Raw genomic sequence first — 57,671 nt, forward strand, 5'->3', positions numbered from 1 at the left:
TGTGCAGGCTAGGTTTTTCGTTGCTGTTTTTCGAATATGAATTAGAAGTTTCTGTTTTGTCGAATGATTGGTGAGCGCTACGCACCGGCTTGCGGCTATCGCCACGTCGGCAATATCTCGAAGCACTCTCAGGCATGCCGGCGGGATTTCACGCGGATAGAGTGCAATCCATTGCCCATTCGCTTGTGTCTGGAGAACCTCATGAATACGCGTGGTCTGCTCGATCAACTGCTCAAGTCCGGTCAGGAACTGCTGCAGAACAAGCCCGGCGCTGGTGCTGGCAGTGCCGGCCAGCTCGGTAACCTGCTCGGCAGTGTCGGTGGCGGCGCTTTGGGCGCGGGTGCCATCGGCCTGCTGCTGGGCAGCAAGAAGGCGCGCAAGCTGGGTGGCAAGGCGCTGACCTATGGCGGCCTGGCGGCGCTCGGGGTGGTCGCCTACAAGGCCTATAGCAACTGGCAGCAACAACAGGCCGGGGCTACGCAGACCGAACCGCAGACGGTGGATCGCCTGCCGCCGCCGCAGGTCGAGCTGCACAGTCACGCGATTCTCCGGGCCCTGGTGGCGGCGGCCAAGGCTGACGGCCATATCGATGCGCGAGAGCGCCAGCTGATCGACGGCGAAGTGCTCAAGCTCACCGATGACCGCGAACTGCAGGGCTGGCTGGATCGCGAGCTGCACAAGCCGTTGGACCCGGCGGAAGTGGCGCGTGCGGCGCAAACCCCGGAAATGGCCGCGGAAATGTACCTGGCCAGCCTGCTGATGGTGGACGAGGAACACTTCATGGAACGCGCCTATCTGGAGGAGTTGGCGCGCCAACTGAAGTTGGCGCCCGGCCTCAAGGCCGAACTGGAAAGCCAGGCCCGGCAGGCGCTGCAATAGCGCTTTGTAGCCCGCGTGCCGGCGATCACTGCCGGACCGTAGGTTGGCTTGAGCGCAGCGATACCCAACGAACAGGCGCCGATGGGAGTCGCGTAGCTCAACCCATCCTACCGATGCGCTCCGGATCGCCCGCCCGCCGCCGGCCCGACCGTCCGGCAGCGGCCATGGCGAATTGCCTTCGCCGGACTATCGTTTCTAGCCTAGCCCGGCGCATCGACGGGAGGGAGGCGAGATGAATACCAGCGATTTGCTCGAACAATTACTGAGCTCCGGGCTCGCTGCGCAGGGCGGCGGCGCGGCATCCCGCTCCGGTGGTGCGCAAGGGGGGCTGGGCGACCTACTGGGTGGTGGGCTCGGTGACCTTTTGGGTGGTGGTGGCGCTATTAGTGGCGCCAGCGCTGGCGGCGGCCTGGGCGGGCTCGGTGGCCTGGGTGGCCTCGGCGGCTTGCTCGGCGGGCTGCTCGGCGGTGGTGCGTCGCAGGCTGGCCAGTCCCGCGGCGGTGGCTTGGGCGGTGGTATGGGGGCTGGCGGCCTTGCCACGCTCGGCATGCTCGCCTTCCAGGCCTTCAGTGCCTGGCAACAGAGCCAGGCAACCGCCGCCGCGCAGCAGCCGCAAACGGTCAATACGTTATCCGGCGCCGCCGCCGAGGAGCACAGCCACGCCATCCTGCGGGCGCTGATCGCCGCCTCCAAGGCCGACGGGCGCATCGACGAGCAGGAGAAAAAGCTGATTTACGCGGAAATCGCCAAGCTTACGGCGGACCCTGAGTTGCAGAGTTGGCTGGATCAGGAGGTCAGTCATCCGCTCGATGCGGCGGAAGTCGCGCAGGCGGCGCAGACCCCGGAAATGGCTGCGGAGATGTACCTGGCCAGCGTGCTGCTGATCGGCAGCCAGCAGGGCGGCGAGCGCGACTACCTGGATGAGTTGGCCGCCCAACTGCGACTCGATCCGGGGCTGCAGGCCGAGTTGGAAGCCCAGGTGCGCGGCTAAGCCATGGCTCTCCGTTCGGCACTGACCCCGCTCGCGGCGCTGCTGCTGGCCGGCTGGCCGCTCGCGGCGCCGGCGGCGCAGGAGGGCGAGCTCTACGCCTCCAGCCGCAGCTTGCTGCTGGAGGACAGCCGCTTCGTCCGCGAGGCGGCGCTGGACCGGTTGCAGCAGATTCGCTTCGCCTTCCGCGAGCCGCAGGCCGAGCCCGGTCAGCAGCCGGTCTGGGCGCGGGCCTATGGCAACTGGGGCTCGGTGGATGCCGACGGTGCTGCGGCCCGGGTCGAGCGCGACAGCGGCGGCCTGTTCCTCGGCTTCGACCGCAAGCTCGACGACCGCTGGGTCGCCGGCGCGTTGGCCGGCTACTCGCAGCTCGATGCGCACCTCGACGGCCGCGCCGCCGCTGCCGACATCGACAGCTATCACCTGGCCGCCTATGCCGCCGCGCGCATCTACAACCAACTCGGCTTCAAGCTCGGCGCCGCCTACAGTCAGCACCAGCTCGACAGCAGTCGTCAGGGCCTGCACGGCGAGGGCGATGGTCACAGCCTGCAGGCGTTCGGCGAGGCCGGCTACGCCATGGATTTCCAGACCTTCACCATCGAGGCCTTCACCAGCCTGGCCTACGTGACGCAGCGCAGCGATGGGCTGACGGAGAAGGGCGGCGCCGGCGCGTTGCGGGTCAGCAGCGGCAGCGAACATGCCAGCCTCGCCACCTTCGGCTGGCGTGCCGCCACCAGCTTCACCCTCAATGGTGGGCAGCGGCTGGTCACGCGCGGCAGCCTCGGCTGGCGGCATGCCTTCGGCTCGACCGAGGTGAGCAGCGATGCGGTGGCGCTGGCCGATGGTGCTGCGATCCGCAGCGCCGGCGTGCCGCTCAGCGAAGACAGCCTGCGCCTCGACCTCGGCCTCGACTACGAGCTGTTGCCGGAGGTCTATGTCGGCCTGCTGTATGCCGGCAACTACGCCGATGCCGCGCGCGACAATGCCGTGAGCACCCGCCTGAGCCTGAAGTTCTAGTGCCCGCTTGTGGTGCTTTCGTAGGACGGGTTGAGGCGCGTAGCGACGATACCCATCGAGTCGATGCCGATGGGTATCGCTTCGCTCAACCCATCCGACGTGGATAAGGTGCGGGCATCCGCAACCGCCGGGCGGCGGGCTGCCAGGGGCTGGCAACTGCGGTATACTCGCCGGCTTTTCACGAAGTTCCGCCTGCGAGTGCTGCCTGCCATGGAAATTAACCCGATCCTTAACAGCATCAAGGACCTGTCCGAACGCACCCAGACTATTCGGGGGTATCTTTGACTACGATCAAAAGCATGATCGTCTGGTCGAAGTAAACCGCGAACTCGAAGACCCGAACGTCTGGAACAACCCCGAATACGCCCAGAACCTGGGCCGCGAACGCGCCCTGCTGGCGCAGATCGTCGAAACCCTCGACGACCTCCAAGGCGGCCTGGCCGACTCCCGCGACCTGCTCGACATGGCCGTAGAGGAAAACGACGAAGGCGCGGTGAATGACGTCGCCAACGAAGTCGAACGCCTGCGCGAGATCCTCGAGAGGCTGGAGTTCCGCCGCATGTTCAGCGGCGAGATGGACCCGAACAACGCCTACCTTGACATCCAGGCCGGCTCCGGCGGCACCGAGGCGCAGGACTGGGCCAACATGCTGCTGCGCATGTACCTGCGCTGGGCCGACAAGCGCGGTTTCGACGCCACCATCATGGAGCTGTCCGCCGGCGAAGTCGCCGGGATCAAGGGCGCCACCGTGCACATCAAGGGCGAATACGCCTTCGGTTGGCTGCGTACCGAGATCGGCGTGCACCGCCTGGTGCGCAAGAGCCCGTTCGACTCCGGCAACCGTCGCCACACCTCGTTCACCGCGGTGTTCGCCTCGCCGGAAATCGACGACAACATCGAGATCGAGATCAATCCGGCCGACCTGCGCATCGACACCTACCGCTCCTCCGGGGCCGGTGGTCAGCACGTCAACACCACCGACTCGGCGGTGCGGATCACCCACCTGCCGACCAATACCGTGGTCAGCTGCCAGAACGAACGTTCCCAGCACGCCAACAAGGACACCGCCATGAAGATGCTGCGGGCCAAGTTGTACGAGCAGGAAATGATGAAACGCAACGCCGCCTCGCAGGCGCTGGAGGACTCCAAGTCGGATATCGGCTGGGGCCATCAGATCCGTTCCTATGTGCTCGACCAGTCGCGGATCAAGGATCTGCGCACCGGCATCGAGAACAGTAACTGCGACGCGGTGCTGGACGGCGATCTGGATGAATTTATCGAGGCCAGCCTGAAGCAGGGGCTGTGAACAAAACGCAATGTAGGTTGGGCCGAGCTGCGCGAGGCCCAACGAGCGGCGCTGCATTTGCGTAGGAGGCCGGCCCCGGGCCGGATGTTGGGCATCGCTGCGCTCAGCACCAACCTACGGTTACAGGAACAGACGAAAGACCATGAGCGACCAACAACTCGACCAGCACGAACTGCAACAGGAAGAAAACAAGCTGATTGCCCAGCGCAAGGAAAAGCTTGCCGCCGTCCGTGAGCAGGGCAACGCCTTCCCCAACGACTTCCGCCGCGACAGCTACTGCGCGGACCTGCAGAAGCAGTACGTCGACAAGAGCAAGGAAGAGCTGGAAGCCGCCGCCATTCCGGTCAAGGTCGCCGGGCGCATCGTGCTCAACCGTGGCGCCTTCATGGTCATCCAGGACATGAGCGGACGCATCCAGGTCTATGTCAACCGCAAGACCCTGTCCGAGGAAACCCTGGAAGCGGTGAAGACCTGGGACCTGGGCGACATCATCGCCGCCGAAGGCACCCTGGCGCGCTCCGGCAAGGGCGACCTGTACGTGGAAATGACCAGCGTGCGGCTGCTGACCAAGTCCCTGCGCCCGCTGCCGGACAAGCACCACGGCCTGACCGACACCGAGCAGCGCTACCGTCAGCGCTACGTCGACCTGATCGTCAACGAAGACGTGCGTCAGACCTTCCGCGTGCGTTCGCAGGTGATCGGCCACATCCGCAAGTTCCTGGCCGACCGCGACTTCCTCGAAGTGGAAACGCCGATGCTGCAGACCATTCCCGGCGGCGCCGCGGCCAAGCCGTTCGAGACCCACCACAATGCGCTGGACATGGCCATGTTCCTGCGCATCGCCCCGGAGCTGTACCTCAAGCGCCTGGTGGTCGGTGGCTTCGAGCGGGTGTTCGAGATCAACCGCAACTTCCGTAACGAAGGCGTGTCGACCCGGCACAACCCCGAGTTCACCATGCTCGAGTTCTACCAGGCCTATGCCGACTACGAAGACAACATGGACCTGACCGAGGAACTGTTCCGCGAACTGGCCCAGTTGGTGCTCGGCAGCACCGACGTGCCTTACGGCGACAAGGTGTTCCACTTCGGTGAGCCGTTCGAGCGCCTGTCGGTGTTCGACTCGATCCTCAAGTTCAACCCGGAAATCACTGCCGCTGACCTGCAGGACATCGGCACGGCCCGCGCCCTGGCGAAGAAGGCCGGCGCCGCCGTCAAGGGCTTCGAGGGTCTGGGCAAGCTGCAAACCATGATTTTCGAGGAACTGGTCGAGCACAAGCTGGAGCAGCCGACCTTCATCACCAAGTACCCGTTCGAAGTGTCGCCGCTGGCGCGCCGCAACGACGAAGATCCGAGCGTCACCGATCGCTTCGAGCTGTTTATCGGGGGGCGGGAAATTGCCAACGCCTACTCCGAGCTGAATGACGCCGAAGATCAGGCCGAGCGCTTCATGGCCCAGGTGGCCGACAAGGATGCCGGTGACGACGAGGCCATGCACTACGACGCCGACTTCGTCCGCGCCCTCGAATACGGCATGCCGCCGACCGCGGGCGAGGGCATCGGCATCGACCGTCTGGTGATGTTGCTCACCAATTCGCCGTCGATCCGCGACGTCATCCTGTTCCCGCACATGCGCCCGCAGGCCTGATGCGGTGAACCACAACAATAGAGCCGCCTACGGGCGGCTTTATTGTTGGCGCCTGTTGCAGAGTCCCTGCGTGTTCATGCTGCGTAGCAAACGCGGCCGATTGCTTCTGTTCGTGTAAGCTCCAAGAATATTCTTCAGGTTTCCGCGTAGCCGAGGTAGAAAACCATCGTGACCCGCAGCCCCGTCCAAGACAGCGCCGCCACCGTGGCCAGCGCCGTAGCTGAAAGTGTCCAGTACCAGGGCCGCAAGGCCAGTCGGCAGGGCAGCGAACAGCGCCGTCAGGCGATTCTCGACGCCGCCATGCGCATCATCGTGCGCGAGGGTGTGCGGGCCGTGCGCCACCGTGCCGTGGCCGCCGAGGCCGAAGTGCCGCTGTCGGCCACCACCTACTACTTCAAAGACATCAACGACCTGATCACCGATACCTTCGCCCAGTTCGTCGAGCGCAGCGCCGAGGCGATGGCGGCGTTCTGGGACCGCACCGAGGGCCTGCTGCTGGCGAAGGTCGGCCGGCTCAATGGCAGCGTCGAGTCGCGCTATCAGTTGGCCGATGAGATTGCCGGGCTGGCGGTGGAGTACGTGCGCCAGCAACTGCTGACCCGCCGCGATCATCTGCTGGCCGAGTGTGCGTTCCAGCAGGAAGCCTTGCTCAATCCGCGCCTGCATGAGCTGGTGCGCTCGCACCGGCAAATCCTTGTGCAGGGTGTGACCCACTTCTTCCAGGTCCTCGGCTCCAAGCAGCCGGAGCAGGACGCCAAGGTGTTGACGGGCATCATTGAGCGGATGGAGTATCAGGGCCTGCTCGACGGGGCGGATCAGCTGGACAACGAGGACATGCTGGCCATCCTCAAGCGCTATATGTACCTGGTGCTCGGCCTCTGAGGCCTCTGACGAACCCCGCGGCTGCGGGGTTTTGTCATATTGACGGAGTAAGCTGCGCCGCTTTGCCGAGTCGGCGCGGATGAGGAGAGTGGCTTTGCTAGGGTTAGAAAAACAGGTGCGGCAGCCCTGGATGAGCGCTTCGCCGCACGCACCGCAGTTGGCTCACGTCCGCACAAGGAGCGCGAAATGAAAGCCTGGCGTATGGTGCTCGCCTTGTCCTTCTTGCTGTTGAATGGCTGTCTGGTCACCTTCAAGGATCCCATTCCGGCCAACGAGGCCGCTCCCATGCCGTTGCTGGGCGAATGGACGCGCAAGAACGAGTGGGGCGAACAGCAGTACCTGGAAGTCAGCCGCGCCGGCTCCAACCTGTACAAGGCGGTCACCTACGAGAACAGCCCGGACGATAGCGAAAGCCTGAAGGAGTTCGGCTTCACCGTGTCCCACCATGGCAGCCGCTGGTATCTGTCGGCCGGTATGCCGAAGAGCCTGGGCGCCAATTTCGCCATCGCCGGCTTCGAACTGACCAAGGACAACGAGCTGGTGGTCTATAACCTCGATGTCGACCGCATCCGCCAGGAGTTGGACGCCGGTCGGCTGGACGGCAAGATCTTCGAAACCCCCGACGGTGATGGCGCCTTGATCAGCAGTCCGCTGAACAAGGTGTTTGCCTATCTCGACGACCAGGCCAATTCCGACGTGTTCATCGAAGTGGCGCGTTTCCAGCGCAGCGGCCAGTGAGCCCGGCAACCCGCGAGTGACAGAACGATGAACGACCATATGGTGCTCGACGAATACCAGCTGACCATCCGCACCCTGTCCGATCGCCTGGTCGAGGCGCAGACGCCGATCCGCGTGCTGGATGCGGTGAAGTGGGACGACAACATCCGCCAGGACTTCCTCAAGCACAAAGGCAAGGAGCCGCCGGCGGTCGATCGCGCCTATTACGAAAGCCGGCCACTGGCCTTCGACCCCGGCGCGAAGAAGCTCGAATTCCAGAACATCGAGCGCGACATCACCCGTCAGCTCGGCCAGTTCAGCCCGGTCGGGCAGATCATGCGGCGCATGTGCCGGGAATACCGGATGGTCATCCGCATGCTCGAGGCGCGCGGCACTCCGGACTTCGGCCTGATTTCCCAGGAGCTCTACGGCGCGGCTTCCGACGCCTTCCATGCCGGCGACCCGACGCTCGCCGACCTCGGCCTGATGTTCTCCGAGTACCTGAACAACATCGCCGATCGCGGCGACCTCGAAGACGAACCCAAGACTCTTAGCGCCAACACGGCGGTGGAGATGCTGCAGAGCCGGTTGAGCACGGTGTTCGGCGACGACACCATCCGCGTGTTCGAGTCCGACGGCATCCTCGCCGATGCCGCCGCCGGCGCCGACTACATCAAGGTGCGCAGCGACGCCCTGTTCAACGAGCGCGACGTGCGTGCCCTGGAAGTGCATGAAGGCCTGGTGCATGTCGGCACCACTCTCAACGGCCTCAGCCAGCCGATCTGCACCTTCCTGGCCAAGGGTCCGCCATCCTCGACCGTGACCCAGGAAGGCCTGGCGATCCTCATGGAGGTGATCGCCTTCACCTCCTACCCGACCCGGCTGCGCAAGCTGACCAACCGTATCCGCGCCATCCACATGGCCGAGGACGGCGCCGATTTCCTCCAGGTGTTCGAGTTCTACCGCGAGCAGGGCTTCGCTCGCGAGGAAAGCTACGGTCACGCCAGTCGGGTGTTCCGCGGTTCCACCCCGGACGGCCTGCCGTTCACCAAGGACCTGTCCTATCTCAAGGGCTTCATCCTGATCTACAACTACATCCAGCTGGCGGTGCGGCAGGGCAAGCTGGAGCAGATTCCGCTGCTGTTCTGCGGCAAGACCACCCTGGAAGACATGCGCACCCTGCGCCAGCTGGTCGACGAAGGCCTGGTGACGCCGCCCAAGTACCTGCCGCCGCAGTTCCGCGACCTGAATGCCTTGTCGGCCTGGATGTGCTTCTCCAACTTCCTCAATCACCTGAGCCTGGAGCGGGTCGAGGCCGACTACGCCAATATTCTGTGAGGCGTGAGGTCCGTAGGATGGGTTGAGCGCAGCGATACCCATCTTTCGTCGCCGGAACCACCGCTTGTTGGGTATCGCTGCGCTCAACGCCAACCTACCAAGGCGTAGCCGGATGAAATTCGGGAAAACGGTGACAGGGGAGAGCTCGCTATATGTCCATGCCAGCGTTGCGCGCCGCGATTCTGCTACTGGTTACCCTGCTGCAGGGCTGCAGCGAGCTGTTGTTCTACCCGCAGGCGGGCCTGCCATTCACCCCTGAGCGCGTCAAGCTGGCGTATGAGGATGTCAGCCTGCGGACGGCCGATGGCACTCGGCTGCATGCCTGGTGGCTGCCGGCCAAGGCCGGAGTGGCGGTGAAGGGCACGGTGCTGCACCTGCATGGCAACGGCGGCAACCTTGCCAGCCACTTGGGCGGCAGCTGGTGGTTGCCGGCGCAGGGCTATCAGGTGCTGCTGCTCGATTATCGCGGCTATGGCCTGTCGGCCGGCCAGCCCAGCCTGCCCGCGGTGTACCAGGACATCGACGCCGCCTTCACCTGGCTGCAACAGGCTCCGGCGGTGCAGGGCAAGCCGCTGATCGTGCTGGGCCAGAGCCTGGGCGGGGCGCTGGCGCTGCATTACCTGGCCGAGCATCCGCAGCAGTACCACCGGCTCAAGGCCCTGGTGCTCGATGGCGTGCCGGCCAGCTACCGCGAGGTCGCCCGCTACACCCTCGCCAATGCCTGGCCGACCTGGCCGCTGCAGGTGCCGCTGAGCTGGCTGGTGCCGGATGGCGACAGCGCCATCCAGGCCATGCCGAAGCTCCAGGGCGTGCCGTTGCTGATCTACCACAGCATCGACGATCCGGTGGTGCCTCTTTCCAACGGCGTGCGCTTGTATCAAGCTGCGCGCCCGCCGAGGGTGTTCCAGCAGACCCGCGGCGGCCATGTGCAGACCTTCGCCGAGCCCGCCTGGCGTCAGCTGATGCTGCGCTTTATCGACGATCCGCAAGCTTTCAGCGGCCTGCGGCGGCTGATCGAAGCCCCGAACACCCCGAATCAAGAGAGTCCGCAATGAGTGAAGAACGCAACGCCATCCCCCTGATTCTTACCGGCCTCGGCAGCGTCCTCGGGACTATCGCCGTCCTCTGGTATTACGGCTACCTGCATTTCGCCAAGCCCGAGGATGCGTTGCTGCTGGCCGACTTCACCATGCTCAAGAGCGTGCCCGGCGAACAGATGAAATTGTCGCTGGAGCCGGCCAAGCAGGTGGCGCACTGCATCGACGGCGTGGTGGTGCTGTTCGATACCGAACAGAAGGGGCTGACCGGGGTGCTGGTGGACAACCGCAAGCACGCCGTGCGCTGTGCCGGCCAGGAAACGCCGCAACAGATCAAGTGACGCCCTGGCTCGCTGCCGCCCGGCTCGATGGCCTGGTGGCAGGGCAGGGGCGCGTCCGCATCAGTGCTTGGCGCGGTCGTGCTGGGCGCTCAGTTCATGCAGGTATTTACGCGACAGGGCAAGAAAGCGTGGCGTCGGGCCGATGTCCTCGTAGAGCGGGTCGCCTTCTTCGTCGGTGGCTACTATTTGGCTGCCCTTGACGTACGGCAGGCTGGCTTCCAGCTCTTCCAGGGCGGAGCTGATCAGTTCGCTTAGCAGTTCTTCGGTATTGCGCTTCGGGTACATCTCGGTGAGGGCGGCCAGGCGGGCGGCGGTTTCGAGATCGAGATGGATCTGATAGCTCTTGTGGGTCAGGCGTCCTTTGGCGTTTTGTTCCCAATGGCGAACGAGTTCGCGGATTTTCATATACACCTCTTCCTGTGCTCACGGGTGGCGAGCGGCTGTTGAGCTTGTCGGCAAGTCCTTGTGGGGCTCGCTTTTATCAGCCTAGCCCGCTCCAGAGCGGCGAGCGGCCATTCGTCGCGCACTTGTAAGAAGTTGGCGCGCTGGCCACTCTTGAAGGAGGGAGCCCTGGTGGGCCCGCAACTTAGACGGCAGGGGAGAGAAGAGTCATGGCGGAAATCGACGCGCGCCTGCGCGAGGATGTGCACCTGCTCGGCGAGTTGCTCGGCGACACCCTTCGCGCGCAACACGGGGCCGACTTTTTCGACAAGATCGAACTCATCCGCAAGGGCGCGAAAGCCGCGCGCCAGGGCTCTGCGGCCGGCGCCGAGCAGCTCAGCAGCACCCTCGACAGCCTCGCCGAGGACGAGTTGCTGCCGGTGGCGCGGGCTTTCAACCAGTTCCTCAACCTGGCCAATATCGCCGAGCAGTACCATCGCGTGCGTCGCCTCGACCCGGAAGAGGCGGAGCCTTTCGAGGCGCGGGTCTTGCCCGAGCTGCTGAACCGCTTGCTGGCCGCCGGCCAGGCCGGCGAGGCCTTGGCCCGCCAGTTGGGGCGGGTGGAGATCGAACTGGTGCTGACCGCCCATCCGACCGAGGTGGCGCGTCGTACCCTGATCCAGAAATACGACGCCATTGCCGCGCAACTGGCGGCGCAGGACCACGGCGACCTGTCCGCTCGCGAGCATGAACAGGTGCGCCAGCGTCTGCAGCGGTTGATCGCCGAAGCCTGGCACACCGAGGAAATCCGCCGCAGCCGGCCGACCCCGGTGGACGAGGCGAAATGGGGTTTCGCGGTGATCGAGCATTCGTTGTGGCAGGCGGTGCCGAGCTTCCTGCGTGGTGTCGATGCCGCCCTGCAGGCGGCCACCGGTCTACGCCTGCCGCTGCAGGCGGCGCCGGTGCGCTTCGCCTCGTGGATGGGCGGCGACCGCGACGGCAACCCCAATGTCACCGCCCAGGTGACCCGCGAAGTCCTGCTGCTGGCGCGCTGGATGGCCGCCGACCTGTACCTGCGCGATGTCGATCAGCTGGCCGCCGAGTTGTCCATGCAGCAGGCCAGCGACGAGCTGCGGCTGCTGGTCGGCGTGCATCCCGAACCTTATCGCACCCTGCTCAAGCAGCTGCGCGAACGCCTGCGCGCCACCCGCGCCTGGGCCGAGGCGGCACTGGCTAGCGACGTGCCGGCCGGCCCCGAGGTGCTGCACGACAATCGCGAGCTGCTGGAGCCGTTGGAGCTCTGCTTTCACTCGTTGCACCACTGCGGCATGGGCTTGATCGCCGATGGCGCCTTGCTCGACTGCCTGCGCCGGGCGGCCACCTTCGGCCTGTTCCTCGTACGTCTGGACATCCGCCAGGACGCCGGCCGGCATGTCGCCGCGCTGGACGAAATCACCGATTACCTGGGCCTCGGCCATTACGCCGAATGGGACGAAGACACCCGCATCGCCTTCCTCCTGCGCGAACTGGACAACCGCCGGCCACTGTTGCCGGCGCATCACCAGCCCGCCGCGGACACCGCCGAAGTGCTCGCCACCTGCCGCGTGGTGGCGGCGGCACCGGCGGCCGCGCTGGGCTCCTACGTCATCTCCATGGCCGGTGCGCCTTCGGATGTGCTGGCGGTGCAGCTATTGCTCAAGGAGGCCGGGCTGCAGCGGCCGATGCGTGTGGTGCCGTTGTTCGAGACCCTCGACGACCTCGACAACGCCGGCCCGGTGATCGACCGTCTGCTCGGCCTGCCGGGCTATCGCGCCCGGCTGCACGGGCCGCAGGAAGTGATGATCGGCTATTCCGACTCGGCCAAGGATGCCGGCACCACGGCTTCGGCCTGGGCCCAGTACCGGGCGCAGGAGGCCTTGGTGGACATCTGCCAACAGCATCAGGTCGAGCTGCTGCTGTTCCACGGCCGTGGCGGCACCGTCGGCCGCGGCGGCGGCCCGGCGCATGCGGCGATCCTCTCGCAGCCGCCGGGCTCGGTGGCCGGGCGTTTCCGCACCACCGAGCAGGGCGAGATGATCCGCTTCAAGTTCGGCTTGCCGGACATCGCCGTGCACAACCTCAACCTCTACCTGGCCGCCGTGCTGGAGGCCACCCTGCAGCCGCCGCCGATGCCGCAGCCGGCCTGGCGCCAGTTGATGGATCGCCTGGCCGCCGACGGCCTCGCCGCCTACCGCGCGGTGGTGCGCGAGCATCCGCAGTTCGTCGCCTACTTCCGCCAGGCTACTCCGGAGCAGGAGCTCGGCCGTTTGCCGCTCGGCAGTCGCCCGGCCAAGCGCCGCGAGGGCGGGGTGGAAAGCCTGCGGGCGATCCCGTGGATCTTCGCCTGGACTCAGACGCGCCTGATGCTGCCGGCCTGGCTGGGCTGGGAAGCCGCCCTCGGCAATGCCCTGCAGCGTGGCGAGCAGGCGCTGCTGGAAAGCATGCGCGACGACTGGCCGTTCTTCCGCACGCGCATCGACATGCTCGAGATGGTCCTGGCCAAGGCCGACGCGGAAATCGCCCGGCTGTACGACCGGCGCCTGGTCAGTGCCGAGCTGCAACCGTTGGGTGCGCATTTGCGCGACCTATTGTCGCAGGCTATTGCCGCCGTACTGGGTTTGACCCGACAGTCGCAGCTCTTGGCACACAGTGTCGAGACCCTGGAGTCGATCAGTGTGCGCAACACCTATCTGGACCCGCTGCACCTGTTGCAGGCCGAGCTTCTGGCCCGTTCCCGACTGCCCGCGAGGCAGGCCAGCGGCCCCCTGGAACAGGCCCTGCTGGTGAGCGTGGCGGGCATTGCCGCGGGCTTGCGCAACACGGGTTAGCGGCGCTTGACCACCTACTTTAGGTGACTTGTGCGCTATAGGGGCGCTGTGTATCTTGGTCAGCCTTTTGGCCGCCCAGCGCAGCCGGAACCTATTCAGAGATGAGCCCCACGAGCACATCCAACGAACAAATAATTAATCTTGAGGAGCACATCCATGCGCGTGATTCTGCTGGGGGCGCCCGGTGCCGGCAAAGGTACTCAGGCTGGTTTCATCACCAAGAAATTCGGCATTCCGCAAATCTCCACCGGCGACATGCTGCGCGCCGCGGTCAAGGCCGGCACCGAGCTTGGCCTGAAAGCCAAAAGCGTGATGGAAAGCGGCGGCCTGGTTTCCGATGACCTGATCATCAATCTGGTCAAAGAGCGCATCGCCCAGGCCGACTGTGCCAACGGCTTCCTGTTCGACGGTTTCCCGCGCACCATCCCGCAAGCCGAAGCGCTGAAGGAAGCCGGCGTGAGCATCGATCACGTGGTCGAAATCGCCGTGGATGACGAGGAAATCGTCAGCCGCATCGCCGGTCGTCGCGTGCACCCGGCTTCCGGTCGCGTCTACCACACCGAACACAATCCACCAAAAGTCGCCGGCAAGGACGACGAAAGCGGTGACGACCTGATCCAGCGCGACGACGACAAGGAAGAGACCGTGCGTCACCGCCTGTCGGTCTACCACGCGCAGACCAAGCCGCTGGTCGACTTCTACCAGCAACTCGCCGCAGCCGAAGGCACGCCGAAGTACAGCGCCATCGCCGGTGTCGGTTCGGTGGAAGAAATTACCGCCAAGGTGTTGGCCGCGCTCAGCTGAGTCCGCGCCTGAGAACCTGCCCACGATCTGCTGCGCGTCGGCCATACGGCGTTAAAAATGGCCTCGGGATGCTCATTTACACTTCGTAAACTGCGCTCCCTCGGCCATTTCCGCCTTGTCTGGCTCTAGCTCGCGGGATCGTGAACAGGTTCTGCACCTGTCCAACGGCCCGCTTGCGGGCCGTTGGCGTTTATAATGCCCGCCCGTTTTCGCCCCTGGATCGCCCGATGACCACTCTGCTGGCCCTGGATACCGCCACCGAAGCCTGTTCCGTTGCTCTGCTGCACGACGGCAAGGTGCTCAGCCACTACGAGGTGATCCCGCGCCTGCATGCCCAGCGCTTGCTGCCGATGATCAAGGAGCTGCTGGCGCAGGCGGGCATCGGCTTGTCGGCGCTGGACGCCATCGCCTTCGGTCGCGGCCCCGGGGCCTTCACCGGGGTGCGCATCGCCATCGGCGTGGTCCAGGGCCTGGCCTTCGCCCTCGACCGTCCGGTGCTGCCGGTCTCCAATCTCGCCGTGCTGGCCCAGCGCGCGCTGCGCGAGCACGGCGCGCAGCAGGTGGCGGCGGCCATCGATGCGCGCATGGATGAGGTGTACTGGGGCTGTTACCGCGCCGAGCAGGGCGAGATGCGCCTGGCCGGGTCGGAAGCGGTGCTGGCGCCGGAGCAGGTGAGTCTGCCGCGCGATGCCTCGGGTGATTGGTTTGGCGCCGGCACCGGCTGGGGCACCTTCGCCGCCCGTTTGGCCGTACCGGTCAGCGCCCAGGATGGCACGATGCTGCCGCATGCCGAGGATCTGCTGCGCCTGGCCACTTTCGCCTGGGCGCGCGGCGAGGCGTTGCCGGCCGATCAGGCGCAGCCGATTTACCTGCGTGACAAGGTGGCGACGCCCAAGGCCGGCTGAGCGCCTATCCTGACTTAGTGCGATTGCTAAGCATCGCAGCGGCCGCTAAATTGCCGGGTGTTAGTGCTGATCAGGCTGCCGGGCAGCCCAACAGGTTTGCGAATGCGCATCGACGGCTTCTCTTCTTCCTACTCGCTGGATCGCAGCCCCCGCTCGGGGGCGGTGACGCCTGCGCGTGAGGTTCAGCGGGAAGTGGCGGAGCGGCGTGAGCAGCCGGCGCCGAGCTCGGGCAGCCAGAGCTTCGAGCCCATCGCCCAGGCCCGTCGGGCTGGAAATCCCAGCCACAACAGCCTGCCGGTCCCGGCGCCGGCCGTCAGCTATCAGCGTCCGCTGAGCAACCACGCCGCCCAGGCTTTGGCCAGTTACGGCAGCACCGCCAGCTACACCAGCGATGTCGACGCCCTGGAAGTGCTCGGCCTCGATCTCTACGCCTGATTCCCCCCCCGTGTTGCCCTATTACCTCGGCTGCCCATCGTGGCACGAGCCGGCCTGGCGCGGGCTGGTCTATCCGCCTGATGCGCGCCCGGCCGACAGCCTCGAGCACTACGCGCGCAGGTTCAACGCGGTGGAGGGCAATACCACCTTCTATGCCCGTCCGACGCCGGCCACCGTAACGCGCTGGGCGCAGCTGATGCCGGCCGGTTTCCGCTTCTGCGCCAAGCTGCCGCGTGATATCAGCCATGGCGGCGATCTGCGCGCGCAAGGGCAGGCCACTCAAGCTTTCCTCGACCTGCTGGCGCCACTGGGCCCGCGGGTGACGCCGCTGTGGCTGCAGTTGCCGGCCGCCTTCGGCCCGCAACGGCTCGGCGAGCTGGCAGCCTGGCTGGATGAGTTCCAGCAGCGCAGCATCGCCGTGGAGCTGCGTCATCCGGCCTTCTTCGCTCGGGGCGACGAGGAGCGGGCGCTCAACCGCCTGCTGCATGAGCGCGGTGTCGAGCGCATCTGTCTCGACTCGCGTGCGCTGTTCAGCTGCCGGTCGGACGATCCGGCGGTGCTGCACGCGCAGGCGAAGAAGCCGCGCCTGCCGGTGCGCCCGGCGGCCTTCAGCCGCAGCCCGCAGCTGCGCTTTATCGGCGGCCCGGATCTGCGTACCAACCTGCGCTTTCTGCAGCCCTGGCTGGACAAGGTCGCGGCCTGGATCGAGCAGGGGCTGACGCCTTACGTCTTTCTGCACACCCCGGACAACCAGCTGGCGGCGGCCCAGGCCCTGCGCTTCCATGAACTGCTGCGCGAGCGTCTGCCGGGGCTGGCGGAATTGCCAATGCCGGACAGTGCGAGCGCGCAGCTCGGTCTGCTCTGACGCGGCCAGTGGATTAGGGTCTGTTGACGTTTCGTCACGAACCGCGTTGCTGCGGAAAATTGCGCCAGGCTAGGCGTGGGACGCAGGGAATGGCGTTCCCTTGCCAAGTCCCGCAACGACGCATGGCGCAATTTTCCGCGCAACCCGAAGGGACAGGCCTTTTTTGTCGCGGTGCGTCGTTGCTCGTCGTTCATTTGGAATGCCAAACTTCTCTCCTCGCGCCTAGCCCCGCGACAAAACAGGCTCAGTCGCGGCCGTGACGAAACGTCAACAGACCCTAAGGTGTCAGGGGTCGATCAAACGGAGCAGACCCATGAGTTCGCAGACGATTCGCGCCGAAGCCTTCAAGGCGCTGCACCAGCGGGATGGCGCCTTCGTCATCCCCAATCCCTGGGATGCCGGCTCGGCGAAAATGCTCGCCAGCCTCGGTTTCGAGGCCTTGGCCACCACCAGTGCCGGACTGGCCTTCTCGCTCGGGCGGGCGGATGGCGAGGGCGCCATCTCCTGTGCGGAAATCCTGGAAAACGCGCGCAGCATAGTCGTGGCGACGCCCTTGCCGGTGGCGGCGGACCTGGAAAATGGCTTTGCCGATGAGCCGCCAGGCTGTGCCGAGACCATACTGCGTGCGGCCGCCGTCGGCCTGGTCGGCGGCTCGATCGAGGATGCCAGTGGGCGTGCGGAGCAGCCGATCTACCCGTTCGAGCTGGCCGTCGAGCGGGTCAAGGCGGCCGCGCAGGCGGCTCGCAGCCTGCCGTTCCCGTTCATGCTGACGGCGCGGGCGGAGAACTTCCTGCATGGCCGCGCCGATCTGGCGGACACCCTGCGCCGCCTCGAAGCCTATGCCGAGGCCGGCGCCGACGTGCTCTATGCGCCCGGCCTGCGCAGCCGCGAAGAGATAGCCGCGGTGGTCCGTGCGGTGGCGCCCAGGCCGGTCAACGTGGTGATGGGCTTGTCCGGCGTCAGCCTGTCGGTGGCCGAGCTGGCCGATCTCGGGGTCAAGCGGGTGAGCGTCGGTTCGGCGCTGGCGCGGGCGGCCTATGGGGCGTTCTTCCGCGCCGCGCAGGAGATCGGCGGGCCGGGCACCTTCGGCTTTGCCGAACAGGCGCTGCCCTTTGCCACGCTCAATGGGCTTTTCAAGTCCTAAGATCCTGTCTCGGATCTGCTGCGCGTCGGCCAAACGGCGTTAAAACGGCTTCGGAAAGCCGCTGGCGGCTGACGCGCTTTAGCGCGGCCCCGAAGGGCGAGCGAAGCGAGTCATGCTCATTTACAACGCGTAAACCCCGCCTCCTCGGCTGTTTTGACTCGCTGCGCTCGCCCTGCGGGCCAGCCTGCGGCTGTTACTCCGCTTCGCTGCGTTTGCCTTGTCTCGCTCTAGCTCGCGAGATCCGAGACAGGCGCTAAGTGCTCTGGCCGGTAACGGCGGCGGTCAGCTTTGCGCGCGCTGAAAGTCCCGCTGATTGTGCATACCGGCTGGCCGGCTTATCGCCGTCTGGCACCTGATCTCCTGGTCCTGTCGACTATGCTTGTGGCGGCAAGTGGGCCGTCGACACCAGGGGCATCTTGAGTCTGGCCAGCCGATCCCCTCGGCGTCACGACCAGCCCGGAGCCTCCCCCCGCTAGCGCTTGTGCCTCATTGCCGGGGGAAGTGGGTGGCTTATCGCCGCGGGTTGCAGGGTTGCGTTCTCGGTACCGATCGAGAAGGAGAGGCGTTGATGGGCAAGAGTGCGATTCTCCTGGCGCTGCTTGTGGCAGCGCTCTGTGCCGCACAGGGCTGCACCGGCCCCATTCGCAGCGATGCGGTGCCCCCGGCGCTCGCGGAGCAGGCCAAGATCCCCGGAATTGCCGAGGTGCGCTACCGCATCGGCGTCGACAACCAAATGCTGAAGAGCCACGGCCTCGAGTCGGTCCAGCGCGAGCAGGCCTACCTCGCCAAGACCGGGCATCAGGGGCCGCTACCGCCGGCGGTCTTCCTCGCGGTGTCGGGCGGCGGCGATGCCGGAGCGTTCGGCGCCGGTCTGCTGAACGGCTGGACGGCTGCCGGCAACCGGCCGACGTTCAAGCTCGTGACTGGGGTCAGCACCGGGGCCCTGATCGCTCCCTTCGCTTTCCTCGGCCCGGCCTACGATCACAAGCTCAAGGATTTCTACACCAGCCTGGGTCCACAAGACGTCCTCGAGCCGCGCAACTTCATGGCCGCCCTGTTCAATGACGCCATGGCCGATAACAGCCCGCTCTGGCGGCGGGTGGAGAAGGAGGTGGATCAGGCGCTGCTGGACGCCGTCGCCGCCGAGTATGAGAAGGGCAGGCTGCTGCTCGTGGCGACCTCCGATCTCGATGCCCGGCAGGCCGTGCTCTGGAACATGACGAAGATCGCCGCGAGCCGCGATCCCAAGGCGCTCACGCTGTTCCGTTCGCTGATGATCGCCTCGGCCGCAATCCCCGGCGCCTTTCCGCCGGTGATGATCGACGTCGAGGCCGGCGGTCGGGCCTACCAGGAGATGCACGTGGACGGCGGCACCATGTCCCAGGTGTTCGTCTACCCACCCTCGCTCCACCTGCAGCAGACCGGCATCGAGCGCAATCGCGCGGTGTATGTCATCCGCAACGCCCGCCTGGATCCCGAATGGGCTCAGGTCGAGCGCAGGACCATGAACATCGCCGGGCGGGCCATCTCCTCGCTTATCCACACCCAGGGCATTGGCGACCTGTATCGCATCTACCTGACCTCGCAGCGCGATGGCGTCGACTTCAACCTGGCCGCCATCCCGGCGAGCTTCACGGTTCCCCACCGAGAGGAGTTCGACACGGAGTTCATGCGCGCGCTCTATCAGAGCGGTTACGAGATGGCCGCGAAAGGCTACCCCTGGGTCAAGGTGCCACCGGGATATAGCGACTAGTTGCCGCTCAGCCTTTGACGCAGACGATTTGCTTGAGGGTGTGCACGACCTCGACCAGATCGGCCTGGGCGGCCATCACCTTGGCGATCGGCTTGTAGGCGCCGGGCGTCTCGTCGATCACCGCCAGGTCCTTGCGGCATTCGACACCCGCCGTGGCGCGCTGGTGGTCGGCCAGGCTGAAGCGCCGTTTGGCCTCGTGGCGGCTCATCAGCCGGCCGGCGCCGTGGCTGCAGGAGCAGAAGCTTTCCGGGTTGCCGAGGCCGCGGACAATGAACGACTGCGCGCCCATGCTGCCGGGGATGATGCCCAGCTCGCCGGGCTTGGCGCTGACCGCGCCCTTGCGGGTGACGAAGATGTCTTCGCCGAAGTGGAATTCCCGCGCCACATAGTTGTGATGGCAGTTGACCGCCTCCAACTGCGCCTCGAATGGCCGCTGCAACTCGATGCGCACTGCCTCCACCAGCATGTGCATCATCAGCGAGCGGTTGGCGCGGGCATAATCCTGGGCCCATTCCACCGCCTCCACATAGTCGTCGAAGTGCTTCGTGCCTTCCTTCAGGTAGGCCAGATCGACGTCCGGCAGATTGCCCAGGGCATTGCCCATGTCCTTCTTGGCCCGTTCGATGAAGAAGCGGCCGATGGCGTTACCGACCCCGCGCGAGCCGGAGTGCAGCATCAGCCAGACCGCGTCCGCCTCGTCCAGACAGACCTCGATGAAGTGGTTGCCGCCGCCCAGCGTGCCCAGGTGCAGGCGATTGTTGGTCTTGGCCAGCAGTGGGTACTTCGCGGTGATCTGAGCGAAGCGCTTGGCCAGCAGTTTCCAGCTGTCATCCACCAGGTGCGGCGCATCATGCCAGGCGCCGACGTCGTGGCGGCCGAAGCTCTTGCCGTGGGGGATGGCGTACTCGATGGTGCGGCGGATGCCGGCCAGATTGTCGGGCAGATCGCGGGCATTCAGGCTGGTACGCACGGCCACCATGCCGCAGCCGATATCCACGCCGACCGCGGCGGGGATGATGGCGCCCTTGGTGGGGATCACGCTGCCGATGGTCGAGCCCTTACCCAGATGCACGTCGGGCATCACCGCCAGATGGTCGTAGATGAAGGGCAGGCGCGCGGTGTTCTTCAATTGCTCCAGCGCCGCCGGCTCCACCGGCACCTCGTGGGTCCACAGCTTGATCGGCTTGCCGCCCGGGACTTCCAGGCGTTGATAGAGTGGGCTGGTCACGTGTTTTGCTCCTCTACAGATAATCAGTTTACTCCCGTCGGTTGGCCTGCAAGCGGCCAAGAGCGGCCGGCTCTGGCAAAATACCGCCCCGAGCCGATGAACCACGAGCCGAATAGCCGATGAGCGACCAGCCCACCAGCGCCCGAATCCGCGTTGAAGCCCTTGCCCCGACCTACGCCGCACAAGCCGAGGCCTGGGCCGAGCGTCTGCAACTGCCGCTGGCCGGCGACGCCGAATTCGCCCTGCAATTGGGTGACGCCGGCCTGCAACTGGTCGAGCTGGGACCACAGGCGCCGGGGCCGGTGCGGGTGGATTTCGTCGAGGGTGCGCTGGCGCATCGGCGCCTCTATGGCGGCGGCAGCGGGCAGATGATCGCCAAGGCGGTCGGCGTGCAGTCCGGCATCCGCCCGCGGGTGCTGGATGCCACCGCCGGGCTGGGCCGTGACGCCTTCGTGCTGGCCAGCCTGGGCTGCGACATGACCCTGATCGAGCGCCAGCCGATCATCGCCGCCTTGCTCGAAGACGGCCTGGCCCGCGCGGCCGGCGACCTTGAGGTCGGCGCGATCGTCGCGCACATACGCCTGCTCGGCGGCAATGCCATCGAGCTGATGCAGGGCTGGGCAGGGGCGGCGCCGCAGGTGATCTACCTCGACCCGATGTTCCCGCACCGTGACAAGAGCGCGCTGGTGAAGAAGGAGATGCGCCTGTTCCGCCCGCTGGTCGGCGACGATCTCGACGCCCCGGCGCTGCTCGCCGCCGCGCTGGCGCTGGCCAGCCACCGGGTAGTGGTCAAGCGCCCGCGCAAGGCGCCGATCATCGATGGAGCGAAGCCGAGCTACAGCCTGGACGGCAAGTCCAGCCGCTACGACATCTATCCGAAGAAGGCCTTGGGTAAGGACTGAGCCGTTCAGCGCCGCTTTTGGGTGGGTTAGTCGCGTAGCGGCGTAACCCACCAGCGGTGCCGCCCTGGGCGCCGGAGTCCAGCAGGGCGTGGCGGGTTACGCCTTCGGCTAACCCACCCTACGATCTGGACAGGACGCAGATCGGTGTAGCGAATTTATTGGCGATGAGCACGGCGCGGAAGTGCAGCCTGTCCGCGAATAAATTCGCGCCTACAAGCTACGTTCGACCCCGCGCCTACGGCCGATAGGCGCGGATGAACAGCTCCACCACCTCGTGCACATGCGCTTCGGCCGCGGCGGCCTCGAGCGGCTCGCCGCAGCCGCACATCAGGCGGAAGTTGATGCCGCCCTTGATCAAACAGAAGAAGTGCTCGGCCGCATTCAGCGGCTTGGCGATCTGCAGCAGCCCGCGCTGATCCACCTGCGTCAGCAGATGCTCCATCTCGTGCAGGATCCGCTGCGGGCCGGCGTCGAAGAAGATCTTCGCCAGCTTCGGGTCCTGGCTGCCCAGGGCCACCATCAGGCGGTGCAGCTCGATGGATTCGCGGCTGCTGATCAGCCCGTGGAAGCCGCGGCCAATGTTCAGCAGCACGCTCTCGACCGGCACGCCTTCGGCCAGCTCGAACAGCAGTTCAGGCAGCTGCTCCTCGCACTTGGCCTTCACCGCGGCGGAGAACAGCGTCTCCTTGTCGGTGAAGTGGCTGTACACCGTGAGCTTGGAGACCCCGGCTTCGGCGGCGATGACGTCCATGCTGCTGCCGTCGTAGCCGCGGCGCAGGAACAGGGTCTTGGCGGCTTCCAGAATCGCCTGGCGCTTGGCTGGGTCCTTCGGGCGACCGGGGCCGCTGGGCGGCAATAACTTGTCAGACATTTCGCGATGATTTCTCGTTGCAAATACTGGACTGGCGAGTACGCTATTTTTACTATACCCGTCAGTATAAATATTCAAACCCTTCTTTGCGAAAGGTCCGCCGCCATGTTTCGCCCCGCCTTGCCTCGCGTACTGCCCTTGACCCTCGTTTGCCTGCTCAGCGCCTGTGGTAATGGCGAGCAGGTGCAACAGTCCATCCGCCCGGCCATGGTGGTGCAGCCGCAGCCCGCCGCAGAGGCGGTCAATGCCTATCCTGGCGAGGTGCGCGCGCGCCTGGAGCCCGATCTGGCCTTTCGCATCGGCGGCAAGGTCAGCAAACGCCTGGTCGATAGCGGCGCGCGGGTGAAGAAGAATCAGCCGCTGGCCGAGCTGGACCCCGAGGACATGCGCCTGCAACTGGAGTCCGCCCGCGCCCAGGTGGCGGCGGCCGAGGCCAACCTCAAGCTGGTGAGCAGCGAGCGGGAGCGCTACCAGACCCTGTTGGCGCGGCAGATGATCAGCCGCTCGCAGTACGACACGGTGGAGAACCAGTACCGCGCCGGTGCCGCGCGGGTGAAGCAGATCCGCGCCGAGTTCGATGTCGCCAATAACCAGGCCGGCTATGCCGTGCTGCGCGCGCCGGCCAATGGCGTGATCGCCAGCCGCCGGGTCGAGGATGGCCAGGTGGTGGCGGCCGGACAGACGGTGTTCACCCTGGCCGCCGATGGTGAGCGGGAAGTGCTGATCAGCCTGCCGGAGCACGCCATCGACCGCTTCAAGATCGGCCAGACGGTCGCCGTCGAGCTCTGGTCGCAACCCGGCCAGCGCTTCGCCGGGCGCATCCGCGAGCTGTCGCCGGCCGCCGATCCACAGTCACGCACCTTCGCCGCGCGGGTGGCGTTCAAGGACGGCAAGATCCCGGCGGAGCTCGGCCAGAGCGCGCGGGTGTTCGTCCAGGCCAATGGCGAGGTGCCGCTGTCGGTGCCGCTGTCGGCGCTGACCGCGGAAAACAATCAGCCCTACGTCTGGGTGGTCGATCCGCAGACTTCGACCCTGCAGCGCCGGCCGGTGCGCATCGGCCCCTACACCGACAAGCTGGTGCCGGTGCTCGCGGGTTTGAAGGATGACGATTGGGTGGTCGCCGCCGGCGTGCAGGTGCTGCGCGAAGGCCAGGAGGTGCATCCGGTGGATCGCGCCAATCGCACGGTGAAACTGGCAGCCAAGGAGTAAGGCGCAGTGAATTTCAACCTTTCCGCCTGGGCGCTGCAGAACCGTCAGATCGTCCGCTACCTCATGCTGCTGCTCGGCATAGTCGGCGCCATCTCTTACACCAAGCTGGGGCAGAGCGAAGACCCGCCGTTCACCTGGAAGGCCATGGTGGTGCGCACCAACTGGCCGGGGGCGAGCGCCGAGGAGGTGTCGCGCCAGGTCACCGAGCGCATCGAGAAGAAGATCATGGAGACCGGCGACTACGAACGTATCGTCTCCTTCTCGCGGCCGGGCGAGTCGCAGGTGACCCTGATCGCCCGCGATTCGATGACCTCCTCGGAGATTCCCGAACTCTGGTACCAGGTGCGCAAGAAGGTCGGCGACATCCGCCACACCCTGCCGCCGGGCATCCAGGGGCCGTTCTTCAACGACGAGTTCGGCACTAACTTCGGCAATATCTATGCACTGACCGGCGCGGGCTTCGACTACGCCGTGCTCAAGGACTACGCCGACCGCCTCCAGCTGCAGCTGCAGCGGGTCAAGGATGTCGGCAAGGTCGAGCTGATCGGCCTGCAGGACGAGAAGATCTGGGTCGAGCTGTCCAACGTCAAGCTGGCCACCCTCGGCCTGCCGCTGGCGGCGGTGCAGAAGGCGCTGGAGGAGCAGAACGCGGTGGCTGCCGCCGGCTTCTTCGAGACGCCGAGCGACCGCGTGCAGCTGCGCGTCAGCGGCAAGTTCGATTCGGTCAAGGAGATCCGCGATTTCCCCATCCGTGTCGGCGACCGCACCTTCCGCATCGGCGATGTCGCCGAGGTCAGCCGCGGCTTCAATGACCCGCCGGCGCCGCGCATGCGCTTCATGGGCGAGGACGCCCTCGGCCTGGCGGTGTCGATGAAGAGCGGCGGCGACATCCTGGTGCTCGGCGAAGCGCTGGAGGCCGAGTTCGCCCGCCTGCAGGAAACCCTGCCGGCCGGCATGCAGCTGCGCAAGGTCTCCGACCAGCCGGCGGCGGTGAAGACCGGAGTCGGCGAGTTCGTCCGCGTGCTCACCGAGGCGCTGATCATCGTCCTCTTGGTGAGCTTCTTCTCCCTCGGCCTGCGCACCGGCCTGGTGGTGGCGCTGTCGATCCCGCTGGTGCTGGCGATGACCTTCGCCGCCATGTACTACTTCAACATCGGCCTGCACAAGATTTCCCTCGGCGCCCTGGTGCTGGCGTTGGGCCTGCTGGTCGACGACGCGATCATTGCCGTGGAGATGATGGCGATCAAGATGGAACAGGGCTACGACCGCCTCCAGGCGGCCAGCTACGCCTGGACCAGCACGGCCTTCCCGATGCTCACCGGCACCCTGATCACCGCCGCCGGTTTCCTGCCGATCGCCACCGCGCAGTCCAGCACCGGCGAATACACCCGCTCGATCTTCCAGGTGGTGACCATCGCCCTGATGGTCTCGTGGGTCGCCGCGGTGGTGTTCGTGCCCTACCTGGGCGATCGCCTGCTGCCCGACCTGGCCAAGCTGCACGCGCAGAAGCATGGCGGCAGCGACAAGGGCTACGACCCCTATGCGACGCCGTTCTACCGGCGCGTGCGGCGCGTGGTCGAATGGTGCGTGCGCCGGCGCAAGACGGTGATTTTGCTGACCGTGGCGCTGTTCGTCGGCTCTATCCTGCTGTTCCGCTTCATTCCGCAGCAGTTCTTCCCGTCCTCCGGGCGCCTGGAGCTGATGGTCGACCTCAAGCTCAATGAAGGCGCCTCGCTGACCAACACCGCACAGGAGGTCGAGCGCCTGGAAAAACTGCTCAAGGACCACCCGGGGATCGACAATTATGTGGCCTATGTCGGCACCGGCTCGCCGCGCTTCTACCTGCCACTGGACCAGCAATTGCCGGCGGCCAGCTTCGCCCAGTTCGTGGTGCTGACCAAGACCATCGAGGACCGCGAGCTGATCCGCAGCTGGCTGATCGACACCCTCAACGACGAGTTCCCGACCCTGCGCTCGCGCGTCTCGCGCCTGGAGAATGGCCCGCCGGTGGGCTACCCGGTGCAGTTCCGCGTGTCCGGCGAGCATATCGACGAGGTGCGCGCGCTGGCCCGCCAGGTCGCCGACAAGGTGCGCGAGAACCCGCATGTGGTCAACGTGCACCTGGACTGGGAAGAGCCGAGCAAGGTGGTGCGCCTGAACATCGACCAGGAGCGCGCCCGTGCGCTCGGCGTGAGCACCGCCGACCTGTCGCGCTTCCTGCAGAGTTCGCTGACCGGCGCGCCGGTCAGCCAGTACCGCGAGGACAACGAGCTGATCGAGATCCTCCTGCGCGGCACCCTGCGCGAGCGCCAGGAACTGGCCCTGCTGCCGAGCCTGGCGGTGCCGACCAGCAGCGGCAAGAGCGTGCCGCTGTCGCAGATCGCCACCCTCGAATACGGCTTCGAGGAAGGCATCATCTGGCACCGTAACCGCCTGCCGACCGTCACCGTGCGCGGCGACATCTACGACAAGACGCTGCCGACCGGCGTGGCCAAGCAGATCCTGCCGAACCTCGAATCGATCCGTGCGCAACTGCCGGCCGGCTATCTGCTGGATGTCGGTGGCACGGTGGAAGACTCCGGGCGTGGTCAGCGGTCGGTGAACGCCGGCATCCCGCTGTTCATCGTGGTGGTGCTGACCTTGTTGATGCTGCAGCTGAAGAGCTTCTCGCGTTCGGCGATGGTGTTTCTCACCGCGCCGCTGGGGCTGATCGGCGTGACCTTGTTCCTGCTGGTGTTCCGCCAGCCGTTCGGCTTCGTCGCGATGCTCGGCACCATCGCCCTGTCGGGGATGATCATGCGCAACTCGGTGATCCTGGTCGACCAGATCGAACAGGACATCAGCGCCGGCCTGGACCGCTGGCACGCGATCATCGAGGCCACCGTGCGGCGCTTCCGGCCCATCGTGCTGACCGGCCTGGCGGCGGTGCTGGCGATGATTCCACTGTCGCGCAGCATCTTCTTCGGGCCGATGGCGGTGGCGATCATGGGCGGCCTGATCGTCGCCACGGCGCTGACCCTGCTGTTCCTGCCGGCGCTGTACGCAGCCTGGTTCCGGGTCAAGCAGGAGCGCTGAGTTCTGTCTCGGCGATAAGAAACCCGGCTGGCAGGCCGGGTTTTTTATGCCTGCCAGTGGCCGCAGGCCTAAGCTGGAATTGCTTGACCCTCGTCAAGCCTGCCTCTGAACGTTCATGCGTTCATACGGGGCAGAAGCTCCGAATCCGCCAAGCGAGGTGAAGGTTTCATGCCCTATCGCGTGATGATGGTCTTCGGCACCCGTCCGGAGGCGATCAAGATGGCGCCCCTGGCGCGCGAGCTGCGGCAGCGGCCGGAGATCGAGCTGTACGTCTGCGTGACTGGCCAGCACCGCGAGATGCTCCAGCAGGTGCTGGATGCCTTCGAGCTGCAGGTCGACGAGAACCTCCAGGTGATGACCGAGGGGCAGACCCTCAACGGTCTCAGCCAGCAGCTGCTCGGCCGCCTGGACCAGGTGTACGAGGCGCAGCAGCCGGAAATCGTGCTGGTGCATGGCGACACCACCACCAGCTTCGTCGCCGCCCTGGCGGCGTTCCACCGGCACATCCCGGTGGCCCACGTCGAGGCCGGCCTGCGTACCGGCGACGTCAACTCGCCCTGGCCGGAGGAGGCCAACCGCCACCTCACCGCGGTGATCGCCAGCCTGCACTTCCCGCCCACCCGGCGGGCCCGCGACAACCTGCTCAGGGAGTGGGTGCCGCTGGAACAGATGGAGGTCACCGGCAACACGGTGATCGATGCGCTGCAGTGGATGCGCGCGCACCTGGACGAGGTGAACTGGCAGCCGGCGGCCGGCTCGCCGCTCGCCGCGTTGCCGAAGGCAGGCCGCCTGGTGCTGATCACCGGGCACCGGCGGGAGAACTTCGGCAAGGGCTTCGAGCGCATCTGCCAGGCGATCGCCGCACTGGCCGACAAGTACCCGGACGTGCTGTTCGTCTACCCGGTGCACCTCAACCCGCAGGTGCAGCAGCCGGTGCATGCGTTGCTCGGCGGGCGGGCCAACATCCGCCTGATCCCGCCGCAGGACTATCCGTCGTTCGTCTGGCTGATGGGCCGTTCGCACCTGATCCTCACCGATTCCGGCGGCATCCAGGAGGAGGCGCCGTCGCTCGGCAAGCCGGTGCTGGTGATGCGCCGCGACACCGAGCGGCCATCGGCGGTGGCGGCCGGCACGGTGCGCCTGGTGGGCACCAACCCGCAACGCATCGTCACCGAGACCAGCCTGCTGTTGGATGACGTCAATGAGTACCAGCAGATGAGCCAGGCCAGTAACCCCTATGGCGATGGCCATGCCAGCGAGCACATCGCCGACCGCCTGATCCTCTGGCTGCACGAACAGCACGAGGATGCCGCGGTATGAGTCTGGAGCTGGTCGGTCTGCTCGTTTACCTCCTCTATGTCCTGAAGCTCCTGGCCATCCTGCTGGCCTCGCTGATGTTGGTGCTCGGTCTGGATGACCTGTTCATCGATATCGCCTACTGGGTGCGCCTGCTGATCCGCCGCCTCCGTCTCTCCGGCAAGTTCGAGCGTGCCGACGAGCAGCGCCTGTTCTCGGTCGCCGAGCAGCCGCTGGCGATCATGGTGCCGGCCTGGCAGGAGGTCGGCGTGGTCGGCGAGATGGCCCGTCTGGCCGCCTCGAGCCTGGACTACGAGAACTACCAGATATTCGTCGGCACCTACCCCAACGACCCGCAGACCCAGGCGGACGTCGATGCCGTATGCCTGCATTATCCCAACGTGCACAAGGTGATCTGCGCGCGGCCGGGGCCGACCAGCAAGGCCGACTGCCTGAACAACGTGATCGACGCCATCCTGCGCTTCGAGGCCGACGCCCGGGTGCAGTTCGCCGGCTTCATCCTGCATGACGCCGAGGATGTGATCTCGCCGCTGGAGTTGCGGCTGTTCAACTACCTGTTGCCGGACAATGACATGATCCAGATTCCGGTCTACCCCTATGCGCCCAAGCTGTTCGGCTTGACCGCCGGGCATTACGTCGATGAGTTCGCCGAGAACCACGGCAAGGACATGGTGGTGCGCGAGGCGCTGACCGGCCAGGTGCCGAGCGCCGGGGTGGGCACCTGCTTCAGCCGGCGGGCGATCGTCGCCCTGCTGGAGGATGGCGACGGCATCGCCTTCGACGTGCAGAGCCTCACCGAGGACTACGACGTCGGTTTCCGCCTCAACCGTAAGGGCATGAAGTGCATCTTCGCCCGTTACTCGGTGACCGACCCGAAGCTGGCCCTGAACCGTAACTGGGCGCTCGGCATGGACCGCCATTTCGCCCAGGTGATCTGCGTGCGCGAGCACTTCCCGCGCCAGTTGCAGCACGCCATCCGGCAGAAGTCGCGGTGGATCACCGGCATCGTCTTCCAGGGCACCCGCAACCTCGGCTGGGCGTCGACCCTGGGGCTCAACTACTTCCTCTGGCGCGACCGCCGTGGCCTGTTCGCCTATGCCCTGGGCTTTCTGGTCAACCTGCTGCTCATCGTCCTGCTGAACATGTGGCTGGTGACCCTGCTGATGCCCGAGGCCTGGCGCTTCCAGTCGATCCTCACGGACAACCGCTTCCTAGCGGCGTTGCTGCTGATCAACGGCGCCCTGCTGGTCAACCGCCTGTTCCAGCGCTTCTGGTTCGTCAGCCGCTACTACGGCGTGGTCGAGGGCCTGCGCTCGGCGCCGCGGATGGTGTGGAGCAACGTCATCAACTTCTTCGCCAACCTGCGTGCCTTGCGCCAGGTGCTGGAAATGGGCGACTCGCGCCGCGTCGCCTGGGACAAGACCACCCATGAGTTCCCCGCCCTGGGCCTGCCGCAGCGCACCCCGCTCGGTCGTCGCCTGGTCGCGAAGGGGCTGATCAGCGAGGCGCAGCTGGAGGCGGTGGTCACCAGTCCGCTGCACCGTCGCCTGGGGCACGAGCTACTGTTGCGCGGGCTGATCGACAGCCAGCAGCTGCTGCAGACCCTGGCCGAGCAACTGGACATGGACGCGGCGCCGTTCAATCCGTTCAAGCTGGAGGCACGGCTGATCGCCGTCCTGCCGCGTCGGCTGGCGCTGCGCTATGCGGCGATCCCGCTGGCGGAGGAGGGCGACACCCTGGTGCTGGCCAGCGAGCGGCCGCTTAGCCAGGTGTCCCTCGGCGCCATTAGCCGTCAGCTCAAGCGCTCGGTGCGTTGCCGCTTGGCGCCGCAGGGCCGGGTCACCCTCGGCTTGCGCCACTGGTACCCGGGGCAGCATCAGTCCGAGGAGGTGCGCAGCGTATTGGCCGTGCTGGCGCGACATCAGGACGATGCCCAGCTGTTCGAGCGTATCTGCCGCCATCAGGTACTGCTCGGCGAGTTGCTGCAGGTGCGCGGCATGGTGCCGCCCAGCCTGTTCAACCAGGCGCTGATCGACTTCGATCCGGAGCGCGGCTCGCTCGGCGAACACTTGCTCAAGCGTGGCCTGATCAGCCAGGCAGTACTCGACCTGGCCCTCCAGGAGCAGGCCCAGGAACAGCGCGCGGCTTATCTGATCGCCCGGGAGGTCGCGTGAAACCAGGGCAAGGATTGATCCTCGGTGTGCTGCTGATACTCGGCGCGACCCGCTTGCCGGCGGCCGAGCCGCTGACTGATTTCCAGCGCTTTCGCAGCTTCCCCTACCTCGACCGCGCCTATCGCGAGGCGGACCGGCAGAACTGGGTGGAGGTCGAGCGGGTGACGCGCCATCTGCTCGACAGGGTGCCCAACAACGACGAAGCGCGGGCCCTGCTGGTCAAGGCGCTGGTCAAACAGGGGCGCTTCGAGGCGGCGCTGGAAAACGCCCACGGCCTGGATTCGCGCAGCCAGCTGGACATCCGCCTGGCCTGGATTGCCCAGGCGCCGCCGTCAGCGGAGCAAATGAACCAATGGCTGGCGCAGGCCAACAGCACCCAGCGCAGGCGCCTTTGGCAGGCCTACAGCCTCAGTCTGGCCAGGCAGGGCGGGCCGCGGCAGGCGCTCGACTGGCTGCAGCAGGTGCCCGACGACGGTGACGGACCGGCGCTGCGCCAGGCGCGGGCTAACTGGGCCGAGCAACTGCGCGACACCAGCACCACCATCGAGCAGCTGGCGCCGCTGGCGGCCAGCCGGCGACTCTCGGCGGAAAGCTGGCGGCGCCTGGCCAACGCCTATGTCCAGCAGCTGGATGACGAGGCGCTGGAGCAGTTGCTGCGCCAGGCGCCCTACGAGCGTGACGCCCAGGCCGCCCGCCGGGCCATGATCGAGCGGGCCATCGCCGTGGGCCAGACCGATATGGCCAAGCGCTGGCTGGCGGCCCTGCCGGAGTACGAGCAACCTGATGCCAGGCAGCGTCAGCAACTCTGGGAATTGGCCCGGCAGAGCGGCGACAGCCCGCTGGTGCGACGCCTCAGCGACGAGTTGCAACGGCCCTGCCTGGAAACCGCCGAGTGGCTGTCGACCCGCGACCGACCGGCGGCCCTCGAGCAACTGCGCGAATGCAACCCGCAGGCCGACCCGCAAGCCTGGCTGGTGCTGGCCCAGCGCCTGCAGGCCGACCAGCTGCTGCAACGCCAGCACCTGCCGGAGCCCTGGGACACGGCGCGGCGCGAGCGGCTACTGGAAATCTGGCAGCAGCAGGGCCGCAGCGACCGGGCTTTGGCCTGGCTGGCCGCCCAGCCGCAGACCCCGGCGATCCTGAGGAAGCGTGCCGAGCTGCTGCAGGCCAGCGGCCGCGCCAGCGAGGCGCAGGCGCTGTGGGAGCGTGAGTACCGGCAGACCGGCAGTCTCGCCGCGCTCGATCAGGCCAGCTACCTGGCGCTGCGCACCGGCCAGGACGCGCGCGCGCAACGCCTGCTGGAGGGCGCCTTCGACCGCCACCGCGGGCGCCTGCCAGCGGCACTGCTGCAGCGGCTGGCCGGCCTCTACGCCAAGGCCGCCACGCCACTGGACGCGGCCCGCGTCGAGCGCCTGCTGGCGCGCGTCGACCCGGCTTCGCGGGCGCAGCTGCTCGGCCGTCTGGCCGAGGCCGGGCGCTGCGATCTGGTGGGCCGGCAGATCTCGGAGCAACCGAGCGAAACCGGCGAGCTGCGCGCCCTCGGCCGCTGCGCCATGCCCGAGCGCCCCGGCGCGGCGGTGGTCTACTACCAGGCCGCGTTGCAGCGCGGCGACTGGGACAGCCGCCTGCCGCTGGCCTACGCCCTGGAGGCCGCCGGGGATTCGCCGGGCGCCTGGCGTATCTGGCAGGGCTTCGACGACCGCGAGCTGAACGACAACGCGCACCTGACTGCCAGCCGCAGCGCCCTGAACGCCGGCGACGCGGCGGCCGCCGAACGCCATTGGCAGCAGGCGCAGCATGCCGCCGCCGACGACTGGGCGCTCGGTGCGGCCATCGCCCAGGCTCGGGGCGATTCGCAGCTGGCCCTGCAGCGCCAGCGCGAAGCCCTGCAGCACCGGCCGCGTGCCGAGCATTACTACGTCGCCGCCAACCTTGCGCAGCAGGCCGGCGACCCGGCGCAAGGCAACGCCTGGCTGGCCGAGGCGGTGCGCCTGGCGCCGGATCAGCCGCGCTACCGCGCCGACTACGGCATACGCCTGGCCGGCGCCCCGAGCAAGGACGAGCGGCGCCTGGCGATCCCCTACCTGGAGCAGACCAGCCGCGACTTCCCCGAGGATTACCGCCTCGCCGAGACCCTGGCCTGGCGCTACGCCGAGGCCGGGGACGGCACCGCCACGCGCCGTGAGCTGCGCCGGGCGATCGACCTGGAGCAGCAGCCGGTGGCCGGCGCCGACCAGTACGGCAGCCTGGAGGCGCGCCGCTACCGCCAGCGCCGCGCCCACCAGGCGCTGTCGCAGCGCGACAATCTGACCTTGGCCAGCGTCTGGTCGCCGGCCGGGGTCGCGACCTACAGCGTGCCGCTGCCCAACGACCAGACTGGCGAACGCCGCCGCTCCTCCGCGCAGAACGTGCAGCTGGCGATCTGGGACCACGCCCTTGGCGACGAGCCGAGCCGCGATGGCCGCAGCCTGTCGGTGTATGGCCGGGTGCTGGCCGGTGCCGCCGGGCGCAAGCTCTACAACCAGTACGTCGGTGCCGGCGTCGGCCTGCGCTACAAACCGTTCGGCGACTACAACCTCAACCTGTACGGCGAGCTGTACAAGCAGAACCAGGACCCCAGCGAAGGCAACCCGGACGAGGTCTTTGCCGGCCAGCGCTGGAACAAACTGTGGACGCCGAAGAAGTTCGAGCGCGAGATTCGCCAGCGCGACAAGGACTTCCAGACCTCCACCGACTACCTGCTGCGCGCGACTGCCTCGTTCCTCGACCAGGACGAGTACCGCAACGACTGGCGCGTCGACGAGAGCGACTGGAGCGAGCGTTCCCTCTACCTCGATGCCGCCTGGTGGACCCGCGCCGGCGATCATCAATGGCTGTCGCGCTTCCAGCAGGGGCATGCCTGGAAGCTGCCGGTCGGCTCGCCGCAAACCCTGATGCCCTATGGCTTCGCCGAGTTCGCCACGCAGGACCCGGACAACGACTGGCGCCAGGACCTGCGCGGCGGCGTCGGCCTGCGCTGGCAGTACTGGTACGGCGACGACCGCTACAACGCCTACCGCGCCCACGTCACGGTGCGCAGCGAGTACCAGTGGGGGCTGGGCGGCAATCTCTATGAACGGGCCGATGGCTGGCTGCTGGGCGTCGAGGTGAACTTCTGATGCGCCGGCTACTGTTCGGCTTGTGCCTGCTGCTTGCGCTCGTCCAGGCGCGGGCCGAGGAGCGCCTGTTCTACCAGCCGCTGAACGTCGACGCGGCGCTGTCCCAGCAGGACTGGACGCAGCTCTGGCAGGCCAGCGCCCAGCAGGGCGTGCGGACCCTGATCGTGCAATGGAGCGCCTATGGCGATGCCGATTTCGGCGGCCGTGACGGCTGGCTGGCGCAATCGCTGCGCCAGGCCCGGGCGCAGGGCCTCGAGCTGGTGCTGGGGTTGTATATGGACCCGGCCTACTACCAGCGCAGCAATGAACTCGACAGCGCCGGCCTGGCCGCCTACTGGCAGTACCAGCTCGGTCGCTCGCTGGCGCTGCAGCAACGCTTGCGTCAGGACTGGCAACTGCCGGTGGCCGGCTGGTATCTGCCGCTGGAGCTGGACGACCTGCATTTCCAGGCGCCGGAGCGGCGCCAGGCGCTGCAGGCCCAGATCAAGGACTTCGCCGGCCAGCTGGACGCGCCGCTGCACCTCAGCGCCTTCAGTGCCGGCAAGCTGGCGCCGCAGACCTATGCCGGCTGGTTGGCTGGGCTGGGCGAGCTCGGCATTCAGGTCTGGTGGCAGGACGGCGCCGGCACCGGCAGCCTGGCGCCGCTGGTGCGCCAGGCCTACGAACGGGCGCTGCCGTGCACGGTCGGCGTGGTGCGCGAGGCGTTCCGCCAGACCAGCGCGGAAGGTCAACCATTTCGCGCAGTGCCGGCCGAGCCGCAGGCACTAAGCGCCGGCTGTCATGCGGTGGCGCTGTTCGAGTTGCGCTATCGGCCCTGGGGCGCGCGATTGCTCAAATGATGGGTATCGCTGCGCTCAACCCATCCTACGGTCTACGGTCGCGAACAGCTGACGCTCTTGTAGGTTGGGTTGAGCGCAGCGATACCCAAAAAGCGTCCACCCCCGGACTCACCCCAGCCGGCGCGCCGTCACTGGACTGTCCTCGGCATACAGGCTTTCCAGCAACTCGGCGAAATGCCGCTCGATCAGCGGGCGTTTGAGCTTCTGGGTCGGCGTCAGCTCGTCCTCGTCCTGACTGAGCAGGCGCGGTAGCAGGGCCCAGGCCTTGATCCGCTCGACCTGCGCCAGTTCGGCGTTGACCTCATCGATATGCGCCTGCAGCTCGCTCCGCAGCGCCGGCGCCTGCAGCCAGTCGGCATGGCCGCCGCCCAGCCCCAGCCGGCGTGCCCAGGCGGCCAGGCGTTCCGGGTCGAGGGCGAGCAGGGCGGCGAGGTACTTGCGCCGGTCGCCATGCACCAGCGCCTGCTCGACCAGCGGCTGCTGCTTGAGGCGCGCCTCGATGGCGCTCGGCGCGATGTTCTTGCCGCCGGCGGTGATGATCAGCTCCTTCTTGCGCCCGGTCAGCCACAGGTAGCCGTCCGCGTCGATCCGGCCGAGGTCGCCGCTGCGCAGCCAGCCGTCTGCGCTGAAGGTCTCGGCGGTCTTCTCCGGTTGGCCGAAATAGCCCTGGAACACCAAGGGCCCGCGCACCAGCACCTCGCCATCGTCGGCGATGCGCAGCTCGGTGCCCGACAGCGCCCTGCCGACCGAGCCGGCCTTGGCGATGCCCGCCTCGTTGCTGGTCAGGAAGGCGGTGGATTCCGACATGCCCCAGCCTTCGCGCAGCGGCAGGCCGAGCGCGGCGTAGAACTCGACCAAATGCGCATCCAGCGGCGCACCGCCGCCGACCAAGGTGCGGATGCGCGCGCCGAATAGCTTGGTGCGCAGCTTATCGAGCACCAGACGGCGGGCCAGCCAGCCGCTCAGCGCGTTGCCCTGGCCGCGGGCGCGCCGTGCCCCGGTCGCTAAGGCCCAGTCGAACAGGCGCTGCTTGCCGGGCGGCAGGGCGGCGCGTTGGGCCTTGACCGCGGCGTGGAACTTCTCGAACAGGCGCGGCACGCTGCCGAAGAAGTCCGGCTGCACCTCGGCCAGCGCCCGCTGGATGTCGTTGAGATCTGGCACATAGGCGGCCTGCGCGCCGGCCCAGAGGCGCTGGTAGTGGCCGATCACCCGTTCGCCGACATGCGCCATGGGCAGGAAGGCGACGCTGGTATAGCGCCCGGTGGCGACTTGGTACTGGCTAATGAAGGCCAGCAGATTGGCATGGCCGAGCATCGCCGCCTTCGGCTCGCCGGTGGTGCCGGAGGTAAACACCAGATTGGCCAGCGACTGCGGGCCGAGCGCCCGCCAGCGCTGTTCCAGCTGGTCGGCGGGGATACGTTCGGCGCCAGCGCGGAACTGCTCGAGAGGCACATGGCCGCTACCGGCCAGGGCTTCATCGATACACACCACGCTCAGGCCGTCTTCGTGCAACGGCAGGGCCTGGCTGGAGTGCTCGACGAACAGCAGGCGACAGCCGGCGCGTTGCAGTTGCTGCGCCGCCTGGTTGGGGCTGAGGCTGGGATACAGGCCGACGCTGACCGCGCCGACGTTGAGGATGGCGAAATCCAACAGGCTCCACTCGACTCGGGTGCGACTCCAGATCGCCACCCGGTCGCCGGGCTTTACGCCGTGGGCGATCAGGGCGCGGGCGAGCCGATTGGCTTGCGCGGCGACTTCGCCCCAGCTCAGGCTTTGCCAGCGGCCGTCGTGCAGGCGCTGTTGGGTGGCCGGCCAATCCGGCGTGGTCGCCGCGCGCCAGGCGAGCAGCGCGGGGATGCTGGGCAGGTCGTGGGGCGGTTGCGGTACTGCGCTCATCGAACACTCCTTATTCGCTGCTTGGCTAAACACTGTAGGGCGGGTTAGCCGCGTAGCGGCGTAACCCGCCGAGGACCTGGTGGGTTACGCCTTCGGCTAACCCACCCTACGGCTGTGTCTTCCTCCCCTCGCCCTCCTTTCTTTTATGGAGCAGGGGAGAGGGGACTGTCCGAGTGACGGATGAGGCGCGCTGTCAGGGAATTGGCTGCCCCGAATCGCGCTCGCGCACCGCCTGATTGAAGCCGACTTCCTCGCAACGCGCCTTGAAGCGCACGCCTTCCGGGCTGTGGCGGGTGATGCCGTCGAACAGCGTGGCGAACATCTGCGTGCTCTCCAGGCCCATGTTGTGGAAGGACTGGTTGATCATCAGCTTCTGCATCATCAGCTGGTTCTTGGGGATGCCCTGCATGCGCCCGACCAGCGCATCCACCGCCGCATCCAGCTCGGCCAGCGGCACGCTCTGGTAGACCAGGCCGAGGCGCTGAGCCTCGCGGCCGTCGATCAGGTCGCCGGTCAGCAGCATGCGCTTGGCCTTCTCGGCACCGAGGCGATAGACCCACATGGCCGTGGTCGGGCAGCCCCAGACCCGCGCCGGCGGGTAACCGATCTGCGCCTCCTCGGCCATCACGATCAGGTCGCAGCACAGCGCGATGTCGCTGCCGCCAGCCACCGCCGGGCCGTTGACCTTGGCGACCACCGGCTTGTAGCTGCGGAACAGGCTCATGAACTGCTCAGTGTTCCGCTTCATCAGCGCGTAGTCGACCATCGGGTCCCAGGGCATTTCCTGGCTGCCATAGACGCCACGCGGGTTCTCGGCGAAGAACTTGAGGTCGTAGCCGCTGCAGAAGCCGCGCCCGGCGCCGGTGAGGACGATGACATGCACGCCGTCGTCGGCATTGGCGCGGGCCACGGCGGCGGCGATGTCGTCGGGCATGCGGTCGTCGATGGCGTTGAGGCGCTCGGGGCGGTTGAGGGTGAGGGTGGCCACGCGGCCGGTGACGCTGTAATGCACGGTGGATTCGGTCATGGCGGAAGGCTCCGGCGATTATTTTTGTGGTGCGGCTTGGCACCGCTGAAGAAATAAGTAAACTGAATTCACTTTTATTGTCTAGCAATTTATCGAGTGCAGTGATGGCCGATCTTTCCCCCAAAGCCCTGAAAACCCGCGCCGGCCTGCTGGATGCGGCCCGCAGCGAACTCTTGGAGCAGGGCGGCGGCCTGGAAGTCGGCCGGGTGGCCGAGCGTGCCGGTGTGTCGGTCGGGCTGATCTACCGCTACTTCAACTCGCGCGCCGGGCTGCTGGCGGCGGTGGCCGAGGACTTCTACGACCGCTACCAGGAACAGGTGATGGCCGCCGATCCGCTGCCGGATGCGGCCGACTGGTCCAGCCGTGAGGAGCAGCGCACCCGTCGTGCGGTGGACTTCGTCTACGCCGAGCCGCTGGCGCCGCTGGTGCTGGTCAGCCTGGCGCGCGAACCGGAAGTCGCCGCGCTGGAGGCCCAGCGCACCGCCGAAAACGTCCGCCAGGGCGCCGACAACATCCGCCGCGGCCAGGCCGCCGGCCAGCTCAATGCCGGCCTCGACCCGGAGCTGGTGTCGGCGATGATCTTAGGCGGCATGCATCAGGCGCTGCTCGAAGCTTTGGGGCGCAACCCGCGCCCGGCCGCCGAGCAGCTGGCGCGGCAACTTTGGCACTTTATTCGCGGGGCCTTGGCGCCGCTCTGATCGGTAGCCCGGATGCCTCCGGGCTACGACCGTAGGTTGGCGTTGAGCGCAGCGATACCCAACAAGCGGCGGATCGGGCTGCGAAAGGGATCGCCGGATGGCGGAGAGATGGGTATCGCGTTGCTCAACCCATCCTACGCAGAGCCTTGGCACCCAACCACGAGCTGAAAGGCTCCGACAAAACAACAAACAGGAGACCACCATGCAGCACGCCACCCAGGTCGAACTGCTCAAACGCACCCTGGCCCTGATCGAACAAGGCCAGACCGACTGCGCGCCGGCGCCCTCGGCGCTGCCGGTGGATGTCTATCTGGATGCAGAGCGCTACCGCCGCGAGCGCGAAGAAATCCTCCGTCGCGAGCCGGTGCTGGTGGCGCGCTCCAGCGAGATCGCCGCCGGCCACTTCCTCACCCGCGAGCTGCTCGCGCCGCTGCTGCTGAGCCGCGACGAGCAGGGCCGCCTGCGCGGCTTCCTCAACGTCTGCAAGCATCGCGGCACCCAGTTGGTTGGCGAGGCCAGCGGCAAGAACCGGGTGTTCGTCTGCCCCTATCACGCCTGGGCCTACAACCCGGACGGCCAGCTGCGCGGCATCCCCCACGGCTACGGCTTCGAGGGCATCGACCGCGCCTGCCTGAACCTCACTGAAGTGCCGGTGGCCGAGCGTTTCGGCGCGGTGTGGGTGCGGTTGTCGCCGGGGCCGGCGTTGGACCTGGAGGCCTTCTTCGGCCCAGAGATCCTCGCCGACTTCGACAGCTTCGGCCTCGACGAGCATGTGATCTTCGACCCGCGCGACATTCGCCGGCCGGTCAACTGGAAGCTGACCATCGACACCTTCCTCGAGAACTACCACGTGCAGAAGGCCCACCAGGCCACCATCGACCACCTGTTCTGGCCCAACCTCGGGCTGTTCGAGCGCTTCGGCCGGCACATCCGCAACTACTACGTGAAGCGCAACCTGCGCGACATCCTCGACCAGCCGGAAAGCGCCTGGAATCTGCGCCGCCACGGCAACCTGCTGTATTTCCTCTGGCCCAACACCCTGGTGCTGGTCGAGCCGGACCACATCGACTTCTCCAGCGTCTATCCCGATGGCCCGCTGGCCACCCGCGTGCTCGGCCACACCCTGCTCAGCGAGCAGCCGGCCAGCGACAAGGCGCGGCGCTACTTCGAGAAGAACAACGAGATCCTCTATTCCGCCCTGGAAGAGGATTTCGCCCTGGCCGCGCGGGTGCAGACCGGCATCCAGGCCGGCGCCAGCGACCGCCTCTGGCATGGCCGCTTCGAGCCGGCGCTGAAGTGGTTCCACCAGAGCCTGGACGAGGCGTTGGGCGATAAGCGGGTGATCGAGTAGGGATGTTGCTGCCGGGCGGCAGCGGGGATGCTGGCCACGTATACTCGCCGTTTTTCGCGAGTCCCTGCCATGAGCAACAAGAGATACGCCTGTATCGGCCTGAGCAATCCCAAGTCGCCGTCGAATGTCGGAGCGATCATGCGCGCCGCCGGCTGTTATGGCGTCAGTTCGGTGTTCTACACCGGTACCCGCTACGATCGGGCCAAGGACTTCATCACCGACACCAAGAAGGTCCACCAGGACATTCCGCTGATCAATATCGACGACCTGCGCAAGATCCTCCCGCTCGGCTGTACGCCGGTCGCCGTGGAGCTGGTCGAAGGCGCTCGCGCGTTGCCGACCTACACCCACCCGGACCGGGCGCTGTATATCTTCGGCGCGGAAGACGGCTCGCTGAGCAAAGAGATTCGCGACTGGTGCGAAGACGTGATCTACATCCCCACCAACGGCTGTATGAACCTCGCCGCCACGGTCAACGTGGTGCTCTACGACCGCCTGGCCAAGGGCAGCAACACCCGCTCCGGGCCACAGTTCTAGCCGCTGAGCAAGCCAAGGAGCCGCCGGCTGGCGGTGATGGGTAGCGCCGGCTCAACCCATCCGACGAACCGAGCGGTCGCGGCGGTGCTATAACCTGACCTAAAAGACAAGAAACCGAGCGGCGGTGCTACTCGGCCCGCCGGCAAGCAGGTAAACTGCGCGCCGCTGTCCATCCCGGGCGGAATGGGTTCCCTAACCCCATCGATCAAAAAGGTCTGCCAATGACTCTGCTTTCCCCGCAACGCCGGCGCCTGGCGCTCGGCGCCCTGATCGCGTTCCACATCCTGATCATCATCGCCAGCAACTATCTGGTGCAGCTGCCGATCACCCTGTTCGGCTGGCACACCACCTGGGGCGCGTTCAGCTTTCCGTTCATCTTCCTGGCCACCGACCTGACCGTGCGCCTGCTCGGCAAGCAGTCGGCGCGGCAGGTGATCGCCCGGGTGATGCTGCCGGCGCTGTTGGTCTCCTACGGGGTCTCGGTGCTGTTCCAGGAGGCGGAGTTCCGCGGCCTGGGCGCGCTGCTGCAGTTCAACGAGTTCGTCCTGCGCATCTCCCTGGCCAGCTTCCTCGCCTACGTGTTCGGCCAAATCCTCGACATCCAGGTGTTCGACCGCCTGCGCCGTCTGCCGCAGTGGTGGATCGCGCCGAGCCTGTCCACCGTGGTCGGCAACCTGCTGGACACCTTCGTGTTCTTCGCGGTGGCCTTTTGGCACAGCAGCAACCCCTTCATGGCCGAGCACTGGGTGGAGATCGCCACGGTGGACTACGGCGTCAAGCTGACGGTCAGCCTGGTGCTGTTCGTGCCGCTCTACGGTGTGCTGCTCAATGCCCTGCTGCGCCTGTTGGCCGGACGCACAACGGCGACCGCCTGATAGGTTTACCGACCTTCTGCTCAGGCGTCTTACCCCCCTCTCCCGTTTGCGGGGGAGGGGACTGCTCCCGAATTTTTCAATCGAACTTGACCAGGTTGAGCGCCGGCAGTGGCCCGCCGGGAAACTGCGCCAGACGCCCGCCTGCGCCCAGCGAGCCGAGATCGATGGGGAAGAAGCCGAGCCGCTCGATCAACTGCGCGACTGTCGCTTTCGCCCCGGCGTCGTTGCCGGAGAGAAACAGCACGCGGCGACCGCCTTCGCCCCGTGGGTCGCCGGCGAGCAGGGCGGGGCTGAGGTGGTTGAAGGCCTTGACCAGCCGCGCGCCGGGCAGCAGTTCGGCCACCACCTTGCTGGAGGCGCGGCCGCCGAGGTCGATGGCCTCGAAGCGCGGCGCCTCGATCGGGTTGTTGGTGTCGATGACGATGCGTCCGCTCCACGGGCCAAGGCCAGCGCAGCGGGCAGCTTCGACCAGTTCACCGCGAGGAACACTAGGTCCGCCTGCGCGGCTTGCGCGGCGCTCACCGCTTGGACCCGCGGGCCGAGCCGTTCGACCAGCGCGGCCAGGCTCTGCGCTCCGCGGCTGTTGGCGATGGCGACGTCGATCCCGGTGGCGGCCAGGGCTTTGGCGATGGCCGAGCCGATGGCGCCGGCGCCGATGATGGCAATGTTCATGACGAATCACTCCTGCGCATGATGAATCAGGCGGTAAAGCCGCCATCGACCAACAGTTCGGCGCCGCTGACGAACGCGGCCTGCGGGCTGGCGAGGTAGGCGACCGCGGCGGCGATGCCCTCACCGCTGCCATAGCGGCCGACCGCGATGCTCGGCTTGACGAAATCGGCGACCGGGCCGTCGGCCGGGTTCATGTCGCTGTCGGTCGGCCCCGGATGCGCGGTGTTGACCGTGATCCCGCGCGGGCCGAGGTCGCGCACCAGGCCGCGCGTGAAGCCGGCCACCGCGCCCTTGCTCAGGGTGTAGGCCGAGGCGGTGGCGAAGGCGGCGTACTGCACCATCGAGCTGCCGATCTGGATGATCCGTCCGCCCTGGCCCATGTGCCGCAGGGCTTCCTGGGTGGCGACGAACACGCCGGTGACGTTCACCGCGAGGATGCGCTGGAAGTCGGCGAAGGCGATCTCCTCGGGCGCGCCGAGCACGCTGATGCCGGCGTTGTTGACCAGGATGTCGAGTTTGCCGAAGGTCGCGGCGATCTGGCTGACGGCGGCGCGTACCGCTTCGGGGTTGCCGGCGTCGGCCTGGATGGCGAGGGCCTGGCCACCGGCGGCAACGATGGCGCCGACCACGGCGTCGGCCTTGTCCTTCGAGGCGTGGTAGGTGATGGCGCCGCTGGCGCCGTCGGCGGCCAGACGCTTGGCGATGGCCGCGCCGATGCTGCGCGAGGCGCCGGTGACCAGGGCGACTTTGCCTTGCAGGGGTTGCGGGTTGCTTGCGTTGTTCGTGCTGGATGCCTCGGGGTGGGTTGGGTGTCGAGGCTATGAAACGCCCATCGACTCCTGCGCAGTAGCGGGTAATGGCTAGAATCACTTTCAAGCAATGCTTGAAGACTGTCTGGTGAAGGGCAGGGCTTTTTGCAGGAGCGGATTTATCCGCGAACCCGGGATAAAGGCGGTGCCAAGCCTTTCGCGAATGAATTCGCTCCTACAGGTTCGTAATGTGCTGACAACCCGCAGGGCGGGGCAGCGCCCTGGCCATCTGGATTTCCCGGATTGCATCCGGGCTACGACACCGCCAACCCATGACTGGGACATAGCCCATGGAAACCCTCGCCAACCTCGAATCCTTCGTGCGCAGCGCCGAGTCCGGCAGCTTCTCCGCCGCCGCCCGGCGCCTGGCCCTGACCCCAGCGGCGGTCAGTCGCAACGTCGCTCAGCTGGAGGCCAACCTCGGCGTGCGCCTATTCCAGCGCAGCACCCGGCGATTGCCCCTGACCGAAGCCGGCGAGCGCTTCCTGCAGACCGTCAGCGGCGGCCTCGACAGCATCCAGTCCGCCATCGCCGACCTGACCAGCAACGCCGGGCAGCCGGCCGGCGTGCTCAAGCTCAGTGCCGCGCCGAGCTTCGGTCGCGACTACCTGCTGCCGCTGATGCCGGAATTCCTCGCCCGCTATCCGGCGGTGCAGCCGGACTGGCATCTGGATAACCGCCAGGTAGACCTGATCGCCGAGGGCTTCGACGTCGCCATCGGCGGCGGCTTCGAGCTGACCCCGGGCGTGGTGGCGCGTCGGCTGGCGCCCGCGCATCTGGTGGCGGTGGCGACGCCTACTTACCTGCAGGGCCGGCGCTTGCCGAGCATGCCGGAGGAATTACAGGAACTGGATTGCCTGGCGATGCGCTCGATGCAGAACGGGAGGGTGCGGCTGTGGCACATGCGCAACGCGGCGGGCGCCGAACGGGCGCTGGAGTTGCAGCCGCGGATGACGGTCAACGACCCGCAGGCGCTGTGTCGCGGCGTGCTGCTGGATATGGGCGTGGCCCTGCTGGCCATGCCGGATGTGCTGGCGCATTTAGACAGCGGCGCGCTGGTGCGCCTGCTGCCGGACTGGTACGTGGACGCCGGACCGATCTCCCTGTACTTCAGCAGCCAGAAGCTGCTGCCGGCCAAGACCCGCGCCTTCATCGACTTCGTCACCGCCGCCGCCAGGGAACGCGAATGGGCGACGCGCCTTTCGGTCAGCGGGGGACCGCCCCGTAGGATGGGTTGAGCGAAGCGATACCCATAGCCAACGCCAAACATGACGGGTATCGCGCTGCGTCCGGCCGACCACGCGGCTCAACCCATCCTACGGGCTGCTCAATGCCCTGCTGCGCCTGCTGGCCGGGCGCGCGATGGCGACGGACTGAAAGCTTTCCCTGTGCCGGACGCGACCTCCGGCCAAGGCGTTTTATCCCCTCTCCCGCGCCTTTCAAGCGATTTGACCAGGTTGAGCGCCGGCAGCGGGCCGCCGGGTAACGGCGGTTGGGTTGCCCCAGTGCGCGCCGCGAACAAGCTGGAAGACTATGTTGTGCGTCTTGCGGACAGCCTAGTTGTGCGGATCATGGAAGATGCCGACTAAGCGTTGCCCGCGCAGATTTTTGCAGACCCAGTTGTATATTGGATAGCCGACTATTGAAAACAAGCTCGAGCCGAAAGCCCCGATAATCGGGAAAGCAATGAAATTAACCAGCGGCTTATCGAATCTATCCAAGGAAACCATGCCCACCCAGTCGGCGATAAAAATAATAAGCGCCCATGCAATTCCCCCGCAGAAGCCACTGAGAGCCGTCACCAACATCAACGAGAACGCATTCAATTGCACAGTGCAGTATTGGTAGGTCTTATTGATTTCTTCGGTCAATTTTTCATCCATTTTGGGTGTTGCTCCTGTCTTGTCGAGATTGTGCATGGCCTTGAGCTAGGGAGCGTGGGAATCGAATTCCAGTGCACGAGACGAGCGATTTTGGCGTTTTTTAGGTGCGGCGCCAATACAGCCGGTGAAGCGCTTATCTCTCGATTGCTGTTTCATATTTTTCGAGTTGCTCCATTATCGCGCGGTTGTTTCGATAACTGCTCTTGAGTTCCCGAAGGGCGTTATCAGAACCGGTGCAGAAGCGCGTAAGCTGAAGGGTGATGAACGCCCTTCGTTCCTGTTCCTCTGGCGACGCCCCTTCCGGCCATGGTTCTTGGCGAAAGTGTTCGCACACTTCACGACGCTCAATGAAGCCAGAGACATCGTTTGGGTAACTGTCTGCCGCAAGCGCCGGCGCCGCTAGCAGAATGCAAAGTATCACGTGCGACTGTTGGGGCATCTCTCAGCTAACGATTTTGCTTGCTTTGATGTACATGATCTTCATCAAAATCATACCGATTAAAACCAGTATTGAGGCTAAGCCTAAAATTGGATCTAACTTATCCACTGCAACAAAACCGCCGTAGAAAAGAAACAGCCCGACAACCAGGGCTAAAGTTCCAATTTGATGAGCGAGGTATTGAAAGCGAGCGATCTTGGTGGCTTCGCCGTCAAGCCAAAGTTTATGGATTAGAGCATACACAAAGCTTACGACAAAGCCCAGGAGCATGATGTGCGCATGCGTAACTAGCTGGCCATGATTTTTTGATGCGGCCATATATATCCCTAGCATTAAACCAATAGCCGCATATCCCAGGCTGGTCAGAACATATTTTCTATCCATTGCACTGCTCCTAAGTTGGGAATGCCTAAGTTTTGAATTAATTGGCGCCGTTAGACGTCCCGCTTGAACGATATGTTGGATTCCTTCAAATTTGGATAAAGGCAATACGGAAAGAGCGAAATTTCTTTTTCAGGGTTTTTGATAGAATCCAAATTGAAACATATACGCCAATAAATGCGCCTAATAGCATGTTGATTGGGACAATTTGCCGAGGGCTGATCCCTGCAAGCTGGCCGGCCAGCCCAATTATTAACCCTGCAATAAAACTAAATAGCAGGGAGAGTAGCAAGGCTCTCCAAAGCCATGCCCACCAGACTTGTGCTGCACGTCCGAATGTAACTTCAACTTCTTGCATTTTTATCTCCCGCTGGATTGCTGATAGGCTCTAACTCTTAATAGATACCAACAGCTGTATTTAAACGCAGCATTTGGCGAGCAACTGTCCCTGCCTAAAGCGCCGTTTCCGGCCCATGGCTGGAGTCCGCAGGAGTTGGCGTCAGGCCGGCAGCCTCACCGCGGGATACCCGAACGCTAGTAGTTGGCCATCACGCTGTCCAACGGCCGGATTGAGCCAGGCATGCGCCTCGTGAGATGAGGCGTCGGTCGGGGGCGAACCGCGCCTAGCCCGGATGAAATCCGCGAGGGGCCGCTGGCTTCGGCCGCGGATTGCCGCCGGGTTAGCGCGCTTGCCCTACAGGCTGGCTTTCGGCGCGGCGCTCAGCTGGACAGGGCGTCCAGGGCTGCTGCGGTGACGTAGCTTTCGCGACTGGCCAGGCGCTTCGAGTGAGAGCCCGGTCAAACGCCGCCGAAGCGCTGCAGCTGCATTTCCCGCAGGCGGCTGAGGGTGCGGCGGAACGGGAAGGCCAGGTAGCCCTGGCTGTACAGTTCGTCCAGCGGCACCTGCGCCTCCAGATACAGCGGAATCCGCCGGTCGTAGCATTCGTCGACCAGGGCGATGAAGCGCCGCACGCTGTCGTCATGCACGGACAACCCGGGCAACTGGCGATCGCCGGCGACCACCCGCAGGACCCCATCCTCGGTGCCGCGGGCGATCTTCGCCGCGCGTTGGGCACCGCTCAGACAGGGCAGCTCGCCGAGCAGGATGGCGCTGAAACGATCGCACAGGGCGAGAAGTCCAGGGCCGCCAGCGGCTGCTCACAGAGGTCGGCGTAGCGGCACCAGATCACCCGGTCGCCGTGCCGCACCACAGGCACGCTGCGGTGACCGAGGCGCACGGGCGCGCCAGAGGTCGGCCGGCCGGCCGTCAGGCGGGCGAACTGCGTGGCCAAGGCGCTCGGCTGGTCCGGCTGGGCGAGCCAGTAGCGTTGCTGCGCGGCACCGGGATGCAGGCGGTGATCCTGCCCGCCATCGACGCCGACCACCTGCATGTGGCGCTCGATGGCGGCAATCGCCGGCTGGAAGCGCTGGCGGTTGAAGCCGTCGGCATACAGCTGTTGCGGCGGCTGGTTGGAGGTGGCGACCAGCACCACGCCCTGTTCGAACATCAGCTGCAACAGGCGGCCGAGGAGCATGGCGTCGCCGATGTCGCTGACGAACAGTTCGTCGAAGCACAGCACCCGGACTTCCGCGCCCAGCTTGCGGGCCAGCGCCTGCAGGGGATCGGCGGTGCCGGTCAACTGGAACAGGCGGCGGTGCACCCACTGCATGAAGTGATGGAAGTGCTGGCGCCGGGCGGGCACGCGCAGGCCCTGGTGAAAGCGATCCATCAGCCAGGTCTTGCCGCGCCCGACCGGGCCCCAGAGATAGACCCCATGCACCGCTTGCTGGTGTCGATGCAGGGCCTGATGGCAGTCGTGCAGCGCCTGCGCGGCCTGCCATTGGGCCGCATCCGGGTGGAAACCATGCTGATCGATGGCCTGCTGATAGGCCGCCAAGGGGGATACGAGATGCATAGGGGAAGTAATTGCGCGGTGCTGGCGGAGCGCTGCTTTATAGCCTGTGACGGGGGTGTGCTGCCAGCCGGGGGATGGGTTGGGCGGAGCGATACCCGGCGTGTCCGCAGCGCTATGGGTAGCGCTTCGCTCAACCCGCCCAGGGGTGTCAGGCAACCCGCCGCAGACCGGCGACGACCTGCTCCAGCGCGACCTCGCCCTGGAAGCCACCGGTGCTGACGGCGGGCTGCCGGTGCTCGATGGCGTGGGCGAAGATCACCGCCGGGTCGGCTTCCAGCTTCTCGTAGAGGCGCTGCAGGTTGGGGTAGTCGTGGCGGTCGACGACGTCGTGGTAGGCGGTCCAGCGGGCGATACCGATGAAGTAGGCGTCGGCCAGGCTGCGCCGCTCGCCGAGCAGCCACGGCTGGTCGCCGAGCAGCGCCTCCAGGTTGGCATGGGCCTTTTCCACGCTGCCCCGGCCGTAGGCGGTGAGCGCCTGCTTCTCCGCGCCCGCGCTGCCGTGTTCGAGGGCGTGCCAGAGCGGTGAGAAGGCCGAGAAGAAGCTGGTATTGAGGTAGCCGAGCATCTGGTTCAGGCGGTCGAACTCGCGGCTGCCCTGGGCGAAACCGAGGCCCTGCTCGATGCCCAGGGCGCCGAGGTGATTGAGGATGGCGACGCTCTCGCTGATCGGCTCGCCATTCGCGCTCAGCAGCGACGGCGTTTCCGCCAGCGGGTTGATGCGCCGGTAGGCAGCGCTGGTCACGTCGCCCGGCATTTCGATGCGGCACAGGCGGTAGGGCGCGGCCAGCCATTCCAGGGCGACGATGGAGCCGAACGAGCAGCCCGAGGGCACGCCGTAGAAGAGGATCGGGGTCATGCTGTTCTCCAGCGATCGAGGTGGACCCGGTAAGTCGGGTGTGATCACTGTATGGCTGTGGACTTAGTCTGAGTGGACGGTAAAAATTGGTTTCATTGTCCACATGTGTGAACTTTGCGAGGGCCGATGCTCAATCTCAACGATCTGGTTTTCTTCGTCGCGGCGGTCGAGCATGGCGGCTTTGCCGCGGCTTCGCGGCGCCTGGGACTGCCCAAGTCGACGATCAGCAAACGCGTCGCCGCACTGGAAGAGCGCCTGGCCGCGCGGCTGATCTATCGCACCTCGCGCAGCTTCACGCTGACCGACGCCGGCCGCGATTTCTACCAGCATGCCCGCGCCGCGCTGATCGAGGCGGAGACCGCCGAAGAAGTGGTGCGCCGGCGCGTCGCCGAGCCCAGCGGCACGGTGCGGATCACCGCCGCGGTGCCGACCGCCCAGCTCTATCTGGCCGAACACCTGCCCAGGCTCGCCCAGGCGTTCCCGCGCCTGCACGTGCAGCTGGATGTCTCCGACCGCTTCGTCGACCTGGTGCAGGAGGGCTACGACATCGCCGTGCGCAGCCACTTCGCGCCGTTACCCGATTCCGGCCTGGTGCAGCGTCCGCTCACCGTCGAACCGATCATCCTGGTGGCGGCGCCCGCCTATCTGAGCCAGCACGAGCCGCTGCAGGCGCCGGAGGACCTGGCGCGGCATGCCGGCCTGCTGACCGGCGCCATGGCCGGCAGCTGGCAGCTGGCCGACCCGGCGGGGCGGCAGGTGCAGGTCAGCCCGCTGCCGCGGATGAGCGCCAACGAATCGACCGTCCTGCTGAATGCGGCGCTGGCCGGCCTCGGCGTGGTCTGCCTGCCGGAGCGCATGTGCCGCGCGGCGCTGGCGGCCGGCCAGTTGGCCCGGGTGCTGCCGGACTGGCACGCCGGCCGGGTCACCACCACGCTGGTGATGCCGCAGCGGCGCGGCCAGTTGCCCGGCGTGCGCGCCACCGTGGATTTCCTGATCGAGTGTCTGGCCGGTGATGCTCAGGGCGTGCCGACACGGAGCTAGGATCTGTCCGCAGGAGCGAGCTCCGCTCGCGAAAGCCGGCGGCGACCCATCAGCCAGGTCTTGCCGCGCCCGACCGGGCCCAGTGCGACGCCCCTGGCGGCGTCTGCTGCTCCCTTCAGGCCTTGCCCGGTTGCAGCGGCAACTCGCGCAGGCGCTGGCCGGTCAGGGCGAACAGGGCATTGGCCACCGCCGGCGCGGTGGGCGGCACCGCGGTTTCGCCGATGCCGCCCATCTTGTCGGTGCTCGGCACGATATGGGTTTCCACCAGCGGCATCTCGTTCAGGCGCAGCACCTGGTAGTCGTGGAAGTTCGACTGCTGCACGCGTCCGTCCTTGAACGTCAGCTGGCTGTGCAGCGCCGCGCCGAGGGCGAAGGCGACGCCCGACTCCATCTGCGCGGCGATGCCGGCGGGATTGACCGCGACGCCGCAATCCACCGCACAGACCACCCGATGCACGCGGATCGCGCCGTTCTCCAGCGACACCTCGGCGACCTGGGCGACGTAGCTGCCGAACGAGGCGTGCACCGCCACCCCGCGGGCGCGGCCCTTGGGCAGCGGCGTGCCCCAGCCGGCTTTCTCGGCCGCCAGATTGAGCACGCCGAGGTGGCGCGGCTCGTTCTTCAGCAGCAGGCGGCGGTATTCCAGCGGGTCCTTGCCGGCAGCCTGCGCCAGTTCGTCGACCAGCGACTCCATGGCGAAAGCGCTGTGGCTGTGGCCCACCGAGCGCCACCACAGCACCGGAATGCCGGTGCTCGGCGAGTGCAGGCTGACGTGATGGTTGGCGGTCGCCTTGACGTAGGGCGAATCGGCGGCGCCCTCGACCGAGGTGTGGTCGATGCCCTCGTGCACCAGCATCGCCTCGAGCGGCGTGCCGGCCGCCAGCGACTGGCCGACTATCACCTGTTGCCAGGCGCTGGGCAGGCCGTCGGCGCCCAGGCCGATACGCGCCCGATGGAGGAAGGCCGAGCGGTAGTAGCCGCCGCGCACGTCGTCCTCGCGGGACCACACGGTCTTCACCGGCGCCTTCGCGGCCTTGGCCACCTGCACGGCTTCGGCGACGAAGTCTGAGGTCGGGGTGGCGCGCCGGCCGAAGCCGCCGCCGAGGAACAGGGTGTGGATCTGCACCTGCTCGGGCTTGAGCCCGGTGATCTGCGCGCTGATCTGCTGGTCGATGGTCTGGAACTGGGTGCCGGTCCAGATCTCGCACTGGTCGGCGCTGAGCTTGACCGTGCAATTGAGCGGCTCCATCGGCGCATGGGCGAGGTAGGGCACGGCGTAGTCGGCCTCGAGGGTCTTCGCCGCCTTGCCCAGGGCGCCCTGGGCGTCACCGGCCTGCGCTGCGGTCTTGCCGGGTGTGGCGGCGAGCTGCTGGAACTGCTCGCGCAACTGCGTGCTGTCCAGCCCGGCGTGCGGGCCGAGGTCCCAGTCGATCTGCAGCGCATCGCGGCCGAGTTTGGCCGCCCAGTAGTGGTCGGCGACCACCGCCACGCCACTGGGCACCTGCAGCACCTGGCGCACGCCGGGCACCGCCTTGGCCGCCGTGGCGTCGAAGGATTTGACCGTGGCGCCGAACACCGGGGCTCTGGCGACTGTCGCCGTCAGCAGCCCGTCGAACTGCACGTCCATGCCGAACTGCGCGCGGCCGTCGATCTTCTCCGGGGTGTCGAGGCGCTTGGTCGGCTGGCCGATGATCCGCCATTCCTGCGGCGTCTTGAGCTTCAGCGCGGCCGGGTCCGGCGCCGGCAGTTTGCCGGCTTCGTCGGCCAGTTCGCCGTAGCGCAGCCGCCGCTCACCGACCAAGACGACGCCGTTGTCGGTGCGTACGTCCGCCAGCGTCACGCCATGGCGCTGCGCCGCGGCCTGCATCAGCATGACGCGGGCGGTGGCGCCGGCCTGGCGGTAGCGATCGAACTCCGACCAGATGCTGGTCGAGCCGCCGGTGCCCTGCAGCCCGCCGAACACCGGACTGCCATACACGGCGGCGGCGGGCGCGTGCTCGACTCTGATCTTCGACCAGTCGGCATCCAGTTCCTCGGCGATCAACATCGCCAGCCCGGTCCAGATGCCCTGGCCCATCTCGGAGTGGGCCAGCAGCACGGTGACGCTGTCGTCACTGCCGATGCGCAGGAAGGCGTTGGGGACAAAGGCCGCGCTTGGCGCGCTCTGGGCCAGGGCGAAGCGCTGGCCGCCGGGGATGGCGAAGGCGATCACCAGGCCGCCGCCGAGGATGGCGCTGTGCTTGAGGAAACGACGCCGGGAAGCATCGGTCAGGCCGCTCATGACAAACCTCCAAGTCCGCGGGGATGGCAGTGCGCAGGCGGGGGCGTTAACCCAGTTCGGCCGCGCGCTTGACCGCCGCGCGGATGCGCGGATAGGTGCCGCAGCGGCAGATGTTGCCCGCCAGTGCCTGGTCGATATCGGCGTCGCTGGGGGCGGGGATCTTCGCCAGCAAGGCCGCCGCCGCCATGATCTGCCCGGACTGGCAGTAGCCGCACTGGACCACATCGAGCTCGGCCCAGGCGCGTTGCACCGGGTGCGAGCCGTCGGGCGACAGCCCCTCGATGGTGGTGATGGCCTTGCCCGCCACCGCCGCCACCGGGGTGATGCACGAGCGCAGCGGCGCACCATCGACATGCACGGTGCAGGCCCCGCACTGGGCGATGCCGCAGCCGAACTTGGTGCCGGTCAAGTGCGCCACATCGCGCAGCACCCACAGCAGCGGCATGTCGGCGGGCACGTCGAACTGCTGCTGTTTGGCATTGATGGTGAGCGTCACCATGGTCATCTCCTCATGCCGTCATCAGGAATCACGGACGTCGCTGCTGCCGAGCGGTAGCGGGCATGTCTAGGCGTGCATTTGTTCAGCTAAGCGCAGTTTTCGGCGCGATTCAGTTCCCGCGACCATCGGTCATAGGTGCTGGCTTGCGCGGATGGGCGGGTGAAAGCTGGGAGGCGAGGGGATAGATCAGTGGCCAGGGTGCGAAATTGCCTGCACCTGACCAGCGTGTTTGTGAGTCGCGTGACAGGCACTTCTGCACCGTCTTGCCTTGTTAGAGCCTGTCTCGGATCTGCTGCGCGTCGGCGATACTGCGTTAAAAACAGCCTCGGAATGCTCATTTACAGCTCGTAAACTCCGCTTCCTCGGCTGTTTCTGCCTTGTCTCGCTCTAGCTCGCGAGATCCGAGACAAGCTCTTAAGGTAGGCAGGGATCCGTAAAAATGAGAATTAAAAATAGTTAGTAATATCATACGGTTATAAGTCGGCGATCCAGGCCGGCCCCTGTGCGCGGCGGTCATCTGCCGTCGTGGAGCTTGGCGTTGCCCGCGGGCGACCTAGAAGGAAGGGCTGGAGAAGCTGGCGCTGGCCGCCAGCAGTTGACCCTGGTCGACATCGAAGGACAACTGGAAGGACGCGAGCACCGGCATTGCCGTCTTGATCGCGCTGACGTTCACCGGGGTGATGGGGAAGGTCAGCTCCACCAGGTCGGTGGAGCGCAGCGCCCGAACCACCCGGTTCTCGCCATGGGCGAAGTAGCGGGTGCGGCTCTGCAACCCGACACCGATCACGGCAATTAAGTCGATGAGCAGGACGACCCCCGGCTCCCCGCCCAGGTCGGGATCGCTGAAGGTGGTGCTGTTGATGCGTGCCCTCCCCTTGAGGGCGATGTCCTCGGTTTCCCCGGCCAGGGTGCCGGCGATGGGGACTATGAGCTGGGCTGCCCGGCGTGAGAACAGGGGAACGGCAGCCGCGCCGCTCGAAACCAGGCTGGCCAGGAGGCCGACGAAGGCCAGGAGGGCCGGCAGGATTCTCCTTTGAGCGATGTTCATTGTGACCTCCTCGACTCCTTGCGGAGTTCCTGGGTGCCTTGGGCGTCGTGGGCGGGCGAGGGCGGCTGTGGCTGCGAATCCGCCTGCCCCTCGGGGTTTTGCCGGGCCGCGTCCTGGTTTTCGAGATAGCGGATCAGCACCTCCACATCGTCATCGCCCAGGCGCAGGTTGGGCATTTGCACCTGGTTGTATTTGGCGAAGAGTTCCAGGGCGATCGGGTCCTTCTGCGCCAGCAACTCATCCGGCGCCTTGATGAAGCGCCTGAGCCAGTCCCTGCTGCGGCGGTGGGTGACGCCTTGCAGGTCCGGCCCCAGCGCTTCCCCCTGGCCGATGGAGTGGCAGGCGGCGCAGGCGCTGCGGAACAGGTAGCGGCCTGCCTCCAGGTTTTCGATCGGCTTGACGGCGGTATAGCTCTGAGCCGTGGCTTCACGCTGCTTCTGCCAGCCGAGGAGGAAGGAGCTGAGCTTCATGGCCAGGAAACGCGGGTTGTCCAGGGTGGATTGGCGCATCCACTGGCCGGTCGGTTCGTTGCCGGCCATCAGGCTGGAGAGGTGGCCGTCCGGGTCTTTGGCATCGGAGCGGGACCACAGGCCCAGCTTCTTCTGCACCAGGGCGATGTCTTCTCGCTTGCCGGTCAGGAACAGCCAGCCGGGGCCGACATGGAACTTCGCCGCGTAGGCCTTGAGCACGGCTGGCGTATCGCGCTCGGGATCGATGCTGATGGAGTAGAAGAAGATGTCCTTGCCCATCTGCTCGCCCAGCAGCCGTTGCACCCGGGCCAGGTTGGCGGTACTGAGGGGGCAGGTGTCCTGGCAGTGGGTGTAGATCATGTTGACCACCACCGACTTGCCCTTGAGCAGGTCGCTATAGAAGCGGACCTCCTTGCCGTCCTGGGTGACCAGGGGGACATCGGGGAAGTAGTCCGCCCCCCAGCGTTCCGCACCGATGCCCGGGGCGCCCGGCAGCATGACCCCGCCCAGTGCCCAGACTGCCAGCCTGCATGCCCACATGACTCCACGCATGGTGCTCGCTCCCCTCTGTAGCCCACGTCAGCGCAGCGCCGTCGGCAGGATGTCGCTCGGGTCCACGAAGGTCACGCCCTGGGGTGTCGGGATCGGGGTCGGCAGCGGCCTCAGGAAGGCGCCGCCCAGGTCGTCGATTTCCCAGCGCAACAGCATGGCGTTGTCTTCGTGGGTGGTGTTGTGGCAGTGCTCCATGAACATCCCGCCAAAATCCCGGAACTGCATGGTGATGGTGACGCTGCCACCCGGGTGCAGCCGGTAGACATCCTTGCGGCCACGTTCCCACGCCGGGACGTTGCTCAGCTTGCCGTCGCGGGCGAGGATCTGGCCCTCCTCGAAGTGGATGTGAATCGGATGGTCCCAACCGCCGCCGCCGTTCTTCAGGGTCCAGATCTCGCGGGTGCCGAAGCGCGGCGCCGCCGAGACGCGGCCGAAGTCCGCGGCGAGCATGTCGCCGCCACTGGTCTTGATGCCCCAGGGGCCGAAGAACGACGTGATGGGGTCGCTGGTGTTCTGGTTGGCCCCGCGCCCGAACTCGAAGGTGCGCTTCGCCGCCACCGGGATCTTCGACAGGTCCGGGTTCGGACAGAGGACCGCGGGTACCCGGCTCAGGTCCGGCGTGGCGGGGTCGCGAACGATGCGGAACTCCAGGAAGCGGCCGACGCAGGGGTCGTCCGACTTGCCGGAAAGCGCATCGCGCAGCGAGAGGTCTTCCTTCGGCCGCCTGCCGTTCTCGTGTTCGGTGAGGTTAACCAGCCAGACCCTGTTTCCAATTTTGTAGCGGGAGAAGTCGATGACGATGTCGAAGCGTTCGGCGATGCCCATCACGTCGAGCGCGGTGACCACCACCGGGCTCGGCAGCAGGTTGCCGTCGTTGGCGATGATGATCATCGGCGACGCATCGCTCAGGGAGAGCTTGAAGAAGCGCGCGACGGCCGCGTTGAGGATGCGGAAACGGTACTTGCGCCGCTCCACCTCGAAGTAGGGCTTGTAGACCAGGTTCACCGTCATCACGTCGCCGAGGAAGCCGTCGAAGTCGAAGATATCCATCGCCAGCTGGCCGTCCCCGTCCCAGGCCTTGTCCGCGAGCATCAGGTTCACGTCGTAGTCGAGGTTGCCATAGGACTTGTCCCGGCCACTGGGCAACCGCAGGTTCACCCCGTCCTCGATCTCCTCGTTGCCACGGTCGAGGCTGCTGTAGAGGTTGAACATCCCGGCGTTGCCCTTGTACACGTTCTGCGCGGTGAAGCTGAACATGTGGTCGTGGAACCAGTGGGTGCTCATGGTCTCGCGATAGTCGCCGGCCAAATTGTCGATGCCGCCGGCGTCGTTGGGGCTGCCGCAGCGCGGGTCGTTCTCGCCCTGGTTGATGCTGAAGTAGCCGCCGTGGCAGATCGGGTAGTGGTAGTCGTAGAACTGGCCGGGGAAGAAGAACGCCCCGGTGAAGCCATCGTTTTCCGCGCCGTGGTGGCCGTTGTGCTCGTGGGTGGAGAGGGTGTGGAGGCCAAAGCCGCCATTCTGGGCCGGGTCGTCCGGCAGGCGGTTGTGATGACGGAAGAGGATGGACTCGTGGTAACGGCCGATCAGCAGCTTGGGCGGCAGGGTGCCGTTGAAGGTCCAGAGCGCCAGCGACCCCTGGTCGGGCAGGCCAGGGTGGAAGCGAGGCTTGATCACCGCTGGATCGATGCCGGAATTGAGGCTCGACGGCACCCCGGGGTCGTAGTAGTTGTTGGTCTTGGCGCCTTCCTGGGTGACCTCCACCACCACTTTGGGGAAGAAGTCCTGCCACTGCTGGTGGGCCCAGATCGGCCCCGGCGGGCGGCCCTCGACCGGACCGTAGCCGCTGCCCAGCACCGCCGGCACGGGTTGCAGCTCGGTGTTCGCCTGCTCAGTCGGGTCGGGGCCGGGCACGCCGGGGTAGGCCGGGATCGGGTTCATCACGCCCTTGCCGGGGGTATAGGCCTTGCGCGGCAGCACATCGAAGCGCGGCATGGGTTGGGTGAAGGCCTGGACGCCGAACAGCGGGCTGGGTGGCAGCCCAGTCGGGATATTGAATTCATCGGCGTAGGCGCTGCTGGTGAAGGGGCTCAGGCCGTGGACCGGGACCAGCAGTCCGCCGGACGTGGCCAGGCCCCACTTGATGAAGTCGCGGCGTGTGACTTCGCCCTTGGCCAGGGCCCTCGTCAATTCCGCGAAATTCCGTCGTGCAATCTCCGCTTCCCTGAGTCGTGCCTTGGACACATCCCGTGGAAGGTACATTTGTCCCTCCTCGCTATCGCCCTCCCCCCACTACCAAATTCCACCCTGCCCTGGAGGCTGGAGGAATAGATTCCGGCCGGTTAATGCTCCGGAAGCATGGTAGTACGGCGCATTTGTACTAACTTTCGCGAGCCACGCACTTGACCATGGCCACGTTGATGCTCAGCCACGCCCAAGGGCTAAACAGCGACGGAAGAAAGCTCCAGCGCCTGTACCCTCGCCACTCAATATGTAACAGTTTGTTAAGCTGCATTCTTGGTGTCAATCAGCCATCTGCGCCGTTACTAGTATTCTTCCGACTATTGATTAGCGTTTTTCCTACTAAGCCCGAAGAATGCTGGCCGGAGGACGTTTCTATGCAGCCTGAACTCTGAATCGCCCCGCCAATTGATAGGGCTGGGCGCTTCACCCAGTTGTTGACTGAAGAGTTTCCCTGCTGAGTCCTCCGCGTTTGCGCTGGGGTATGACGCCAGATTGCCATTATGGGTAGACTGAAAATCCCTATGGCCGATCAACGCCAGGCGGCTTCTTCAGTCCTGGCGAAGCAGAGTCCAGATGCAGACCCTGTGTTCTCTCAGGGCGCCGGAGAGCGCCAACGACGAGCGATTCGATAGCCTGGCCCGCCTGGCCAGGCGACACTTTGGCGTCATGGCCGCGCTGGTGACTACAGGTGCCGAGGACCGGCAACGGGTCAGGACGTGCGACGGTCTGACCTTCAGCAATACGGCGCGGATTGGCCGCTTTGGCGACCCTTGGGGTTGCGCCGACGCGGTTCTTGTTGTGCCCGATGCCCATTGCGACGAGCGCTTCCGCGATCACGACCTGGTGGTGTCCGCTCCCCATGTGCGCTTTTATGCCGGCTACCCATTGCTGGCCCTGGGTGGCGGCGTGCTCGGCATGTTGTGCCTGCTGCACGACCAGCCCCGTGAGCTGGACGCGGCACAGCAGGCCGTGCTTAAGGAGCTTGCCCAGCTGGCGGCCAACATGCTGGCGCGGGAAGAGGCGGACGCCAATCTGCAGTGGGAGTTGGACGCGTTACGGCAGAGCGAAAGGCGCATGGCGCTGGCCATCGCCGGAAGCGGCACCGGTATCTGGGACCGCAACGTGGCAACCGGCGAGATTCACTACTCCACCGGCTGGAAAGCGATGCTGGGGTATGCCGATAACGAAGTCGGCAATCACATCGAGGAGAGCTACACGCGCGTCCATCCGGCGGACCTGGAATATGTGAAGGCGACCATTCAGGCTCACTTCGAGCAGAGAACTGAGGCGTACGAGGTGGAGCATCGCCTGCGTTGCCGGAACGGCAGCTACAAGTGGGTCTGCAGCCGTGGCAAGGTGGTCGAGCGCGATGGTGCCGGCCAGCCACTGCGCATGATCGGTACGACCACCGACATCACCGCCATGCGCGTCATGTCGGAACAGGTGCAGCAGACCGCCGAGCTGATGACCAACCTGACCAACGAGATTCCAGGCATGGTCTTTCAGTACCGGCGCCTGCCGGACGGCAGGTCGTTCTTTACCTACGCCAGCGCCGGGAGTCGGGATATCTACGGGCTCACACCGGAACAACTGGCGGGGAGCGCGGAGGCACTGCAGGCGATCATCCACCCGGACGACCTGCCGCTGTACCTGGCTTCCCTCGATGCGTCCGCGAGCGGCCTGACGCCCTGGCACCTGGAATACCGGGTGCAGTTGCCGGCGCGGGGGACCTCCTGGCGCCAGGGCGATGCGTGTCCCAGGCGGTTGGAGGACGGCAGCGTGCTTTGGCACGGCTTCATTACCGATGTCACCGAGCGCAAGCAGATCGAAGCCGAGTTGCAGGTGTTCGCCACCACGGACTTCCTGACCCAGCTGTCCAACCGTCGGCACTTCATGCAGCAGCTCGAAGCCGAGCTGGCCCGGGTGCAGCGCTCTGCCGGCCACTGCGCGACCATCCTGATGTTCGACCTGGACCACTTCAAGGCGATCAATGACCGTTGGGGCCATTCTGTGGGCGACCAGGCGTTACGGCATTTCGCCGCGATCCTGTGCACGCAACTGCGTAAGACCGACGCCGCCGGACGGATGGGGGGCGAAGAGTTCGCTGTGGTGCTGAGCGATG

General features: G+C 66.2%; 46 protein-coding genes and 2 pseudogenes (1 of these 48 cut by a window edge). 31 read left to right on the forward strand and 17 right to left on the reverse strand.

Going from position 1 to position 57,671, the window contains the following annotated elements; all coding sequences use genetic code 11:
• The first annotated feature begins 201 nt into the window (after positions 1-201).
• From D3880_RS06285 to D3880_RS06330, 10 genes are all read left to right on the forward strand, one after another.
• Positions 202-879 carry a tellurite resistance TerB family protein gene (locus tag D3880_RS06285; RefSeq protein WP_119892633.1) on the forward strand — a complete coding sequence of 226 codons (678 nt, stop codon included), beginning with the start codon at positions 202-204 and terminating at the stop codon, positions 877-879.
• A 232-nt stretch (positions 880-1,111) separates the two neighbouring features.
• A complete protein-coding gene (locus D3880_RS06290) occupies positions 1,112-1,870 on the forward strand; it encodes a tellurite resistance TerB family protein (protein WP_119892634.1) in 759 nt (252 codons plus the stop codon).
• 3 nt (positions 1,871-1,873) lie between these two features.
• Positions 1,874-2,884, forward strand: a complete 1,011-nt coding sequence (locus D3880_RS06295; RefSeq protein ID WP_119892635.1) for an autotransporter outer membrane beta-barrel domain-containing protein — start codon at positions 1,874-1,876, stop codon at positions 2,882-2,884.
• Between the two features lie 210 nt (positions 2,885-3,094).
• Positions 3,095-4,190 (forward strand): peptide chain release factor 2 gene (gene prfB / locus D3880_RS06300; protein WP_119892636.1). Its coding sequence is split into 2 segments (ribosomal slippage): positions 3,095-3,166 and positions 3,168-4,190, totalling 1,095 coding nucleotides; the frame shifts between segments, so codons are not numbered across the junction.
• Positions 4,191-4,332: 142 nt separating this feature from the next.
• Positions 4,333-5,835 carry a lysine--tRNA ligase gene (gene lysS / locus D3880_RS06305; RefSeq protein ID WP_119892637.1) on the forward strand — a complete coding sequence of 501 codons (1,503 nt, stop codon included), beginning with the start codon at positions 4,333-4,335 and terminating at the stop codon, positions 5,833-5,835.
• A 168-nt stretch (positions 5,836-6,003) separates the two neighbouring features.
• The gene (locus D3880_RS06310) at positions 6,004-6,717 is read left to right on the forward strand and encodes a TetR/AcrR family transcriptional regulator (RefSeq protein WP_119892638.1); all 714 of its coding nucleotides are present in this window, start codon (positions 6,004-6,006) and stop codon (positions 6,715-6,717) included.
• A 186-nt stretch (positions 6,718-6,903) separates the two neighbouring features.
• Positions 6,904-7,455, forward strand: a complete 552-nt coding sequence (locus D3880_RS06315) for a hypothetical protein (RefSeq protein WP_119892639.1) — start codon at positions 6,904-6,906, stop codon at positions 7,453-7,455.
• Positions 7,456-7,482: 27 nt separating this feature from the next.
• Positions 7,483-8,772, forward strand: a complete 1,290-nt coding sequence (locus tag D3880_RS06320; RefSeq protein WP_119892640.1) for a flavohemoglobin expression-modulating QEGLA motif protein — start codon at positions 7,483-7,485, stop codon at positions 8,770-8,772.
• A gap of 152 nt (positions 8,773-8,924) precedes the next feature.
• Positions 8,925-9,827, forward strand: a complete 903-nt coding sequence (locus D3880_RS06325; RefSeq protein WP_119892641.1) for an alpha/beta hydrolase — start codon at positions 8,925-8,927, stop codon at positions 9,825-9,827.
• The gene (locus D3880_RS06330) at positions 9,824-10,150 is read left to right on the forward strand and encodes a PA3694 family proteiin (RefSeq protein WP_119892642.1); all 327 of its coding nucleotides are present in this window, start codon (positions 9,824-9,826) and stop codon (positions 10,148-10,150) included. The genes D3880_RS06325 and D3880_RS06330 overlap by 4 nt, the downstream gene beginning before the upstream one ends.
• Positions 10,151-10,210: 60 nt before the next feature.
• Here the strand turns inward: D3880_RS06330 and D3880_RS06335 are convergent, their stop codons facing one another.
• The gene (locus D3880_RS06335) at positions 10,211-10,555 is read right to left on the reverse strand and encodes a pilin assembly protein (RefSeq protein WP_119892643.1); all 345 of its coding nucleotides are present in this window, start codon (positions 10,553-10,555) and stop codon (positions 10,211-10,213) included.
• A gap of 206 nt (positions 10,556-10,761) precedes the next feature.
• Between D3880_RS06335 and ppc the strand changes: the two genes are divergently transcribed.
• The 7 genes from ppc (at position 10,762) to D3880_RS06370 (ending at position 19,304) form a co-directional block, all read left to right on the forward strand.
• Complete coding sequence (ppc, locus tag D3880_RS06340) at positions 10,762-13,398, forward strand: phosphoenolpyruvate carboxylase (protein ID WP_119892644.1); 2,637 nt, start codon at positions 10,762-10,764, stop codon at positions 13,396-13,398.
• A 156-nt stretch (positions 13,399-13,554) separates the two neighbouring features.
• On the forward strand, positions 13,555-14,202 hold the full coding sequence (gene adk, locus D3880_RS06345) for an adenylate kinase (protein ID WP_119892645.1): 648 nt from the start codon (positions 13,555-13,557) through the stop codon (positions 14,200-14,202).
• 227 nt (positions 14,203-14,429) lie between these two features.
• Positions 14,430-15,107 (forward strand): tRNA (adenosine(37)-N6)-threonylcarbamoyltransferase complex dimerization subunit type 1 TsaB, encoded by a 678-nt coding sequence (gene tsaB / locus D3880_RS06350; protein ID WP_119892646.1) that lies wholly within the window; start codon positions 14,430-14,432, stop codon positions 15,105-15,107.
• A 102-nt stretch (positions 15,108-15,209) separates the two neighbouring features.
• Complete coding sequence (locus tag D3880_RS06355; RefSeq protein ID WP_119892647.1) at positions 15,210-15,542, forward strand: hypothetical protein; 333 nt, start codon at positions 15,210-15,212, stop codon at positions 15,540-15,542.
• Complete coding sequence (locus D3880_RS06360; protein WP_177412157.1) at positions 15,499-16,407, forward strand: DUF72 domain-containing protein; 909 nt, start codon at positions 15,499-15,501, stop codon at positions 16,405-16,407. The genes D3880_RS06355 and D3880_RS06360 overlap by 44 nt, the downstream gene beginning before the upstream one ends.
• Before the next feature lie 313 nt (positions 16,408-16,720).
• On the forward strand, positions 16,721-17,551 hold the full coding sequence (locus D3880_RS06365; RefSeq protein ID WP_119892649.1) for an isocitrate lyase/PEP mutase family protein: 831 nt from the start codon (positions 16,721-16,723) through the stop codon (positions 17,549-17,551).
• Between the two features lie 568 nt (positions 17,552-18,119).
• The gene (locus D3880_RS06370; protein WP_119892650.1) at positions 18,120-19,304 is read left to right on the forward strand and encodes a patatin-like phospholipase family protein; all 1,185 of its coding nucleotides are present in this window, start codon (positions 18,120-18,122) and stop codon (positions 19,302-19,304) included.
• 7 nt (positions 19,305-19,311) lie between these two features.
• Here D3880_RS06370 and D3880_RS06375 read toward each other — a convergent pair whose 3' ends face one another.
• Positions 19,312-20,532: an RtcB family protein gene (locus D3880_RS06375; protein WP_119892651.1), complete on the reverse strand. Its 1,221-nt coding sequence runs from the start codon at positions 20,530-20,532 to the stop codon at positions 19,312-19,314.
• Positions 20,533-20,651: 119 nt separating this feature from the next.
• On the opposite strand from D3880_RS06375, the gene D3880_RS06380 reads away from it, so the two are divergent.
• Positions 20,652-21,434 carry a class I SAM-dependent methyltransferase gene (locus tag D3880_RS06380; RefSeq protein WP_119892652.1) on the forward strand — a complete coding sequence of 261 codons (783 nt, stop codon included), beginning with the start codon at positions 20,652-20,654 and terminating at the stop codon, positions 21,432-21,434.
• A 235-nt stretch (positions 21,435-21,669) separates the two neighbouring features.
• Here the strand turns inward: D3880_RS06380 and D3880_RS06385 are convergent, their stop codons facing one another.
• Positions 21,670-22,305 (reverse strand): TetR/AcrR family transcriptional regulator, encoded by a 636-nt coding sequence (locus D3880_RS06385; protein ID WP_119892653.1) that lies wholly within the window; start codon positions 22,303-22,305, stop codon positions 21,670-21,672.
• A gap of 105 nt (positions 22,306-22,410) precedes the next feature.
• On the opposite strand from D3880_RS06385, the gene D3880_RS06390 reads away from it, so the two are divergent.
• The 6 genes from D3880_RS06390 (at position 22,411) to D3880_RS06415 (ending at position 34,077) form a co-directional block, all read left to right on the forward strand.
• Positions 22,411-23,514 carry an efflux RND transporter periplasmic adaptor subunit gene (locus D3880_RS06390; RefSeq protein ID WP_119892654.1) on the forward strand — a complete coding sequence of 368 codons (1,104 nt, stop codon included), beginning with the start codon at positions 22,411-22,413 and terminating at the stop codon, positions 23,512-23,514.
• A gap of 6 nt (positions 23,515-23,520) precedes the next feature.
• Positions 23,521-26,589, forward strand: a complete 3,069-nt coding sequence (locus tag D3880_RS06395) for an efflux RND transporter permease subunit (protein WP_119892655.1) — start codon at positions 23,521-23,523, stop codon at positions 26,587-26,589.
• A 168-nt stretch (positions 26,590-26,757) separates the two neighbouring features.
• Positions 26,758-27,909 (forward strand): non-hydrolyzing UDP-N-acetylglucosamine 2-epimerase, encoded by a 1,152-nt coding sequence (gene wecB / locus D3880_RS06400; protein WP_119892656.1) that lies wholly within the window; start codon positions 26,758-26,760, stop codon positions 27,907-27,909.
• Positions 27,906-30,080, forward strand: coding sequence for a cyclic di-3',5'-guanylate-activated glycosyltransferase NfrB (gene nfrB, locus D3880_RS06405; protein WP_119892657.1), 2,175 nt, complete (start codon positions 27,906-27,908; stop codon positions 30,078-30,080). Before wecB ends, nfrB begins: the two co-directional genes overlap by 4 nt.
• On the forward strand, positions 30,077-33,238 hold the full coding sequence (locus D3880_RS06410; RefSeq protein WP_119892658.1) for an NfrA family protein: 3,162 nt from the start codon (positions 30,077-30,079) through the stop codon (positions 33,236-33,238). The genes nfrB and D3880_RS06410 overlap by 4 nt, the downstream gene beginning before the upstream one ends.
• On the forward strand, positions 33,238-34,077 hold the full coding sequence (locus D3880_RS06415) for a DUF4434 family protein (RefSeq protein WP_119892659.1): 840 nt from the start codon (positions 33,238-33,240) through the stop codon (positions 34,075-34,077). The genes D3880_RS06410 and D3880_RS06415 overlap by 1 nt, the downstream gene beginning before the upstream one ends.
• A gap of 108 nt (positions 34,078-34,185) precedes the next feature.
• On the opposite strand, the gene D3880_RS06420 is transcribed toward D3880_RS06415, so the two are convergent.
• A complete protein-coding gene (locus D3880_RS06420; RefSeq protein ID WP_119892660.1) occupies positions 34,186-35,973 on the reverse strand; it encodes an AMP-dependent synthetase/ligase in 1,788 nt (595 codons plus the stop codon).
• Between the two features lie 193 nt (positions 35,974-36,166).
• On the reverse strand, positions 36,167-37,000 hold the full coding sequence (locus D3880_RS06425; RefSeq protein ID WP_119892661.1) for a crotonase/enoyl-CoA hydratase family protein: 834 nt from the start codon (positions 36,998-37,000) through the stop codon (positions 36,167-36,169).
• A 104-nt stretch (positions 37,001-37,104) separates the two neighbouring features.
• Between D3880_RS06425 and D3880_RS06430 the strand changes: the two genes are divergently transcribed.
• The 4 genes from D3880_RS06430 to D3880_RS06445 all read left to right on the forward strand — a co-directional run bounded on the left by D3880_RS06430 (position 37,105) and on the right by D3880_RS06445 (position 40,461).
• Positions 37,105-37,698: a TetR/AcrR family transcriptional regulator gene (locus tag D3880_RS06430; RefSeq protein ID WP_119892662.1), complete on the forward strand. Its 594-nt coding sequence runs from the start codon at positions 37,105-37,107 to the stop codon at positions 37,696-37,698.
• Positions 37,699-37,900: 202 nt separating this feature from the next.
• Positions 37,901-39,049 carry an aromatic ring-hydroxylating oxygenase subunit alpha gene (locus D3880_RS06435; RefSeq protein ID WP_162934945.1) on the forward strand — a complete coding sequence of 383 codons (1,149 nt, stop codon included), beginning with the start codon at positions 37,901-37,903 and terminating at the stop codon, positions 39,047-39,049.
• 69 nt (positions 39,050-39,118) lie between these two features.
• Positions 39,119-39,586, forward strand: coding sequence for an RNA methyltransferase (locus D3880_RS06440; RefSeq protein ID WP_119892664.1), 468 nt, complete (start codon positions 39,119-39,121; stop codon positions 39,584-39,586).
• A 221-nt stretch (positions 39,587-39,807) separates the two neighbouring features.
• Positions 39,808-40,461 carry a 7-cyano-7-deazaguanine/7-aminomethyl-7-deazaguanine transporter gene (locus tag D3880_RS06445; protein ID WP_119892665.1) on the forward strand — a complete coding sequence of 218 codons (654 nt, stop codon included), beginning with the start codon at positions 39,808-39,810 and terminating at the stop codon, positions 40,459-40,461.
• 76 nt (positions 40,462-40,537) lie between these two features.
• Here the strand turns inward: D3880_RS06445 and D3880_RS06450 are convergent.
• Together D3880_RS06450 and D3880_RS06455 are read right to left on the reverse strand one after the other, a co-directional pair.
• Positions 40,538-41,133, reverse strand: a pseudogene (locus D3880_RS06450) (NADPH-dependent F420 reductase).
• Between the two features lie 26 nt (positions 41,134-41,159).
• Entirely contained in the window at positions 41,160-41,891 is a 732-nt protein-coding gene (locus tag D3880_RS06455) for a 3-oxoacyl-ACP reductase family protein (protein ID WP_119892666.1), read from the reverse strand.
• A 341-nt stretch (positions 41,892-42,232) separates the two neighbouring features.
• Between D3880_RS06455 and D3880_RS06460 the strand changes: the two genes are divergently transcribed.
• Complete coding sequence (locus D3880_RS06460) at positions 42,233-43,180, forward strand: LysR family transcriptional regulator (RefSeq protein ID WP_119892667.1); 948 nt, start codon at positions 42,233-42,235, stop codon at positions 43,178-43,180.
• A 318-nt stretch (positions 43,181-43,498) separates the two neighbouring features.
• Here D3880_RS06460 and D3880_RS06465 read toward each other — a convergent pair whose 3' ends face one another.
• From D3880_RS06465 to D3880_RS06480, 5 genes and pseudogenes are all read right to left on the reverse strand, one after another.
• Entirely contained in the window at positions 43,499-43,861 is a 363-nt protein-coding gene (locus D3880_RS06465) for a hypothetical protein (protein WP_162934946.1), read from the reverse strand.
• 406 nt (positions 43,862-44,267) lie between these two features.
• Positions 44,268-44,648 (reverse strand): TonB-dependent receptor, encoded by a 381-nt coding sequence (locus D3880_RS06470; protein ID WP_119892669.1) that lies wholly within the window; start codon positions 44,646-44,648, stop codon positions 44,268-44,270.
• A gap of 85 nt (positions 44,649-44,733) precedes the next feature.
• The gene (locus tag D3880_RS22660; RefSeq protein WP_162934947.1) at positions 44,734-45,003 is read right to left on the reverse strand and encodes a hypothetical protein; all 270 of its coding nucleotides are present in this window, start codon (positions 45,001-45,003) and stop codon (positions 44,734-44,736) included.
• A 440-nt stretch (positions 45,004-45,443) separates the two neighbouring features.
• Positions 45,444-46,561 (reverse strand): annotated as a pseudogene (gene zapE, locus D3880_RS06475) (cell division protein ZapE).
• Positions 46,562-46,709: 148 nt separating this feature from the next.
• On the reverse strand, positions 46,710-47,417 hold the full coding sequence (locus D3880_RS06480) for a glutathione S-transferase family protein (RefSeq protein ID WP_119892670.1): 708 nt from the start codon (positions 47,415-47,417) through the stop codon (positions 46,710-46,712).
• Positions 47,418-47,543: 126 nt separating this feature from the next.
• Between D3880_RS06480 and D3880_RS06485 the strand changes: the two genes are divergently transcribed.
• Entirely contained in the window at positions 47,544-48,458 is a 915-nt protein-coding gene (locus tag D3880_RS06485; protein ID WP_119892671.1) for a LysR substrate-binding domain-containing protein, read from the forward strand.
• Positions 48,459-48,573: 115 nt separating this feature from the next.
• On the opposite strand, the gene D3880_RS06490 is transcribed toward D3880_RS06485, so the two are convergent.
• The 5 genes from D3880_RS06490 to D3880_RS06510 form a co-directional block, all read right to left on the reverse strand.
• A complete protein-coding gene (locus tag D3880_RS06490) occupies positions 48,574-50,739 on the reverse strand; it encodes a xanthine dehydrogenase family protein molybdopterin-binding subunit (RefSeq protein ID WP_119892672.1) in 2,166 nt (721 codons plus the stop codon).
• A gap of 46 nt (positions 50,740-50,785) precedes the next feature.
• Positions 50,786-51,238 carry a (2Fe-2S)-binding protein gene (locus D3880_RS06495; protein ID WP_119892673.1) on the reverse strand — a complete coding sequence of 151 codons (453 nt, stop codon included), beginning with the start codon at positions 51,236-51,238 and terminating at the stop codon, positions 50,786-50,788.
• Positions 51,239-51,791: 553 nt separating this feature from the next.
• A complete protein-coding gene (locus D3880_RS06500) occupies positions 51,792-52,286 on the reverse strand; it encodes a hypothetical protein (protein WP_119892674.1) in 495 nt (164 codons plus the stop codon).
• The gene (locus D3880_RS06505) at positions 52,283-53,308 is read right to left on the reverse strand and encodes an SCO family protein (RefSeq protein ID WP_238474414.1); all 1,026 of its coding nucleotides are present in this window, start codon (positions 53,306-53,308) and stop codon (positions 52,283-52,285) included. Before D3880_RS06505 ends, D3880_RS06500 begins: the two co-directional genes overlap by 4 nt.
• 27 nt (positions 53,309-53,335) lie before the next feature.
• Complete coding sequence (locus D3880_RS06510; protein WP_162934948.1) at positions 53,336-55,495, reverse strand: multicopper oxidase family protein; 2,160 nt, start codon at positions 55,493-55,495, stop codon at positions 53,336-53,338.
• Between the two features lie 627 nt (positions 55,496-56,122).
• Here D3880_RS06510 and D3880_RS06515 point away from each other — a divergent pair.
• Positions 56,123-57,671: the 5' portion of a sensor domain-containing diguanylate cyclase gene (locus tag D3880_RS06515; RefSeq protein WP_119892677.1), read on the forward strand. It continues 218 nt past the right edge of the window; 1,549 of the gene's 1,767 nt are visible here — the first part of the coding sequence; its start codon is at positions 56,123-56,125; its stop codon lies beyond the right edge, outside the window.

It is taken from the genome of Pseudomonas cavernae, assembly GCF_003595175.1.
In the GTDB taxonomy this organism is placed as follows: domain Bacteria; phylum Pseudomonadota; class Gammaproteobacteria; order Pseudomonadales; family Pseudomonadaceae; genus Aquipseudomonas; species Aquipseudomonas cavernae.

Excerpts from the sequence above, each read along its gene's own strand:
- D3880_RS06315 (WP_119892639.1), top strand. The coding sequence starts at position 6,904 with ATGAAAGCCTGGCGTATGGTGCTCGCCTTGTCCTTCTTGCTGTTGAAT.
- D3880_RS06380 (WP_119892652.1), top strand. The coding sequence starts at position 20,652 with ATGAGCGACCAGCCCACCAGCGCCCGAATCCGCGTTGAAGCCCTTGCC.
- D3880_RS06365 (WP_119892649.1), top strand. The coding sequence starts at position 16,721 with ATGAGTTCGCAGACGATTCGCGCCGAAGCCTTCAAGGCGCTGCACCAG.
- lysS (WP_119892637.1), top strand. The coding sequence starts at position 4,333 with ATGAGCGACCAACAACTCGACCAGCACGAACTGCAACAGGAAGAAAAC.
- D3880_RS06370 (WP_119892650.1), top strand. The coding sequence starts at position 18,120 with ATGGGCAAGAGTGCGATTCTCCTGGCGCTGCTTGTGGCAGCGCTCTGT.
- D3880_RS06390 (WP_119892654.1), top strand. The coding sequence starts at position 22,411 with ATGTTTCGCCCCGCCTTGCCTCGCGTACTGCCCTTGACCCTCGTTTGC.
- D3880_RS06440 (WP_119892664.1), top strand. The coding sequence starts at position 39,119 with ATGAGCAACAAGAGATACGCCTGTATCGGCCTGAGCAATCCCAAGTCG.
- D3880_RS06360 (WP_177412157.1), top strand. The coding sequence starts at position 15,499 with ATGTCGACGCCCTGGAAGTGCTCGGCCTCGATCTCTACGCCTGATTCC.
- D3880_RS06335 (WP_119892643.1), bottom strand. The coding sequence starts at position 10,555 with ATGAAAATCCGCGAACTCGTTCGCCATTGGGAACAAAACGCCAAAGGA.
- D3880_RS06325 (WP_119892641.1), top strand. The coding sequence starts at position 8,925 with ATGTCCATGCCAGCGTTGCGCGCCGCGATTCTGCTACTGGTTACCCTG.
- D3880_RS06490 (WP_119892672.1), bottom strand. The coding sequence starts at position 50,739 with ATGAGCGGCCTGACCGATGCTTCCCGGCGTCGTTTCCTCAAGCACAGC.
- D3880_RS22660 (WP_162934947.1), bottom strand. The coding sequence starts at position 45,003 with ATGCAAGAAGTTGAAGTTACATTCGGACGTGCAGCACAAGTCTGGTGG.
- D3880_RS06285 (WP_119892633.1), top strand. The coding sequence starts at position 202 with ATGAATACGCGTGGTCTGCTCGATCAACTGCTCAAGTCCGGTCAGGAA.
- adk (WP_119892645.1), top strand. The coding sequence starts at position 13,555 with ATGCGCGTGATTCTGCTGGGGGCGCCCGGTGCCGGCAAAGGTACTCAG.
- D3880_RS06445 (WP_119892665.1), top strand. The coding sequence starts at position 39,808 with ATGACTCTGCTTTCCCCGCAACGCCGGCGCCTGGCGCTCGGCGCCCTG.
- D3880_RS06435 (WP_162934945.1), top strand. The coding sequence starts at position 37,901 with ATGCAGCACGCCACCCAGGTCGAACTGCTCAAACGCACCCTGGCCCTG.
- D3880_RS06415 (WP_119892659.1), top strand. The coding sequence starts at position 33,238 with ATGCGCCGGCTACTGTTCGGCTTGTGCCTGCTGCTTGCGCTCGTCCAG.
- D3880_RS06290 (WP_119892634.1), top strand. The coding sequence starts at position 1,112 with ATGAATACCAGCGATTTGCTCGAACAATTACTGAGCTCCGGGCTCGCT.
- D3880_RS06485 (WP_119892671.1), top strand. The coding sequence starts at position 47,544 with ATGCTCAATCTCAACGATCTGGTTTTCTTCGTCGCGGCGGTCGAGCAT.
- D3880_RS06385 (WP_119892653.1), bottom strand. The coding sequence starts at position 22,305 with ATGTCTGACAAGTTATTGCCGCCCAGCGGCCCCGGTCGCCCGAAGGAC.
- D3880_RS06480 (WP_119892670.1), bottom strand. The coding sequence starts at position 47,417 with ATGACCCCGATCCTCTTCTACGGCGTGCCCTCGGGCTGCTCGTTCGGC.
- nfrB (WP_119892657.1), top strand. The coding sequence starts at position 27,906 with ATGAGTCTGGAGCTGGTCGGTCTGCTCGTTTACCTCCTCTATGTCCTG.
- D3880_RS06470 (WP_119892669.1), bottom strand. The coding sequence starts at position 44,648 with ATGGATAGAAAATATGTTCTGACCAGCCTGGGATATGCGGCTATTGGT.
- tsaB (WP_119892646.1), top strand. The coding sequence starts at position 14,430 with ATGACCACTCTGCTGGCCCTGGATACCGCCACCGAAGCCTGTTCCGTT.
- D3880_RS06500 (WP_119892674.1), bottom strand. The coding sequence starts at position 52,286 with ATGAACATCGCTCAAAGGAGAATCCTGCCGGCCCTCCTGGCCTTCGTC.
- ppc (WP_119892644.1), top strand. The coding sequence starts at position 10,762 with ATGGCGGAAATCGACGCGCGCCTGCGCGAGGATGTGCACCTGCTCGGC.
- D3880_RS06460 (WP_119892667.1), top strand. The coding sequence starts at position 42,233 with ATGGAAACCCTCGCCAACCTCGAATCCTTCGTGCGCAGCGCCGAGTCC.
- D3880_RS06320 (WP_119892640.1), top strand. The coding sequence starts at position 7,483 with ATGAACGACCATATGGTGCTCGACGAATACCAGCTGACCATCCGCACC.
- D3880_RS06430 (WP_119892662.1), top strand. The coding sequence starts at position 37,105 with ATGGCCGATCTTTCCCCCAAAGCCCTGAAAACCCGCGCCGGCCTGCTG.
- D3880_RS06505 (WP_238474414.1), bottom strand. The coding sequence starts at position 53,308 with ATGCGTGGAGTCATGTGGGCATGCAGGCTGGCAGTCTGGGCACTGGGC.
- D3880_RS06495 (WP_119892673.1), bottom strand. The coding sequence starts at position 51,238 with ATGGTGACGCTCACCATCAATGCCAAACAGCAGCAGTTCGACGTGCCC.
- D3880_RS06420 (WP_119892660.1), bottom strand. The coding sequence starts at position 35,973 with ATGAGCGCAGTACCGCAACCGCCCCACGACCTGCCCAGCATCCCCGCG.
- D3880_RS06355 (WP_119892647.1), top strand. The coding sequence starts at position 15,210 with ATGCGCATCGACGGCTTCTCTTCTTCCTACTCGCTGGATCGCAGCCCC.
- D3880_RS06425 (WP_119892661.1), bottom strand. The coding sequence starts at position 37,000 with ATGACCGAATCCACCGTGCATTACAGCGTCACCGGCCGCGTGGCCACC.
- wecB (WP_119892656.1), top strand. The coding sequence starts at position 26,758 with ATGCCCTATCGCGTGATGATGGTCTTCGGCACCCGTCCGGAGGCGATC.
- D3880_RS06330 (WP_119892642.1), top strand. The coding sequence starts at position 9,824 with ATGAGTGAAGAACGCAACGCCATCCCCCTGATTCTTACCGGCCTCGGC.
- D3880_RS06465 (WP_162934946.1), bottom strand. The coding sequence starts at position 43,861 with ATGCACAATCTCGACAAGACAGGAGCAACACCCAAAATGGATGAAAAA.
- D3880_RS06295 (WP_119892635.1), top strand. The coding sequence starts at position 1,874 with ATGGCTCTCCGTTCGGCACTGACCCCGCTCGCGGCGCTGCTGCTGGCC.